The sequence below is a fragment of the Burkholderia sp. HI2761 genome, assembly GCF_002223355.1.
Lineage (GTDB): Bacteria > Pseudomonadota > Gammaproteobacteria > Burkholderiales > Burkholderiaceae > Burkholderia.
The window spans coordinates 574,024-616,951 of the sequence record NZ_NKFN01000009.1 but is presented as its reverse complement, the minus strand read 5'-3'; the positions used below and the strand labels follow the sequence as shown (position 1 = coordinate 616,951).

At 64.8% G+C, this 42,928-nt stretch carries 38 protein-coding genes and 1 pseudogene (1 of these 39 cut by a window edge); 15 read left to right on the top strand and 24 right to left on the bottom strand.

Annotation, left to right across the window (positions count from 1 at the left end; genetic code table 11):
- Positions 1 to 177 precede the first annotated feature (177 nt).
- Positions 178 to 768: pseudogene (locus CFB46_RS34665) on the top strand (helix-turn-helix domain-containing protein); the annotation flags it as partial.
- Between the two features lie 417 nt (positions 769 to 1,185).
- On the opposite strand, the gene CFB46_RS35715 reads toward CFB46_RS34665, so the two are convergent.
- A complete protein-coding gene (locus CFB46_RS35715; RefSeq protein ID WP_143751691.1) occupies positions 1,186 to 1,776 on the bottom strand; it encodes a hypothetical protein in 591 nt (196 codons plus the stop codon).
- Between the two features lie 1,052 nt (positions 1,777 to 2,828).
- On the opposite strand from CFB46_RS35715, the gene CFB46_RS34660 reads away from it, so the two are divergent.
- Positions 2,829 to 4,382, top strand: a complete 1,554-nt coding sequence (locus CFB46_RS34660) for an MFS transporter (RefSeq protein ID WP_027785875.1) — start codon at positions 2,829 to 2,831, stop codon at positions 4,380 to 4,382.
- 119 nt (positions 4,383 to 4,501) lie between these two features.
- Here the strand turns inward: CFB46_RS34660 and CFB46_RS34655 are convergent, their stop codons facing one another.
- The 5 genes from CFB46_RS34655 to CFB46_RS34635 form a co-directional block, all read right to left on the bottom strand.
- The gene (locus tag CFB46_RS34655; protein WP_080681399.1) at positions 4,502 to 5,332 is read right to left on the bottom strand and encodes an SDR family NAD(P)-dependent oxidoreductase; all 831 of its coding nucleotides are present in this window, start codon (positions 5,330 to 5,332) and stop codon (positions 4,502 to 4,504) included.
- A 33-nt stretch (positions 5,333 to 5,365) separates the two neighbouring features.
- Entirely contained in the window at positions 5,366 to 5,749 is a 384-nt protein-coding gene (locus tag CFB46_RS34650) for a VOC family protein (RefSeq protein ID WP_027785873.1), read from the bottom strand.
- 30 nt (positions 5,750 to 5,779) lie between these two features.
- Positions 5,780 to 6,526, bottom strand: coding sequence for an SDR family NAD(P)-dependent oxidoreductase (locus tag CFB46_RS34645; protein ID WP_027785872.1), 747 nt, complete (start codon positions 6,524 to 6,526; stop codon positions 5,780 to 5,782).
- 144 nt (positions 6,527 to 6,670) lie between these two features.
- The gene (locus CFB46_RS34640) at positions 6,671 to 7,423 is read right to left on the bottom strand and encodes an SDR family NAD(P)-dependent oxidoreductase (RefSeq protein WP_027785871.1); all 753 of its coding nucleotides are present in this window, start codon (positions 7,421 to 7,423) and stop codon (positions 6,671 to 6,673) included.
- Positions 7,424 to 7,607: 184 nt separating this feature from the next.
- Entirely contained in the window at positions 7,608 to 9,266 is a 1,659-nt protein-coding gene (locus CFB46_RS34635) for a flavin-containing monooxygenase (protein ID WP_034185495.1), read from the bottom strand.
- Between the two features lie 39 nt (positions 9,267 to 9,305).
- Here CFB46_RS34635 and CFB46_RS35710 point away from each other — a divergent pair, with 39 nt between their 5' ends.
- The 5 genes from CFB46_RS35710 (at position 9,306) to CFB46_RS34615 (ending at position 13,061) form a co-directional block, all read left to right on the top strand.
- A complete protein-coding gene (locus CFB46_RS35710; protein ID WP_143751690.1) occupies positions 9,306 to 9,527 on the top strand; it encodes a hypothetical protein in 222 nt (73 codons plus the stop codon).
- A gap of 28 nt (positions 9,528 to 9,555) precedes the next feature.
- On the top strand, positions 9,556 to 10,128 hold the full coding sequence (locus tag CFB46_RS34630; protein WP_027785870.1) for a nuclear transport factor 2 family protein: 573 nt from the start codon (positions 9,556 to 9,558) through the stop codon (positions 10,126 to 10,128).
- 155 nt (positions 10,129 to 10,283) lie between these two features.
- Positions 10,284 to 11,222 carry an alpha/beta hydrolase gene (locus CFB46_RS34625; RefSeq protein ID WP_027785869.1) on the top strand — a complete coding sequence of 313 codons (939 nt, stop codon included), beginning with the start codon at positions 10,284 to 10,286 and terminating at the stop codon, positions 11,220 to 11,222.
- Between the two features lie 258 nt (positions 11,223 to 11,480).
- Positions 11,481 to 12,233, top strand: coding sequence for an IclR family transcriptional regulator (locus CFB46_RS34620; RefSeq protein WP_063831218.1), 753 nt, complete (start codon positions 11,481 to 11,483; stop codon positions 12,231 to 12,233).
- A gap of 48 nt (positions 12,234 to 12,281) precedes the next feature.
- Positions 12,282 to 13,061, top strand: coding sequence for an IclR family transcriptional regulator (locus tag CFB46_RS34615; protein WP_051421424.1), 780 nt, complete (start codon positions 12,282 to 12,284; stop codon positions 13,059 to 13,061).
- A gap of 28 nt (positions 13,062 to 13,089) precedes the next feature.
- On the opposite strand, the gene CFB46_RS34610 is transcribed toward CFB46_RS34615, so the two are convergent.
- Both CFB46_RS34610 and CFB46_RS34605 read right to left on the bottom strand, forming a co-directional pair.
- On the bottom strand, positions 13,090 to 13,995 hold the full coding sequence (locus CFB46_RS34610; protein ID WP_027785866.1) for an NAD(P)-dependent oxidoreductase: 906 nt from the start codon (positions 13,993 to 13,995) through the stop codon (positions 13,090 to 13,092).
- 39 nt (positions 13,996 to 14,034) lie between these two features.
- Positions 14,035 to 14,958, bottom strand: a complete 924-nt coding sequence (locus tag CFB46_RS34605; protein WP_027785865.1) for an alpha/beta hydrolase — start codon at positions 14,956 to 14,958, stop codon at positions 14,035 to 14,037.
- Between the two features lie 604 nt (positions 14,959 to 15,562).
- Between CFB46_RS34605 and CFB46_RS34600 the strand changes: the two genes are divergently transcribed.
- The 3 genes from CFB46_RS34600 (at position 15,563) to CFB46_RS34590 (ending at position 19,815) form a co-directional block, all read left to right on the top strand.
- On the top strand, positions 15,563 to 16,303 hold the full coding sequence (locus CFB46_RS34600) for a carboxymuconolactone decarboxylase family protein (protein WP_027785864.1): 741 nt from the start codon (positions 15,563 to 15,565) through the stop codon (positions 16,301 to 16,303).
- A gap of 589 nt (positions 16,304 to 16,892) precedes the next feature.
- Positions 16,893 to 18,179, top strand: coding sequence for an MFS transporter (locus CFB46_RS34595; RefSeq protein WP_027785863.1), 1,287 nt, complete (start codon positions 16,893 to 16,895; stop codon positions 18,177 to 18,179).
- Between the two features lie 13 nt (positions 18,180 to 18,192).
- On the top strand, positions 18,193 to 19,815 hold the full coding sequence (locus tag CFB46_RS34590) for a GMC family oxidoreductase (RefSeq protein ID WP_027785862.1): 1,623 nt from the start codon (positions 18,193 to 18,195) through the stop codon (positions 19,813 to 19,815).
- Here CFB46_RS34590 and CFB46_RS34585 read toward each other — a convergent pair whose 3' ends face one another.
- The 5 genes from CFB46_RS34585 to CFB46_RS34565 all read right to left on the bottom strand — a co-directional run bounded on the left by CFB46_RS34585 (position 19,816) and on the right by CFB46_RS34565 (position 25,199).
- Positions 19,816 to 20,766, bottom strand: a complete 951-nt coding sequence (locus CFB46_RS34585) for an alpha/beta hydrolase (RefSeq protein ID WP_227789674.1) — start codon at positions 20,764 to 20,766, stop codon at positions 19,816 to 19,818.
- Between the two features lie 254 nt (positions 20,767 to 21,020).
- Complete coding sequence (locus tag CFB46_RS34580; RefSeq protein WP_027785860.1) at positions 21,021 to 21,599, bottom strand: DUF2889 domain-containing protein; 579 nt, start codon at positions 21,597 to 21,599, stop codon at positions 21,021 to 21,023.
- On the bottom strand, positions 21,596 to 23,041 hold the full coding sequence (locus CFB46_RS34575; protein ID WP_027785859.1) for an MmgE/PrpD family protein: 1,446 nt from the start codon (positions 23,039 to 23,041) through the stop codon (positions 21,596 to 21,598). Before CFB46_RS34575 ends, CFB46_RS34580 begins: the two co-directional genes overlap by 4 nt.
- Before the next feature lie 244 nt (positions 23,042 to 23,285).
- The gene (locus CFB46_RS34570; protein WP_034185494.1) at positions 23,286 to 24,152 is read right to left on the bottom strand and encodes an oxidoreductase; all 867 of its coding nucleotides are present in this window, start codon (positions 24,150 to 24,152) and stop codon (positions 23,286 to 23,288) included.
- A gap of 111 nt (positions 24,153 to 24,263) precedes the next feature.
- Positions 24,264 to 25,199, bottom strand: a complete 936-nt coding sequence (locus CFB46_RS34565) for an alpha/beta hydrolase (RefSeq protein ID WP_027785858.1) — start codon at positions 25,197 to 25,199, stop codon at positions 24,264 to 24,266.
- 111 nt (positions 25,200 to 25,310) lie between these two features.
- Here CFB46_RS34565 and CFB46_RS34560 point away from each other — a divergent pair, with 111 nt between their 5' ends.
- Entirely contained in the window at positions 25,311 to 26,207 is an 897-nt protein-coding gene (locus CFB46_RS34560; RefSeq protein WP_027785857.1) for a LysR family transcriptional regulator, read from the top strand.
- Between the two features lie 14 nt (positions 26,208 to 26,221).
- On the opposite strand, the gene CFB46_RS34555 is transcribed toward CFB46_RS34560, so the two are convergent.
- The 9 genes from CFB46_RS34555 to CFB46_RS34510 form a co-directional block, all read right to left on the bottom strand.
- The gene (locus CFB46_RS34555) at positions 26,222 to 27,154 is read right to left on the bottom strand and encodes a LysR family transcriptional regulator (protein WP_027785856.1); all 933 of its coding nucleotides are present in this window, start codon (positions 27,152 to 27,154) and stop codon (positions 26,222 to 26,224) included.
- Positions 27,155 to 27,448: 294 nt separating this feature from the next.
- Positions 27,449 to 28,597: a CaiB/BaiF CoA transferase family protein gene (locus tag CFB46_RS34545; protein ID WP_027785854.1), complete on the bottom strand. Its 1,149-nt coding sequence runs from the start codon at positions 28,595 to 28,597 to the stop codon at positions 27,449 to 27,451.
- A gap of 21 nt (positions 28,598 to 28,618) precedes the next feature.
- Positions 28,619 to 29,839: a CaiB/BaiF CoA transferase family protein gene (locus CFB46_RS34540; protein ID WP_027785853.1), complete on the bottom strand. Its 1,221-nt coding sequence runs from the start codon at positions 29,837 to 29,839 to the stop codon at positions 28,619 to 28,621.
- Between the two features lie 105 nt (positions 29,840 to 29,944).
- Positions 29,945 to 30,364: a Zn-ribbon domain-containing OB-fold protein gene (locus CFB46_RS34535; RefSeq protein ID WP_027785852.1), complete on the bottom strand. Its 420-nt coding sequence runs from the start codon at positions 30,362 to 30,364 to the stop codon at positions 29,945 to 29,947.
- 19 nt (positions 30,365 to 30,383) lie between these two features.
- Positions 30,384 to 31,595, bottom strand: coding sequence for a thiolase family protein (locus tag CFB46_RS34530; RefSeq protein WP_027785851.1), 1,212 nt, complete (start codon positions 31,593 to 31,595; stop codon positions 30,384 to 30,386).
- 11 nt (positions 31,596 to 31,606) lie between these two features.
- Entirely contained in the window at positions 31,607 to 32,104 is a 498-nt protein-coding gene (locus CFB46_RS34525) for a MaoC family dehydratase (protein WP_027785850.1), read from the bottom strand.
- Positions 32,105 to 32,183: 79 nt separating this feature from the next.
- The gene (locus tag CFB46_RS34520; protein WP_009688657.1) at positions 32,184 to 33,326 is read right to left on the bottom strand and encodes an acyl-CoA dehydrogenase family protein; all 1,143 of its coding nucleotides are present in this window, start codon (positions 33,324 to 33,326) and stop codon (positions 32,184 to 32,186) included.
- 306 nt (positions 33,327 to 33,632) lie between these two features.
- Entirely contained in the window at positions 33,633 to 34,787 is a 1,155-nt protein-coding gene (locus CFB46_RS34515) for a CaiB/BaiF CoA transferase family protein (protein ID WP_027785849.1), read from the bottom strand.
- Between the two features lie 140 nt (positions 34,788 to 34,927).
- Positions 34,928 to 36,121 carry an acetyl-CoA hydrolase/transferase family protein gene (locus CFB46_RS34510; RefSeq protein ID WP_051421444.1) on the bottom strand — a complete coding sequence of 398 codons (1,194 nt, stop codon included), beginning with the start codon at positions 36,119 to 36,121 and terminating at the stop codon, positions 34,928 to 34,930.
- 512 nt (positions 36,122 to 36,633) lie between these two features.
- Between CFB46_RS34510 and CFB46_RS34505 the strand changes: the two genes are divergently transcribed.
- Positions 36,634 to 37,002 (top strand): hypothetical protein, encoded by a 369-nt coding sequence (locus CFB46_RS34505; RefSeq protein WP_227789673.1) that lies wholly within the window; start codon positions 36,634 to 36,636, stop codon positions 37,000 to 37,002.
- 344 nt (positions 37,003 to 37,346) lie between these two features.
- A complete protein-coding gene (locus tag CFB46_RS34500) occupies positions 37,347 to 38,528 on the top strand; it encodes a porin (protein WP_027785847.1) in 1,182 nt (393 codons plus the stop codon).
- Between the two features lie 146 nt (positions 38,529 to 38,674).
- Here the strand turns inward: CFB46_RS34500 and CFB46_RS34495 are convergent, their stop codons facing one another.
- Positions 38,675 to 39,637 (bottom strand): PDR/VanB family oxidoreductase, encoded by a 963-nt coding sequence (locus CFB46_RS34495; RefSeq protein ID WP_034185537.1) that lies wholly within the window; start codon positions 39,635 to 39,637, stop codon positions 38,675 to 38,677.
- A gap of 367 nt (positions 39,638 to 40,004) precedes the next feature.
- On the opposite strand from CFB46_RS34495, the gene CFB46_RS34490 reads away from it, so the two are divergent.
- Positions 40,005 to 40,799, top strand: coding sequence for an SDR family NAD(P)-dependent oxidoreductase (locus CFB46_RS34490; RefSeq protein WP_027785845.1), 795 nt, complete (start codon positions 40,005 to 40,007; stop codon positions 40,797 to 40,799).
- Between the two features lie 119 nt (positions 40,800 to 40,918).
- Entirely contained in the window at positions 40,919 to 42,433 is a 1,515-nt protein-coding gene (locus tag CFB46_RS34485; protein WP_051421422.1) for an aldehyde dehydrogenase, read from the top strand.
- 102 nt (positions 42,434 to 42,535) lie between these two features.
- On the opposite strand, the gene CFB46_RS36200 is transcribed toward CFB46_RS34485, so the two are convergent.
- On the bottom strand, positions 42,536 to 42,928 hold the end of the coding sequence (locus CFB46_RS36200; protein ID WP_027785843.1) for an aspartate/glutamate racemase family protein. The gene runs 438 nt beyond the window's last position; the window shows 393 of its 831 coding nt (coding positions 439-831); the start codon falls outside the window, past its right edge — the gene reads right to left on this strand; its stop codon occupies positions 42,536 to 42,538.

The following is a 42,928-nucleotide window of genomic DNA, read 5'->3' as shown; positions in this document are numbered from 1 at the left end:
GAGAAAGCGGATGAAACATGCGACATCTGTATTTAGCTGGCGCTACGACATCTGAATCCGGGTATGACATTGGTTGTAGTGGCTAGATTGAAATGTCCGCTTTTGGCTACATAGAAATGTCCGCTTTTGTGCCGCGTAAGCTGTTCGGCCGCCGGGTGTCCGCCGCCGGAGGCTGCGATGGCTGCAACGGAGCGGATCACGATGACGATGCGCGAACTGGACCGGTTCAAGGTCATTCAGGACGTGGCGGATGGCAGGCTCAAGCCGTGGCGGGCGGCAGAACGGCTGGAATTGACGACGCGGCAGGTTCGTCGGCTGGTTGCCCGGCTTCGGGAGCATGGCGCGGCGGGATTGGTATCGGGACACCGATCGAAGCCCGGCAATCGTCGGCTGGATCCAGGAGCCGCCGACCGGGCGCTGACGATCATCCGCGATCGCTACGCCGATTTCGGGCCGACACTGGCCTGCGAGAAGCTTTGGGAATGCCACGGCATTCGGCTGGCCAAGGAGACGGTCAGGAAGCTGATGACGGAGGCTGGGCTGTGGATTCCGCGCCGGCAACGGCCGCCGAAGGTGTATCAGCCGCGAGCACGCCGGGCGTGTCTGGGCGAACTGATCCAGATCGACGGCAGCGACCATCGGTGGTTCGAGGAATCGACCTTCAGCTACTTCGAGGCGACGCGAATGTATATCGAGTGCCACGGCAAGCCGGGGGCGTTCTATAGCGACAAGTACAGCGTGTTCCGCAACGTAACGCCAGGCAAGACTACGTAGGAATACTTCGACTCAAATTTGACACTCAGTGTCGAATATGCTTGATCCCTGACGCCGGCGATCATTACTGGATCCCGTTGACGATATCAGGGGCTATATCGCTAACAAAGCCACTCGCAACCCGAGACAACATTTCCCAATTCCACGTTGGATTTTCCGATAATTTTTGGGTATAAACCGTTATGAGATCATCCAAAAATCCATCTGATTCGTTTGGGCTTGCGCCATAATACACGGCCGTTCCGTTGAATTTTGCCCCGACCATTGATGACAAAGTATTCCGATCATCGATGATATTTCCGGAATTATTCAAAATTCCATTGCTGTATACAATTTCATAAGGCGAGTCACACGTATCGTCCGCTTGCTGGGAAAATGCAACTGAAGAAAAGAGAGGCAGAATTACCAGAATTAATTTTTACATGGATCTCTCAATGTTTCCATGTAAATGTGCCCGGACATATTCTTCATTGCCACCGAATATGCTTGCCACCGCTCCTTTGTATTCAGCATCATCGAAAGAACGATTTGAGAATCGTCCATCCCGCTGCGCCCTATCAACTTGCTTATACAATCAAGAGATTTGAATACATTTGTCATATCCGCGACAGCTCGCTCACGGGTCCCGCCATTTATAATGAAATCTCGTTGAGACGCGGCGTAACGCATCATCGCGGCCCGTTGCGCCGGATCTTGATAATGGTTTTCGATATATTTTTCGACATCGTCACGGACGCCGGTGCCGGTCGAATCGATGCCGCCGACGGATGCCGAATGGTCAGTTGAGAGTTCAACCGGGGTAGTTCCTCTCACACTCGGATGTGGTGTGCGCGCTGCGGCTGTTTGTCCGAATGAGTGGAGGCGAGACGCCCCTTGCAAAGCAGATTCGGCGCTTGATGTCAGTAAAGCAGTCGATTGATTACTTCCACGCAAGTATGCGTAGGTGCATCCGATAACCAATCCCCCGACGGCTATCGCAATTACAAGATCCCTGGTTTTCATTTTTATCGGTCTCATGCTTATGATTGAGCTTTCAAGGCTATAGTTACTATCAATAGATTTGCAAGAGAATTGTGGGGCTATTCGAAGGTCGTCATTCTTCCCAGCGGGACGATGCAAACCGATTCGCCACGATGCAATCGACCCGTGCCCCTTCCCCGGACCATCGGTAACTGATGGCCGGGTTGTGCGGCAGTGGCCAGCCGGCACACTGTTGTTAAGATTGATCCCGACTTCGGAGGCAAATTGGGTGATGCCGCCCTGTTTACGTAACGATGCGTTATCGTCTGATGTGGTTGCAGTGGCTAGATTGACCGTCCGCTTTCGGGCCGCGTAAGCTGTCTGGCAGCTGTTGCTCCGATTGCCACAACCGTGAGCATCAATAGCGCGTACGCATGTCCGGCCTCGCGCCCCTGGCACAGTCGCGGTGTGCCGGCTGCTCCGAACGCATCGTTCGGCGACTCGTGCACAAATTTCAAAGTACGGAATACGTAAGCGTTAACCATTGATAGCGACCCGTGACGCCCGGAATAATCCGCCGTGACGGTCCCTCGGCGATGGTCTGCGACGGCTGCAATCGTTCGACATGCGCAGTTGGCGCCGCCGTCGTCTCTGGACGAAGACGCGCCGAACGATAGCCGATGACAGTTCGCGGCCGCCATTTGCGCCACGGCCACTTTCGCCGAAGCGTCAGCGTCCGCGACAGCCGGCGGCCAGCCGCCGAGCTACCGCGCCGCGCCAACTTGAACCTGTCCATGTAGCTCTGCGGCACGCCGGGTCATTACTTGCGGAAGCGACCGAGAGCACCAGGCCGCGGCTTCTCGCAGCCACACGCGCAGCCGTCATGAAAATCGCCACCTGGACCTTCAACCGGTGGCACCGTCAAAGATGGTTTCATCTGCTTTTCCAGCCCGGGTTTTTCATCCGATTCATTCCGGAGTCCAGGTGTCTCTTCACGTTCGTACCGGCGCCGCGCCCCACGCGCGCGCCCTTTCCCCCATCGTATCCGCGCGCGAGCAAATGCGCCCGACGCCGATGCCTGAGGCCGCGGCATCATGAAAATCACGCCCGCCCGCGCCCGCCTGTTCACGCTCAGGCATTTGCGCAGCGACCTACTGCCATGGGCGATCGCGCTATCGGTCGGTATCGACTACTTCGACAACACGATCTTTTCGTTCTTTACGAGCTATATCGCGGGCGGCCTCAATGCATCGCCGGACGAACTGGTGTGGTCGTCGACGGCCTATGCAACCGCTTCCGTGCTCGGCATCGTGCAACAGCAGTGGCTGATCGAGCGTCTCGGGTTCCGTCGCTACCTGAGCGGCTGTCTGCTGATGTTCGCGGCAGGATCGCTGGCCGCATCGCTTAGCGAATCGTCGCTTTCCCTCGCAATGGCGCGCGGCTTTCAGGGCTACTTCATCGGGCCGATGCTCGGCACCTGCCGCATCATGTTGCAAACCGGTTTCGCGCCACAAGATCGCGCAGGGGCCACGCGTATTTTCTTGATCATGATCCTGCTCGCGAGCGCGCTTGCGCCAATGGCGGGCGGTTATCTCGTTGCCTACTTCGACTGGCGCGCGCTATATACGTGTTCGACAGTCGGCGGCGCCGCGCTATCGGTATTTGCCTTCCTGGTGGTGCCGCACATCGGCAGGCGGCCGGTCGAGCGGCGCAGCGCCGCTCACCTATGGCCGTATCTCGTGTTCGCCATTGCACTGGGAGCGCTGCAGATTGTCGTACAGCAACTGCGTTTCGAAGTGTTCAGCACGACACCGCTGATGCCGCTGGTCACCGTTGCAGGGTTGACCGCGATCGGCTGGTTCGCCTGGCAACAGTGGCACCATCCGCGTCCGCTGGTGCGCCTGAATGCGCTGCGTGAGGGGCCTTTCCGCCAAGGGATGGTGCTCTATGCCTTCTACTACTTCATCAGCAATGCGATCAGCTTCCTGGTTTCGCGGTTGCTGCAAGGCGGCCTCGGCTATCCGGTCGAAAATGCCGGCCGTCTCGTCGGGATCACGTCGCTCGCAGCGATTCCGATGGCGATCGCGTATTTCCGGTACTCGCGTCTCATCAAGCGCAAATTGCTGATCGTCCCGGGCTTCATCATGGCGGCCGTGATCGGCATCTGGATGCTCAACCTGCCGCCTGACGTCAGCATGGGTTGGCTGCTGCCGCCGTTGGTCTTGCGCGGATTCCTGCTGATGTTCATCGCGCTGCCGACGGCGAGCGCCGCGTTTCAAATTTTCTCGAACGACGAATTCACGCACGGATACCGATTCAAGAATGTCGTCAAGCAGATGGCCTACTCGGTGTCGACCGCGACGTTCATCATCGTCGATCAGCATCGCACGGCCGTGCATCACACGCGTCTCGTCGAATTCGCAAACCCGTATAACGCGACGTTCCAGAACGCGCTTGAAACGATGACGCATGCGTTCGAGGCGCAAGGCCTCGACGAGAACGCGGCGCGAGGCCTGTCGCTCGGCCGACTGGCGATGATGGCCGCTCATCAGGCCAGTTTCCTGAGCGTGCTGGACGGCTTCGAGATGATAGTAGGCCTAGCGATCGTAGGCGGCGTAATCGCCTTGGTGCAGCGGCAAATCAGATGATCGATGCAGATCGCTTATACACATTGCCGGCGCGTTCTCAATCCCGCAGCATTTGAGCCGGCCGGAGCGTGACGGCGCAATCAACATCGAAAGCCGCCCGACATATGACGGCTTGCCGCTCAGTCCCACATCAAGCCATTGTCGACGTTGATTGACTGACCGGTAATGCTGCTCGACAAATCCGAGGCCAGAAACAGAACGGCGTCGGCTATGTCGCGCGGGCTGGCGAACCGGCCGAGCGCGGTTTCGTCCAGCATCTTGCGAAAACCGACCGGATTGGCTTTTTCCAGATCCTCCAGCAACGCGGTACGCGTGGCGCCAGGGCAAACCGCGTTCACCCGTATGCCGCTGCCGCCGAGTTCGTTCGCGGCCACACGCGACATCACGATGGCCGCGGCCTTGGAGGCAGCATAGGACGCATTCGAGGTGGCCTTCGCACCCTTGCCCGCAATCGACGCGATGTTGACGATCACGCCGCCACTCGCCTCGGCCATGTGACGCGCGAAACCCTGCATGGTGAAGAACAGTCCGCGCGTATTGACGTTCTGGATCCAGTCCCAATCCTCCGGCGTCAAGTCGAGCAGTTTGATCTTCCGCGTCACGCCTGCGTTGTTCACGAGCACATCGACCCGGCCATTTTCTGCAACGGCTCGGGCCGTCATCGCGGCGATCGATTCGAGGTTGCCGCTGTCGCAATGGAGGTAGCTCACCTTCCGGCCGCGGTCGATCAGTCGTGTTGTGAGTTCGTTGCCGCGCGCGTCGTCCACGTCGGTCAGGATCACATGCGCGCCCTCTTCCGCCAGACGTTCGGCGATGGCCGCGCCGATCCCGGACGCAGAGCCGGTCACCACTGCCGTTTTGTTCCTGATCAGCATCGTTTCTTCTCCCTTCGTTGAAACCGGGCGGTTTTTACGTGGATGGTGTTCTTGCACGAGATCGCTCGTCGTCATTCGATCGTTAGGGTGGGCGACCGTCTCGATCCGTCACACGGAATGAAATCCGCACAGTTTGTTGCCGTCCGGATCGCGCATATACGCCAGATAAAGCTGTCCTACCGGCGTGTCCCGGACTCCCGGGGGATCCTCGCAGGTCGTTCCACCGTTGGCCATGCCCGCTGCGTGCCATGCATCGACCTTCTCCCGGCTGTCGATACGAAATCCAATCGTTCCGCCATTGGCACCATGTGCCGGCTTGCCATTCAGCGGTATGGCGATGGTCAGTAACGTATCGCCGTGCGTATAGTAGATGCGAGGCGAATTGAAATTGATCGTTATCGCAGGTCCAATGCCGAGCACTCCCATCACGGCATCGTAGAATTTCCTCGAGCGCTCCAGATCGTTGCTGCCCAGGTTCACATGACTGAACATGTCACTTTCCTCAGTATCGATGGACCAGGTTCAAGAGATCATCTGATGGGCCTTCTTGATGCCAGCCCCGGCGGCAAGGAATCCACCATCGACAGCCAGGCATTGCCCAGTGATGTAAAGCGATTTTTCAGAGGCTAGATACGCGACTGCATTTGCAACTTCGTCGGGTTCGGCCATGCGATTGAATGGAATGTCCTCGAGGTACGCTTCGAAGTCTTCCATCGACAGCTGTTTGCGCACCATGTCGCTATTGACCGGACCCGGGGCGACTGCGTTGCAACGCACGCCCAACGGCGCATATTCCAACGCCGTTTGTCGCGTAAGCTGAATGAGGCCCGCCTTCGACGCGCCATAGGCAACCCGGCCGAAACCTGCCCGGAGTCCCGCGATGGATGCAATGTTGACGATGGCGCCGTGCCCGCTGCGCACCAAAAGGTCGGTTGCGAGTTGCGTCAGAACCAATGGTGCGGTCAGATTGAGTTCCAGTATCCGGTTCCAGTCCTCCAGCTGCATTTCACGCACCAAGGACAGCTTAGCCGTGCCTGCATTGTTGACCAGCACCGACAGTTCCGTCAGCCCGGCAAAATAGGCGCGACAGGCCGCGAAATCCGTCACGTCCAGCACATCGGTCCGTATCCCTTCGGGCGGGACGAAACCCTCAAGCGCCTCTTGTCGATCGAGGATGATCACGTTCCATTCGTCGTTCCTGAGACCTTTCGAAATTGCCAGACCGAGAACGCCGGCGCCTCCGGTCACGATTGCGGTTCCTTTGCTCATTGTCTGCCCTTCAGAGAATTCGTATATCGAGCCAGTCATGTCCGCCGGGTGAGTGGCATATATGCCGTTCATGGCAAGGATCGCTACCCCCTGCCGTCGCGATGCCACGTCTACGCGGGTAGTCAGGCAGGCGGGGAGCGTCGGTCAATAAATCGTGACGCCGCTATCCACGGGAATGATCTGCCCGGTCGTATGTCGTGACTCGTCGGAAGCCAGATAGACCGCCACATGGGCCATATCGATGGGCTCACACGGCCCCAGCAGGCACTGGTCCGCCAGCTTGCGCAACTCCTCCCGCTCATCCACCAGATGACGCACGCGCTCCGACAGCGTCAGTCCCGGTGCGATCGCATTCACGCGGATGCGATCGCGCGCATACTCCGGCGCCATTGAACGCGTCAGTGCATGAACGCCGCCCTTCGCCGCCGTATAGCAATCGCGATCGGTGAGCGCCATCAGTGCGACCATCGACGAGAAGTTGATGACCGAACCGCCACCCGCTCGTTGCAGATAGGGAATGCCGTATTTACAGACCAGGAACGTACCGAAGAGATCCAGTTTGATCGCCCGCCAGAACTCTTCCTCCGATGCATCGGTCACGCGCGCGTCATGCGGCGTAGATCCGCCAGCGGTATTGCACAGCACGTCGATCTTTCCGAACGCCTCTGCGGCACGCGCCAAGCCGGCGCGGACGCTCTCCTTGTCGGTGACGTCGAGCCTCAGCGGGATGGTCCGTTCCGCGCCACCGCTCGCTTCGGTGGCCGCTTGGGCAAGATCCAGATGAATATCGCCGGCCAGTACGCACGCGCCTTCGGCGATGAACTGCTTGCAGATGGCGGCGCCGATGCCACCGCCCGCACCGGTCACGAATGCAATCTTGCCGTCAAGCCTTCCCATTTCACGTCTCCTTCATGTTGTTCGGACGATTCCCGTCTGAGCGCCGATCGCGATAGCCGATCCGTTCGCGCACACGCATGTACCGTATGCAGCATCAATAGGTCGTCGAGTTCGTGATTCTCGACAGGCCGCCCTCGCGCTTGCGATACCCGGGCGGCCGTCGGACCGCTCAGCGATGATGTCGTTACGCCTGATGTTCGACCGTTGCGTTTAGCGACTCGGTATTGCGCTCTTCCGCGCCCGTCAGCACAAACCCTGTATAGCCGGACGCCGCGACTGCGTCGCATTTTTTCCGGTAGGTGCCGTGCCCGCCCAGATACGGCAGGAACACCTGCGGCTTGCCCGGCACGTTCGCGCCGACATACCAGGAGTTCGCCTTCAGATAGAGCGTCTTCGACACGACGTCCTGGACGTGCTGCATCCAGCCCTCTTCCGCCTCCGGGTCGGCGTCGATCCGCACGATGCCTGCGTCGCGCAAATCGGCCATGCAACGCGCGATCCAGTCGACGTGCTGCTCGATGCTCATCGACATGTTCGCGAGCGGCCCCGGGCTGCCGGGCCCGGTCACCGTGAACAGGTTCGGAAAGCCGCTTGTCATCAGGCCAAGATAGGTCTTCGCACCGGCCGCCCACTTGTCGTTCAGTCTGACGCCGCTCACGCCACGCACGTCGATATGCGTGAGTGCGCCCGTCAGTGCGTCGTAGCCGGTCGCGTAGATCAGCACATCGAGTTCGTGCAGGTCGTCGCTCGTCACGATGCCCTCCGGCACCACGCGCTCGATCGGCGTCGCCTTCAGGTCGACGAGCGTCACATCGTCGCGGTTGTAGACGCTGTAGTAGGTATCGCCGAGACACGGGCGTTTCGTGCCGAACGGGAACCCGCGCGGCATCAGTTTCTCGGCAGTCACCGGGTCCTTCACCGTCTCGCGGATCTTGCCGCGAATGAACTCGGCCACGGTTTCGTTGGCGGCCTCGTTCGACAGAATGTCGCCGTAGCACATACGAAAGCCGAGCAGCTGGCTGTTTTCCCACGCGTTTTCATATTTCCGCTTGCGCTCGTCGGGCGTGGCGTCGAGCGCGGACTCGACCGGGAACGGCACGGCGATGCCGAAGCGCGTGAGGCGGCTGATCTCGCGCCGTTCAGCGTAAGTCGCCCGCACGCGGGCGCGCATTTCGGGCGTCAGCGGATGATTCTTCGCCGGCACGACATAGACGGCCGTGCGCTGAAACACGGTCAGGTGTTTGCACTTGCCGGCAAGTGCCTGAATCACCTGGATACCCGACGAGCCGGTGCCGATGACGCCGACCCGCTTGTTGCTGAAATCGACTTCGTGGTGCGGCCAGCGGCCGGTGTGATGACTTTCGCCCGCGAACGTCTCGATTCCCGCAATCTCGGGCGGCTTCGGCACCGACAACACGCCGGTCGCCGGTACGAAGAAACGTGCACGCGTGACCTTTCCATCCGACGTCGTCACGTTCCAGAGATTCAGTTTTTCATCGAATACGGCGGACTCGACACGCGTATTGAAGCGTATGTGCCGACGCAGGTCGAAGCGATCGGCCACGTGATTCAGGTATCGCATGAGCTCCGCAGCGGTCGGATAGCGCTCGGGCCAGTCCCACTCGTCCTGAAGCTCCGCGGAAAACGAATAGGAGTAGTCCCAGCACTCGAGATCCACCCGCGCGCCTGGATAGCGATTCCAGTACCACGTTCCGCCGCCGCCGTCTCCCGATTCGAATGCCTGGATGCGAAAGCCGGCATCGGTGAGCCGCTTGATCGCATAGAGTCCGCCAAAGCCGGCGCCGACAATGACGGCGTCCAGCACTTCCGAGTTCTGGTTCATTGGGTTGTCTCCTGAAGATTGGTGCTTGTCAGGAACCTATTGAATGACCGCACGCCGGTCCGCATCAATTGCGGCAGCGATGCCTTCCCGTACATTGAAATCGGCGCCGACACCGCGTTCGTGCGTGCCGATGTCGGGACCGACGTGCTGTGCGTTCAGGCAGATCGGCATGTCGGGTCGCACGATCCGTGGGAGATTTCAAAGTACGGCAGACGCGCATCGCGCGAATTGACGCGAGACAGGCAGGCTCTTCATCGTTGAGGCAGGAAAACGAAAGGAGCGCAACGCCATGTCTGCCGCCATGCAACGCCTGATCGAGAAGGACCTGATCCGGGACGTGATGCTTCGTTACGCGCGCGGCGTCGACCGCCGCGACTGGGAGCTCGTCCGCTCCGCGTTCTTCGAGGATTGCCACGACGACCATGCCGACTTCAAGGGCACCCGCGACGCGTTCATCGCGTGGGTCAGGGAGCGGCACGATGCGCCGAGCCTGCTGACGTCCACGCACTTCCTCGGCAACTGTCTCGTGGAATTCGCGTCCGATAGCATCGCCGCCGTCGAAACGTATTTCGTCGCGCGGCTGGAGCTCGCGCCGCAGGCGAGCGAACATCGGTCGATGCTCGACGCGAAACACGCCGATAGCACGCACAACAGCCGGGTCCAGGTATTCGGCCGCTATGTCGACCGCTTCGAGAAGCGCAACGACGAGTGGCGCATCGCGCGTCGCCGAACGGTGTTCGATGCGATCGAGTCGCATCTCGTCGATGCCGCAGACAACAAGCTCAATCCGACATGGCTGCTCGGCAGCCGAGATCAGCGCGATCCGGTGTTCGCGCTACGAGCCGAGGTCGGGTTGAACTGACTCGTCGGGCGCACTGCCGAGCGCTTTTGCGGGCAGGCAATGCATCGGCAGACGCGCTCACTGAGACATCACATGCACTGCTCGACTGCGTCAAGGAGTCGACCGCTTACTCGTAACGGCGCCACGCCGCATCGCGCCGCTGAAAAGTCGCCATCATGAGCCTCGATACCGAAACCCGCGCCTTCATGGACAAGCTCGCCGCGACGGCGTCGAAACCCCGTCATTTGATGACACCGGAAGAGGCGCGCACCGCGTTTGCGCGAATCAGCACGATCCTGTCCGCGGGCGCCGACGTGCGTGCCACCATTCCGCTCGATGTCCCGGTCGACGGCGGCACGCTCCGCGCGCGCTTGTTTGTACCGGACGAACGGCCGCAAGCGTTGCTCGTGTATTTTCACGGCGGCGGCTGGGTCGTTGGCGGCATCGAGGAATTCACGCCGCTTTGCCGCGAAATCGCGGTCGGTGCAGATGTTGCGGTCGCGCTCGTCGAATACCGGAAAGCGCCGGAACATCCGTTTCCGCGGCCGGTGCTCGATGCATGGCAGGCCACGCAATGGCTGGTCGCCGAGCAGGCCGCCCTGCTTGGTACGACGCTGCCGGTGCTCGTTGGTGGGGATAGCGCGGGGGCGAACCTCGCGATTGCGGTGACGCTGCTCGCGCGACGCGAACGAGCTGTGTCGTTCGCCGGCCAGCTGCTCGTCTATCCGGTGACCGATTGCGTATTCGATCGGCCTTCATATGTCTCGCCCGACAATCAACTGCTGACCAACCGCGACGCGATGACGTGGTACTGGACGCACTATGCGCCGACCGATGAGGCTCGGCACTCCAGTCTCGCGTCGCCGCTCAGGGAAGCAGACCTGTCGGCCCTGCCGGAGGCGATCGTCGTCACCGCGGAGCACGACGTGTTGCGCGACGAAGGGGAAGCTTACGCGCTGCGTCTCGAGGAGGCCGGGGTGCCGGTTCATCATCTTCGCGCGCACGGGCAGATGCACGGCTTTCTTATGATGATTGGCATTCTGCCCGGAAGCCGTATCGGATTGGAATTCATCAGTGACCGGCTCCGCCGCGTCGTCGCGCACGCGTCGCGCTGATCCGCGACATTGCACCAGCCGTCTGATCTCGGGCACGTCCCGACTCCATGGTTCGCGCGATGGTAGTACGATCCGCATGGACGCGCGCACGCGCGTCGGACCAAATATGATCCGCCATCGAGAAAACAGACGGAGACACGCATGCAACCCGGTAGATCCTTGCCGACGCACGTCGACACGAGGTCCGGCAATGGCCCGCATGGCGTCGACACCGCGTGGCCGAAATTGCCTCGTGGCGAACGCGCGCCGAGCAACGCGATGGTGACCCCACTCGCGCGCGGGCTGGCGATCCTGTCGGCGTTCGCCCCGGACAAGGCCTGGCTCGGCAACCTGGAAATCGCGCAAGCAACCGGCATTCCGCCGCCGACGGTGCTGCGCCTGCTTCGCTCGCTCGTCGCACTGGGCTACCTGCACCACGACAAGAGCAGCCGGAAATATGCGCTCGCGGCCGCGTCGCTCGCGCTCGGCTACGCGGCCGTCATCGACCCGAACCTTCAGCGCCTCGCCAGCAGCGAAATGCGGAAAGTGGCCGAGGCGACCGATACCTACGTGCTGCTCGGCACGCGCGACCGTCTCGACATCCTGATCCTCGACACCCAGATCGGGAGTCGCACCGTGCTCGATCTGCGGCTGCGGCCCGGCATGCGCATGCATATCGCGTATTCGCTGATGGGATGGGCATTGCTGGCCGCCCTGCCCGAAGCGGAATGCAGCTACTTGCAGCGCGAGCTCGAGCAGCGTGCCGACGACAACTGGCCCACCATCGGACGCCGCATGGTCGAAAAAGTCGCGCAGGTGCGCGAACTGGGATTCGGCATGTTGCACGGCGACTGGGAACCGGAACTCGCGTGTGTCGCCGCGCCCGTATCGCTTCCCAATCGCCCGCCACTGGTGCTCGGCTGCGTCGGCCGCACAGCGCGCCTCGCGCAGGCGAGGCTCGAACGCGAACTCGGCCCGCGGCTCGTCGCGATCGCGCAGACGCTTCGCGAGCGCGCGCCGCTCGGTGTCTGAAAACAAGGGATCGCGATGGCGACGCAACCCGATCGTTCAGGAGCCCCAATGCCCGAAGCCACTCATGTCACGCTGACGCTCGATCGCGGCCTGCAGATATTGCGCGCGTTTCACGCGGAGCGGGCACCGCTGACCAATGGAGAACTGGCGCAGCGCGCGGGAATGTCCCGATCGGCCGTTTCGCGTTTGACCTCTACGCTGATCCATCTGGGATACATTCGTCGCGTCGCGGGCGGCGCGCGATTCGAGCTCGCGACGGGCGTGTTCGGCATCGGTTACGCCTACCTCGAAACCAATCCTGTCACGCGACTCGCGAACCCGCTGATGCAGCGGCTCGCCGATCAGTTGAACGTGTCGGTCGCACTCGCCGCACCCGATGGGCTCGACATGCTGTATATCGCCCATCGGACGAGCGCAGGCATCGCCACGCTGCGGCTCGGCGTCGGTTCGTTACTGCCGATGGGCTGCACGGCGATCGGGCGGGCGTGGCTCTGGACGCTGCCGCAACCGGAACGGCAACAGTACGTCGCGCGGCTGCTCGAAGCTGCCGGTCCGCAGCGAGAAGCGATGCGAACCGGCATCGACAACGCGTTCGATGATCTCGACACGAACGGCGTATGCATGTCATTCGGCGAGTTCCAGCGTCACGCGTATGGCATCGCGCTGCCGATCAGCATCGGCCACGCCGCCACACCGATGTCGCTGAGTTGCGGCGCGATCCGGTTCGAACCGGATATCGGCGCCGTCAGGCAGCGCATCGTGCCGGCGCTCAAACAAGCCGCACACGAACTCGAGATCGTGCTTCGCGACGTTCGCTTCGAACCGTGATGGCATGCAGGCGTCGCGCTACCGCGACTCAAGCGGTCCGCCCTCGCACGCGCGTGCCGCCCTGCTCCGCGACGAACGTCAGAATCGAAGTAAAGTCCTCCGCCTCGTGCCCCGCTTCGTATGCCGCATGCCAGACATCGCGCGCGCGGTCGATGGTCGGCGTCGCGATATTCAGCAGACGCGCTTCGTTGAATCCGAGCGACATGTCCTTTTCGATGATGGCCAGCGCTGCGCCATAGTCGAACCGACCCGACACGGCGCGGCTCAGCATCTTCGAGCCGGCAAAGCTCTGCGCCGTACCCGCATCCAGTAGTCGCATCATCATGTCCGCGTCCAGGCCGGCCTTCGCGCCCATCGCGAGCCCTTCCGAGCAGACGACGAGATTGGTCGCCATGATGATGTTGTTGACGATCTTCATGACCTGCGCCATGCCTGCGCGTTCACCCATCACGAACACGGCTTTCCCGATCAGCGACAGCAGCGGCATGACCTGCCCGACCGCGGCTGGTGCGCCGGCGGCGAGCATCGCGAGCGTGCCGGCCCGCGCAGCCGGGGCGCCTCCCGAGATCGGTGCATCGACGATGTCGATCCCTTTCTCGGCCAGCCCGGTGCCGATTCGTTCGATCATGTCTTGACCGATCGTCGACATCTCCGCGTACACGCGAATCGCTTTGCCATGCACGACGCCGTCCGCGCCGAGGCCGACCGCGAGCGACACATCGCGATTCGGCAGGCACGCAAAGACGATGCTGGCCGCATCGGCGACCTCGCGTGGCGAATTATGGATGACCGCGCCGCCTTCGATAAAGGGCTGGAGGGCCGCAGGCGACGGATCGTAGACATGCAGGCGGAACGATTGTCCGAGCAAGCGCTCGGCCATCGGGCCGCCCATCTGTCCGAGGCCCAAAAAGCCGATATGTTTCAAGGTTTCCATTCGAAATTCCGGATCGGTTCATCAAACAGGCGAGACGTGTCAACGCGCCATCGCATCGCTTATCCAGGCCGCAGCCGCCCTCAGCGCTTCCTGTGCGGCCGCGCATGCGAGGCCCATCCGAAAGAAGCCGTGGATCATGCCCTCGTAGTGCCGCAACGTGACGGGCACGCCGGCGTCGAACAGGCGATTCGCGTAGGCGTCGCCTTCGTCGCGCAGCGGATCGAAACCGGCCGTCACCACGAGGGCGCGCGGCAATCCCGCGAGCGACTTCGCGCGCAGCGGGCACGCATGCGGATGAAACGCGTCCTGCTCGTTCTCGACGTAGTGGCGCCAGAACCACACCATCGCCGCGCGCGTGAGCACATAGCCGGACTGGTTCTCGACGTAGGAACGCGTAGGCGGCGTGTGATAGTCGGTCACCGGGTAGACCAGCACCTGCGCGCATAGTGGAGGGCCGCCTTCGTCGCGGATTCGCAGCGCCGTCACGGCGGCGAGGTTGCCGCCCGCGCTGTCGCCGGCCACGACCAGGCGCGACGCGTCGAGCGACAGCAGGGGGGCGTGCTGCGCGATCCAGCACACGGCATCGAAGCAATCGTTGACCGCGGCGGGAAAGCGATGCTCGGGTGCAAGCCGGTAGTCGACCGCAATCACGGCGGCGCCGCTTCCCGCGCAGAGGTCGCGGCACACGTGATCGTGCGTATCGAGATTGCCGATCACGAAACCGCCGCCGTGAAAGAACACGGTCACGCCGTCACTTTTTCTCTCCACCGGCCGGTACAGGCGCGCCGCGAGCATTCGCCCTTCGAGCGGTATGTCGAAATCGACGGTCTCGCCCACGACCGTGCGCCGGTCGAGCGGCGGATACGCAAGCCCCTCGCGGAGCGCCTCGACGGACAGGCTCTCCATCGGCGGCGCCGATTCGAGGCTTTTCAGCATCGTCGCAATGTCGGGATCCAGCGCCATGCGCGTTACTCCGCGGCGCGCGAGGCCGTTACAGGGCCCGGCGTGACGCGATATTCGACATCGATGCCGAAATCGTCTCGACGATTCGATCGCAAGCTGTTGAAAAGGGGCATGAGTCGTCTCCATAGTGGTCTCCGTCGCGCGTCGATCGTGCGCATGGAACGATTGAGATTGCGCCAACCGCGCCGATCGGAACGACGCCGACAGGTGCGTGTAAAGCGTGCAGGCGTGTCGGGGGCCGGTCAATTTTGGCGAGCGGTCATTTCCGTACAACGGAACCCGGCTTCCGAGCGAGATCGGGCGCGCAACGGACGCAGCCGCTTCGTCCGCCCGCGCCTCGGCAATCGTCGCATCCAAATAGTCAGGCTCGCGGCTGAATCGCGGCTGGGACAGCACTTCGTCTCGAACCGACCATGCGGATACAAGGAACAAGGTCCGCGCGCACCGCCGCATCGACGATCGCCGGAAGCCAGCCGGGCAATCGATACAGGAAGATTTTCAACGTACGGAAGGCTCGAACGAAACCGATTCACGCACGGCAAGTCGGCCCTTATCCTGCTTTCGCGGCCCATCTTCGGCGCCGAATCTCAGGTAGACGACCATCATGAGCGATCCCGTCTCACTCAAGGCCCGGTTCGAACGACTTCACGGCTTCTGGAACGACGCCCTCGATATCGGTCTGAACGAGGATCCCGCGTTCTTCGACCGTTATCTGTCCATGGCGGAAGTCGCGCTGGGCTCGCCGCACCTGGAGCCGAAGATCCAGCATTTCGTCCTGATCGCCGCGAACGCAAGCGTCACGCATCTGAACGCCGAGGCCGTCGGGCAGCACATCGACGCTGCCGTCAAACATGGCGCCACCCGAGCCGAACTGCGCGAGGTGCTACAGATCGCCTCCGTGCTCGGGATCCATGCGTACATGGTCGGTGTGCCGATCCTGCTCGACGAACTCGCCGCCGCCGGTGAATCGGTCGATGCCGCGTTCCCGCTCGACAGTGCGTTCGACAAAGTACGCACCGAGTTCTGCGAGCGTCGTGGCTACTGGAGCGACGAACTGCAAGGCATGGTACGCAGCTCGCCCGCATTCTTCGACGGCTATACGGCCTTTTCGTCGGCGCCGTGGCAGACCGCATCGCTACCGCCCGTCGTCAAGGAGCTGTTGTATGTGGCAATCGACGTATCGACGACGCACCTGTTCGAACCGGGCGTCCGCATTCATATGCGCAACGCGCTTCGCTACGGCGCGACGCCGGCACAAGTGCTGCAGGTCATGCAAATCGTCAGCTGTATCGGGATGCAGAGCTTTCTGCTCGGCGCACCGCATTTGAGATCGGCGACGCCCTGACCACGCGTTCATGGCCGTATGCACGGCCGCTTCCCTGCTTCGGCGCACGCGTCGCTCCTTACTCATTCGACACATCGTGAGATTTTCGACGAAACCCTCGCTCCGGTTTTTGAATGGGCACGTGCGCAGGGCTGGAAATGCCGAGGCGCGGAGTGCGGCCTGCGTCTGCATACTCATTGTCGGTACATGGGAGTCGAATTCGATCCCGTCGAATCGCGGCTTCATGAAAACTCAATTGGTTCGCCGGCGGCATGCTCTTACGCTCCCCATCACGGATTACAGCCGTGGCAAACGCGATACGCGTGCATCGGCACGAGGCTGCGGCAGCATCGAACTGCACGGCAGACATCGCGCTCGCCGGCCGGCCATCCCGGCGACCGGGAGGCGGTGTCCGTCATCACCGGCAAGGCGTGCACGCACACGCCCATTCCAACGTTCGAGCGGGATCCGACTCGACGTATAAGAAAAATCCGGGACGTTTCCGGAATAGGTCCTTCCGGCATTCATTGCGTGAAAGGAGGATCGCCATGCTTGGGAATCCGGAAGGATTCGTCAGGCAATACATTTACAACAAAGGTATGGAGACAACATGAATCAAGCAACGCCGCCGGTCCGCAGCAGTCTATTCGTCGTGCTTCTATGCTTCCTCACGATCGTGGCGGACGGCTACGATCTCATCGTCTACGGCGCAACCGTTCCGCATCTGCTGGCCGAGCCCGGCTGGCATCTGACGCCTGCCGCCGCCGGCATGATCGGCAGCTGGACGCTGGTCGGGCTGATGGTCGGCCTCGCGGTGGCCGGTCCGCTGACCGATCGTATCGGCCGACGCCGCCTGCTCATGGTGGGCGTGCTGTGGTTCTCGGTCGGCTCGTTCGTCTGCGCGTTCGCGACCTCCCCCACGTTTCTGGGCGCGGCCCGCTTCATCACGGGAATCGGCATGGGCGGCGTGGTGCCGTCCGCCGTGGCGCTGGCGGTGGAGTACGCGCCCAAGGGCCGTCGCCAGTTCTACAACGCGCTCACGCTGACCGGCTACTCGGTAGGCGGCATCGTCAGCGCGCTGCTGGCCATCGTGCTGCTTCACGAGCACGGCTGGCGCACGTTGTACGCGCTCGGTGCACTGTATGCGCTGATCCTGCCCGTCATGTACTTCCTGCTTCCCGAGTCGGCGGATTTCCTCGTCAATCGCGGCCGTATCGACGAGGCGCGCACGCTCGCGGCCCGCTATTCACTCGATCTCGACCAGATCCTGCGCGACAAGGATGACCAACGCGTATTGCATGGCACGGCGCGGCAGGCCGGCGGTTACCGGCTGGTGCTGTCGCGCCAGTTTCGCGCCACGGCGCTGCTGCTCGCGTTCATGACGTTCTGCGTGCAGCTGATCGTGTATGGGCTCAATGCGTGGCTGCCGCAGCTGATGCGAGCGGCCGGCTATCCGCTCGGCTCATCGCTGCAGTTCCTGCTGGTGATGCAGTTCGGGGCGGTCGTGGGCATGCTCGGCGGCGCGTGGCTGGCCGATCGTGTCGGCACGCGACGCGTCATGTTTGCGTTTCTCGTGCTCGGCTGCTTGTCGCTGATCGTGCTGAGCCAGAAGCTCGATTCCACCTGGCTGATGCTCGCCGTATTCGGCGCGGGACTCAGTTCGATCGGCACCAGCAGCCTGATCTACGGGTATATCGCCGCGCACTTCCCGACTTCGTGCCGCGGGTCGGCGCTGGGCGGCGCACAGGCCGTCGGGCGTTTCGGCTCGATCCTCGGGCCGATGATCGGCGGCTGGATCGTCGGTGCCAATCTCGGCCTGCACTGGAATTTCTATGCGTTTGCGATCCCCGCGATCGTCGCGGCGACGGTCGTGCCGCTGATCCCGAGATCGGCATGAGGTGTCGCACGTGATGGAAACGTACGACTACATCGTAGTGGGGGCAGGCTCGTCGGGCTGTGTGGTCGCGAGCCGCCTGTCCGAGGATCCCGCGGTGCGCGTGCTGCTCGTCGAAGCCGGCGCGGACATGAACAACTTCTGGGTGCGCACGCCCGCCGGTGCGGGCAAGCTGTTCATGGACAAACGGTTCAACTGGGCATTCGATACCGAGCCCGTGCCGACGCTTGGCGGCCGCACCGTGTACTGGCCGCGCGGCAAAGGCCTCGGCGGCAGCAGCGCGATCAACGGCATGATCTACATGCGCGGCCAGCCGAGCGATTTCGACCATTGGGCGGCGCTCGGCAACGACGGATGGAGCTGGGCCGACGTGCTGCCCTATTTCATCCGGTCGGAAGCGAACCAGCGCGGCGCAAGCGACCATCATGGTGCACAGGGCCCGCTGCATGTCAGCGACGCGGCCATCTCGCACCCGAGCGCCGACGATTTCATCGCCGCCGCGGAGCAGGCCGGCATTCCCCGCAGCGCGGATCTGAACGGGCCGCCGTACGAAGGCGTCGCCTATCGGCAATACACGATCCGCGACGGGCGCCGCCATTCGTCCTATGACGCGTTCATCGAACCTGTGCGTCATCGCCGCAACCTGTCCGTGCGCACCGGTGTGCGCGTGATGCGCGTCGTTCTCGAAGCCGCTCATGCCACGGGCATCGAGGTGCTGGACCGCGGCGTGCGGCGGCACATCGCTGCCGCGCGCGAAGTGATCCTGTCGGGCGGCGCACTGGCTTCGCCGCAATTGCTGATGCTATCGGGAATCGGCGACGCCGCGGCCCTGCATCGCCACGGGATCGCGGCGACGGTGGAGTCGCCCGATGTGGGCCGCAACCTTCAGGATCACTGGTTCGGCTCGTTGGCATGGCATGTCACGCCGGACAGCTCCTATAACCACCGGCTGCGCGGGCTACGCAAGTATCTGGAAGGCGTGCGCTATCTGCTGACTCGCCGCGGGTATCTTGCACTAGGCGCGGCGCCCGTGACGGCTTATGCGCGCAGCGAGCCGGGGCGACCGGAAGCCGACCTGCAACTGACGGTGAGCCCGATGACGTTCAAATTTTCGGCGTCCGGCGAGCCGGTCGTCGACGATTTCCCGGCCATCGGTGCGGCGGTCGTTCTGTTGACGCCCGACTCGCGCGGCCATATGGAGCTGAAGTCGCCGGACCCTTTGGATGCGCCCGCGTTTCATCCGAATTACCTGAGCGATCCCGGCGACATCCGGCGTTCGATCGCGGGTTTGCGGCTGATGCGGCGCATCGCGAACACTGCCCCGCTCGCGTCGCGGATCGTCGAGGAACGCGTGCCGGGCGCGGCCGTCACGACGGACGAACAGTGGCTCGCCCATCTCAAGACCTACGGCAACAGCGGCTGGCACCAGGTCGGCACCTGCCGGATGGGTGTCGATGCGCAGGCTGTCGTCGATCCGCGGCTGCGCGTGCGCGGCGTCGCGCGGTTGCGCGTCGCCGACGCGTCGATCATGCCGAAGATTGTCGCGGGCAATACCAACGCGGCCTGCATCATGATCGGCGAAAAGGCCGCGGACCTGATCCGCGCGGACGCGACACCCGCCCGTGCGGTACCCGCGTGATTACAGGTGCTTGCCGAAGAACGGCGCCAGCGTCGACACCGCTTCGCGCATCTGCTCCGGCGTGTCGTAAAGCGACATGTGCGTGCCGCCCCGGATCACGTGAAGGTGCTTGTCGGTGCTGGCCGCTTTTTCAAGGAGGTCCTGGCTGTGCCAGAGCGAGCCGGCTTCGCTGCCGGCGACCAACTGGAGCGGTTGCGTCAGCAGCACGTCGGCCAACGCGAAGGCGTCGTAGGTCACGAGTTGCGGCAGGCTGCTCGTCGTGAACTGGCTCGGCGTGTTGGGGTGCTGCGCACGCGGCGTACGGTAGTAGTCGTACGCTTCGCGCATGTCGCGATCCTCGACGCCATCGAGGCTCGTCGGCGAGAACGGGATATAGGCGACCGGCTCGCCGGCGGCCTCGCGCGTGCGCGCTGCGGCGCCGAGCTCGAGCAATGCGATCGATTTGGCCGGCGCCTCGTTGCCATGCCAGCCGACGCGGAACATGCTGCCGATATTGACCGCGCTGACGGCGCCCACTGCCTTGATGCGCCGGTCGGTCATCGTCGCGTGGATCGCATAGCCGCCGCCTGCGCATACGCCCAGCGCGCCGATCCTGTCGCGATCGACGAAGTCTTGCGTCGCCAGAAAATCGACCGCGCTGCGCACGTCGTTGACGCGCGCATAGGGATCCTCGAGGAACCGCGGCGTCCCGCCGCTTTCCCCCTGGAACGACGCGTCGAACGCGAGTGTGACGTACCCCTCACGCGCGAGTTGTTCCGCATAGCGGCCGGCCGTTTGCTCCTTGACGCCGCCGCCCGGGTGAACGCAGACGATGGCCGCGTACTGGCGCGACGCATCGAAGCCTTCGGGGAAATAGAGGTTGCCCGCCATTTCGAGCGAGCCGTTGCTGAATTTGACTGACTTCATGGATTCTCCGCTAGATGTCTTGCCGGGGCGATTCGACGTTTGCATCCCGGACTGGTTCGAATATAGCGGTCGATATCGTCAGCAACTAGACTGCTTAAAGCACTTACGCCAATAAGCGGGGCTTATCAATCGCGGTCGAACTTTCGCGATCGGAAATGTGCGTCGGGACGCTGGCCGACGGCCGATCCGGGCAGGTCGACGCGCAGGGAAAGGCATGGAAAGGACGAACGTCACCGGGCGTGCCAAGCGGCCGGTGACGTGATGAAGGCTTGCAGCGAGCGCTTTGCCGCGCCCGCCGGCTAGCTTCGATTCGGGCGGTGAAACGCCGGCCAGCGCTGCAGGACGAGCTCGCGCGACGCGCCGTATGCGAAGCAACTGTCGATCTTGAGCGGTTTTCCGCTGGCGTCGGTCGCCTCGAGCAAGGTTTGCGAACGCAGCGGATTGACGGTCTGAATGGCCGCGGTGGCGAGCGGAATCAGGATTTCCCGCAAATGCGTACACGTGTCGCCGGGCGGCAGGCGCTTGCGTACCTCGCCGCTCCAGCCCGCACCGATGCGCAGCCCCACCAGCGCTTGCAGCGTCGCGCCGCCGCCCGGGCATTCGCGGTACGGATACGCGCGGATGAAGGTGTCGACCTGGTGGACGACCATGTCGAGATCGAACACCACCCGCAAGCCGAGATCGTGGATCGGCTCGTTCGCCGGTACCACGCGCGGGCTGCTCGGCGGCGCGAAATCGTGTGGTTTTCGATCGGTCAGATAGCCTTCGATCTCAAAGAGACCGTCGCTTCGTCTGAACCCATCGAACGTGATCTGCCTGGTGTGCAGCGGCTCGCGCGTGACGCGTTCCGTTGTCGCGGCATTGTCATGGACAGTCATTCCTCGCTCCCGTTTGCATGGATCTCGCACGACACGGCTGCCAGCGCCTGCGCGAGCATTCGGCCATCGCTGCGATCGTCGTGAACGAGCGCGGCGAACTGCTTGCCGGCCGACGCGCACACGCCATGCGACGTCAGACTCTCGCCTTTCGCGATGATCTGATCGAGCGTCAGCGGCCTGGCAGGCGTACCGACGCTGTCGATCACGACGCTCGACTGTGCGCTGCCGTCGTCGCGCACGATCCGTACGCCTGTCGCGAAGCGGGTCGGGTAATACTGCGTCAGCGCGTCGCTCGCCTCGAAACGCACACGCTCGGCAATGCGCCGGATCTGCGGATCGCCGAGGAACGCGTCGTCATAGGCGTCATAGCGGGTCGGCCCGTAGCTCAGCGTCGCGCCGACGATATAAGGGCAACTGTATTGGGCCGCCATCGTCGATTCGGGCTGCGCGAGCATGTGCTGATCCGCGATGAGCTGCGGGCCGCTGATCACGATCTCGCGAATGTCGTCGGTCCGCATCGTAAAGTTGGTGGTCAGTTCGGCCAGCGCGTCGATCGTCGAATGGAACAGGCGGCAGCATGCGTACGGTTTGAGGCTGATCGAATGGATCTGCAGCGGGCCGCCCAATTCGACCGCACGCAGCGGACCGCCGAACAGCGCGGCGAGCCCGTAGGTGCCTTCGACGACGCGCCGCGGCGCCGTTACGGCGTCCATTCGCGCGAATTCCGCAGCGAGCACGCCGTTGCGTGCCGCGATACCCGCATGAACGCGCTTGACCTCCCCGCCCGACGCTTCCGCCGAGAACTGCATCGCGCCGCTTGCCTGCGACAACGCATGTCCCCACGCACGGATCAGCGATTCCGGCGTGACGGGCGTGTCGTCGCGGTAGGCATGTAGCGCCACGCAGGCGGTGGCCGCACCGAACGTGCCGAAAATCGCCGTGGGATGAAAGCCGCGATGCACGGTTTCCATTCCGCCCGCTGCGGCGCCGACCAGCGCCATCGCTTCGTATCCGGCCGCCACGGCCCGGAACAGCATGGCTTGCGACGCGCCCGTGCTCGCCGCGACGGCCAACGCGGCGGGAATGACGACCGCGCCGGGATGGCTCAGCGTCTCGTTATGTGTGTCGTCGAGCTCGTAGCTGTGCGAGGCCGTGCCGTGTACCAATGCGGCAACGGATGCGTCGGCCGTCCAGTCGGCGCCGAGCACCGGGCTCGCGCCCGTGCCGGCAAAACGACGCGACCAGCGCGCGATCTGGCCGGTCCACGGCCGCGTCGCGCCCCACAGCGACACGATGAAGTTGTCGAGGAAAAGCCGGCGCAGTGCTGCCGTATCGGCATCGGTCGCGCACCGGTTCGCGACGGACGCGACATGCGCGGCGATGGCCGCGGTGACATCCGTCGGTGCAGGCGCCGATTCGCCGGTGCCGTTGGGGGATTGCATGCTGTCTCCTGTCGTGACGCGGCCAGGGCGGCGCGCGCTGCGGCATCGCGCGTGCGGCCGCGATACGCAGGCACGCGGTGCACATACCGTCACGATGCGCGGGCAACGGTGCACCGGTCAATTCGCGCCGAGCGTCCCTTCCGTACTTCGAAATGCCGCTGGCGACACCGAGCACGCCCGATCGTCGATCAGATGGATCGGGCGCGGCACGAACGGTCGCAGCGAACGCCCGGTATCTGCCGACCTACGCGGAAAGGGACTCGATCGACGTCACTTCGACGCCATCGTAGGCCGTGGCTTCGCCACGATCGCGCCATGCGGCCAGATCGGCCTGACGCGCGGCGACGGCGGCGTCCCATGCGCGATACGCGTCCTTGCCCAGCATCAGCCGCAACGGCGGCACGTCGCTGTTGACGGCATCGGCCATCACGCGCGCGGCCTTCGCGGGATCGCCCGCCTGCTTGCCGGCCTCCCGTTCGAAATAGTCGAGCATCGGCGCGACGACCGGGCGATAGGCATCGAGCGACTGCTCCGGCCGCATGTTCGCGTCCCCTGCGAATTCGGTTCGGAATGCGCCGGGCTCCACGAGCGTGACGCGGATCCCGAGCGGTGCGACTTCGTGGTGTAACGCCTCGCTCCACGCTTCGAGCGCGAACTTCGCCGCGCAATACGGACCGCATGCCGGGAACGTCACGAGCCCGGCGACGCTGGTCAGGTTCAGCACGTGGCCGCTGCCACGCGCGCGCATGTGGGGCAACACCTCGCGCGTCAGCTCGGCGGCAGCGAAGAAGTTGAGCTCCATCTGCTCGCGCAGTTGGGCCGGCGAAAACTCCTCCACCGCGCCGCACGAACCGCGGCCGGCGATGTTCGCCAGCACGTCGATACGGCCGAACGCCTGCAACGCGGCCTGCAGTGCGGTTGCCCGAGCAGCTGCGTCGGTCACGTCCATCGACAGCGCCAGCGCGCGGTCGCCGTAGCGGCCGGCGATGGCTTCGAGCGGCGCCAGTCGCCGCGCGGTCAGGACTGCACAATCGCCACTGGCCAGCACGTGTTCGGCCAATGCCTTGCCGAAGCCCGACGAGGCGCCGGTGATAAACCAGATCTTTGCCATGAAAACTTTCTCTTGATGGATCGACGTCGTCACGCCGCGCCGCAGCGCGCGGCACAGGCGTGACCGCCGGATGATGAAAAACGGAGACGCGCGCGGGAATGCCCGCCGGCGTCAACGCGCGGACGCGAGATTCTCTTGAAAGAACGGCCCGAGCTTCGACATGGCCTGCTCGACGTACTCGGGTTTGTCGTACAGGTCGTAGTGGCTCGCGCCGTCGACGACGAACAGGTTCTTGCGGCTCGAACGCGCGCGCTCGAACAGTTCGTAGCCGTCGCGGTACGATCCGAACGCGCCGGGTTTGCTGCCGATGACGATCTGCAGCGGCTGGGTCAGCAACTGCTCCGCGAGGTGAAACGCGTCGAAGCCCACCGCCGCCTGCAGGCCAGAGAAGCGCAGCTTGTTCGGCGAGCCCGGCTGCTGTCCGCGCGGCGTCGTGTAGTAGTCGACGGCTTCGACGATGTCGATGTCCTTGATGCCGGCCTGTTGGCGCTCGGCCTCCGACGCGGGAATGTAGGTGACGATCAGCGGGTCGGCGCCGCGCGCCTCGGCGGTACGCTGCTTGCCGATCGCGTCGAGCGTGGCGAGCGCCGCGTCGGCCGACAGGTTGCCTTCGCGCATGATGCGGCCGTAGTTGGCCGCGACGACGGTGCCCACCGCCTTGATCCGGCGCTCCGTCATCGCCGCGTTGACCGCATAGCCGCCGCCGCCGCAGATGCCCAGCACGCCGATACGCGCGTCGTCGACGTAATCGAGCGTCACCAGATAGTCGACCGCGCAGCGGAAGTCCTCGACGCGCGACGCCGGATCCTCGAGGTAGCGCGGCTCGCCGCCGCTCGCGCCCTGATGGGAGGCGTCGAACGCGAGCGTCACGAAGCCGAGCGCGGCCAGCTTCTGCGCGTAGATCGACGCGGTCTGCTCCTTGCAGCTGCTGATCGGGTGGCCGCAGATGATGCCCGGATACTTCGTGCCGGCGTCGAAGTTCGGCGGGACGTACAGATCGGCAGCAATGTTTGCCGAGCGGTTGGGGAACGTGACGGATTGCGGCATGGCGTTGTCCTCCATTGCGATCAGAAAGTCGAAACAGCAACCATGTTAGAGGCTGGTCCGTCGAGTGATAATCCTGCAAAATCTGCTTAAAGTCATAAGCAGGAGTTCTCAATGGCCGGCAATAACCTCAAGGATCTGTCCGCGTTCGTGATGGTGGCGGAAGAGCGCAGCTTCACGCGTGCGGCCGCGCGGCTCGGCGTATCGCAATCGGCGCTGAGTCAGACGATCCGCGGGCTGGAAGCGCGGCTCGACCTGCGGCTGTTTGCGCGCACGACGCGCAGCGTGTCGCTGACCGAGGCCGGCGAACGGCTGCTGAACCGCGTCGGCCCCGCGATGAGCGAAATCGATGCCGGGCTGGAGGAGATTGGCGAACTGATCGGCAAGCCGACCGGCGTGATCCGGCTGACGGCCGACGAATTCGCGGTGCAAAGCGTGCTGCAGCCGGCCATCGCGCGCTTCCTGCCCGATCATCCGGGCATCCGGATCGAGATCACGACCGACTACGGTCTGGCCGATATCGTCGACGGCCGCTTCGACGCCGGCGTGCGGCGCGGGCGCCTCGTCGCGAAGGACATGATCGCGGTGCGGATCGGCCCCGATATTCCGATGGCCGTCTTCTGCGCGCCCGCGTATCTCGACCGCCATCCGGCGCCCAAGCGCCCGGCCGATCTCGTGTCGCATGCATGCATCAACCTGCGCCTGCCGACGCATGGCGAATTTCTCCCGTGGATTTTCACGAGGGCCGGCAACGAGCAACGCATCAAGGTGGACGGCCCGCTCGTGTACACGAGCATCGCACCCGTGCGGGACGCGGCGCTCGCCGGCCTCGGGCTTGCCTATCTGCCCGTCGAATACGTGCGCACGGCGCTGGCGTCCGGGCAACTGGTCGAGGTGCTGGGCGCATGGCGCAAGACCTTCGAGGGCTATCACCTCTATTACGCGAACCGGCGGCACGCGACCTCCGCGTTCTCGCTGCTGGTCGACGCGCTGAAATACCGCAAGCCCTGACGGCCCGCGTTGCGTCACGCCGCCGGCGCGTCGCCGGCCGGCCGGTCCAGCAGTTGCCGGATCAGCGCGCGCGCGATCGGGCCCTGCTCGCGGCCGCGCGCGGTCGCGATATGGATGCGGCGCACGGCCCACGGTTCCGCCAGCTCCATTACGGCGACGCGGCTGAACAGTTCATGACTGACGAGGCACTCCGGCTGCACCGTCACGCCGAGCCCCGCCTGCACGAGGCTGACGGCGACGCCCGCGCTTCTGACGCCGTACCGCGGCTCGAAATCGATGCCGACGCGGCGCGCCGCCGCACGGATCGCACCGAGCATCGCGCCGACGACGATCAGGTTTTCCGACAGCAGATCCTGTGTCGTCAGGCTGGCGCGTGCCGTGAGCGGGTGGCCCAGCGGGACGACCGCGATGAGGCGATCCTCGCGGTAAGGCGTCACGTCGACGCCGCCGAGATCGAGTTCGTGCGCGGCCGCGAACACGCCGATGTCCGCGTCGCCGCGCGCGACGGCCTGCACGATCTCGGCGTTCTCGAGTTCGTTCACCACCAGATCGACGAGCGGATACTCGCGCTTGAACTCGCCGATCTCGCGCGCGAGAAACGGCACGATGATCGAGCGCGCCGACGCGACGGAGAGTTCTCCCCGCATGCCGTCGGTAAACGACGAAATCTCGGAACGCATGTCGTCGAGGTCGTCGAAGATGCGGCGAATATAGCGGACCAGCACCTCGCCGGCCGGGCTCGGCGCCACGCCTTTCGGGCGGCGTTCCAGCAACTTGATGCCGGCGATGTCCTCGAGGTCCTGGATGCGCTTGGTCGCGGTCGATGCGGCGACGTTCTCGCGGATGGCCGCAAGCCCGATCTGCTGCTCCTCGACCGCCGACAGGAACAGCTTCAGCGTAAACAGATCGACCTGCCGGATCAGATGCAGGCGATTGAATGTACTCATGTCTCCCCTCATGCACGTCTCGATGACGTTGTCGCACGTCGCGGCCGGTCGCGCGCGGTCTCGTGCCGGGCGCGTCGTACAGGAAACGAGGCGTGGCGGCGAGCGCGCGGCGCGTGAAGGATCGCGGCGTTCGACGCCGATCGTACACCCGATCGATGCGAACGGCGCGACAGGACGCGGCCGCGCGATCACGCACGGCCGCGCGCGTGCGGCGGTTTTCGTGAACGCGGCGGCACAGCCGCGACGGTTGCCGCGTCGCGTCGCGCCGCCAATCGTCAGACGGTTGCCGCGCGCCTAGCGGCCGGTGCGCAGCAGCGCGTCGAGCGACGCGTTGTCGGCGCCGATGTCGTGCGCCGCGTGCAGCGGCGGCGGGCGCTTGCCGTCGAACGACAGCGGCAGTCCGACCAGGCCGATCTCGTCGTCGGACGGTTTCTCGATGATGCCGAGCGCGTGCGTCTGCGCATGCGCGACCACCTCCGCGGTGGTCTGGATCGGCGCGACCGGAATACCTGCCGCCTGCAAACGCGCCTGCCACGTCGCGCGGTCGTCCGTCGCGAGCCGCTCGCCGATCAGGCGGTCGATCTCCGCGCGATTGCGCAGGCGCGCCGCATTGGTCGCAAAGCGCTCGTCGCGCGCCCATTCGGGGCGCTGGAGCGCCGCACACAGCTTGGCGAACAACGCGTCGTTCGCGGCGCTGACGATCAGATAGCCGTCGGCCGTCGCATACGCGCGATGCGGGACGATGAACGCGACGCCCGATCCGTGCCGGCCGCCGGTATCGCCGTCCGCGCTGTAGTTCGCGATCGCCACGGTCATCCAGCCGATCGCCGTTTCCAGCAGCGAGCCGTTGACGGTCGCGCCGCAATGCTTGATCTGGCGGCGATACAGGGCCGACAGAATGCCGATCACGGCCCACAGCCCCGAGCCGAAATCGACGATCGACACGCCGGCACGAACCGGCGCCTGCCCTTCCTCGCCGGTGATACTCATGATCCCCGAGAACGCCTGCATCAGCGGATCGTAGCCTGGCAGCGTGTTCAGCGGCCCGAGATGGCCGAACGCGCCGATCTCGCAATAGATCAGTTCCGGCTTGGTCACGCGCAGGCTGTCGGCATCGAGGCCGTATTGCGCGCTGGAGCCCGGCCGCAGGTTATGGATGAACACGTCCGCATGCTCGGCGATCAACCGGTGCAGCGTCGCCAGTTGCTCGCGGTCCTTGATGTCGATGCAGACGGAACGCTTGCCGCGGTTCAGCGCGTGATACGCCGCACCGCTGCCCTTCCATTCGCTCGGCCCCCAGCCGCGCGCCGAGTCCCCGGTCGGGCGTTCGATCTTCCAGACTTCGGCGCCGAGCGACGCCAGGATTTTTCCGGCGAACGGCGCCGATGCGCTATCGCTCAGTTCGACCACCACAACGCCCGACAGCGGCAGGTCACGCAACATGTCGCTTCTCCTGATTTCGTTTTACTGCGATTGCGGCGAGCCGCTCGCGTCCGGCGCATACGCGCCGCCGGAGCGCAGCATCCGGTCGATTTCCTCGGCACCGAAGCCATACTCGGCCAGCAGCGCCGCGGAATGCTCGCCGAGGCGCGGCGCCGGATAGCGCAACTCGGGCGTGCTTTCGCTCCACTGCTGAGGGATGCCCAGCGTCCGGATCCGGCCTTCGGACGGATGATCCTGCTCGGCGAAGAAGCCGACCGCCTTCATGTGCGGATCGTCGATCAGCGTTTCGGGCGTATTCATCTCGATCACCGGAATGTCGGCTTCGGTCAGCGCGTTCACCCATTCGGCCGTGGTCCGCGTCTCGAACACGCTCGCGAGGAACGCGTACAGCTGCGCGATATGCTCGGTGCGCCCGCCGATGTTGTTGAAGCGCGGATCGTCGGCCATCTCCGGATGCCCGGACAGCACGAAGAAACGCTGCCAGTGATGGTCCGCATAGACGTTCACGCCGATATAGCCGTCGCGCGTGCGATACGGACGGCGGTCGGGATTCATCATCCGCGCATAGCCCCAGTCGCCGAGCGGCGGCACGAACGTGTGCCCGTACAGATGGTCGCCGAGCACGAAATGCACGAAGGTCTCGAGCATCGGCACGAACACCTGCTGTCCGACGCCCGTCTTCTCGCGCCGGTACAGCGCCATCGCGACCGCGTTGCTGGTCGCCATACCGACCACGCGATCGGCGACCGCCGTCGCGACATAGGTCGGCGGCCCCGCCTTACGGCTTTGCAGCACCGGCATCCCGACCGCGGCCTGGATCAGGTCGTCGTATGCGGGGCGCGATGCATACGGGCCGTTCTGCCCGAAGCCGAACGCGCCGCAGTAGATGATGCGCGGATTGAGCTTGCGCACGTCCTCGTATGCGATCCCGAGCTTCGCCATCGTGTGCGGCCGCATGCTGTACAGCAGCACGTCGGCCGATTCCGCCATGCGCTTCAGTGCGGCGATCCCGTCCGGATGCTTGAGGTCGAGCACGAGGCTGCGCTTGTTGCGATTCAGGTGCAGGAAGATCGGGCCCATGCCTGGATGGCGGCTCGGGCCGATGTGGCGCGTCGTGTCGCCGTCGCGCGATTCGATCTTGCAGACGCCGGCGCCCATGTCGGCGAGCAGCAGCGACGCGTACGGGCCCATGAAATTCGACGTCAGGTCGAGGATGCGTACTCCGTCGAGCGGTCCGGCCATGTCAGCCTCCGTCGACGGGATGAAAATCAATGCGCTTCACGATGTCTCCTCCGTGAGCGGGCACGCCGCGCGGGCGCCGGTGGGCCGGCGCGCCGCGTGCGGCCCTCAGGTTGTCGACGGCACGAATACCGGCAACTTTTGTTCGCCGCGCTGCACGAAGCGGACCTCGACGCGCTGGCCGATCGCGATCGTCTCGGCCGGCGCATCGATCTGCGCGAACAGGTAATAGCCTTCGTCCATGCGGATGAAGCCGACCGTGTACGGCACGATGCCGGCCCACACCGGCGTCGGCCCGCGCATGATCGTGCTGTGCGAATAGATTTCGCCGCGGCCCGACGATTCGGTCCAGTCGAGCGATTTCGCGCCGCAATGCGTGCAGAACGAGTGAGCCGGCCACACGGCTTCGTGGCAGGACGTGCAGCGCTGGTACGTCAGCTTGTCTTCGGCCAGCGCGTCCCAGTACGGTTGCGCATCGAGCAGCCGGTAGGGTTGCGGCCAGGCATTCGGGGAATGCGTTTCGGTCATGGAATGCTCCGGTCGGATATCACGTTGCGGACGACAGCAGCAGCACGGCGCCGGCGGCCAGCATCCCGCCCGCGCCCTGCACCAGCACGGTTTGCGGCCGGCGGGCCGGCGCGAGCCCGAGCGCCTGCCCGCGCAGCTGCCGGACGGCCTCGATCATGCTGTCCATGTTGCACGAGATGCCGGGCTGCCCGAACGACAGCCACCCGCCGTTGGTGTCGGTCGGCAGGTCGCCGTCGACGCCGGTGCGGCCTTCGCGATAAAGATCGATGCCGCGCCCCTTCTTCGCGAAGCCGAGATCCTCCATCACGATCGGCCCCATATGCGCGAAGTTCACCGAGATCTGCGCCATGTCGATGTCGGCGGGCGTCAGCCCCGACATCGCATAGGCCTGGCGCGCCGCCTCGGCGGTCGCGGTGGTCGTCAGGTTCGGCAACGCGCCGAGACTGTCGAACCGGCAGCGACGCAGGTTCATGCGATCGGTCAGGTACTCGTGCGTGGTCGCCGATCCGTAGCCGAGCAGGTAGACCGGATCGCGCGCGTGACGCGCGTTCTCCGGCGACGTGACGATCAGCGCCCCGCCCGTGCCGCCCCCCCAGGTGGAGCACATCCAGCGGCGCAGCGGTGTGGCGACGTACGGCGACGACAGCACCGCCGCGCGATCGATCTCGCCGAACTTCGCCTTCGCCGCATGCGGATGATGACGTCCCCAGCGCTGGTTCGCGATCGCGACATCGGCGAGATCGTCCTCGGTGATGCCGAACTCGTGAAAGTAGCGCTGCGCGGCCTGCGCGTAGAGCGCCGGAATCGTCGGACCGTACGGAATCTCGAACTGCGGATCCGCGTCGGCTTCCGCGCCCATCGCGACCGCGTCGACGAACAGCTCGGTCGCGTCGCTCTGCAGGCACAGCACGTACTCGGCGCGGCCGGCCGCGATCATCTGCGACGCGATCGCGAGCGTCGACGTCAGGCCCGCGCCGTGCATCGTCAGCTCGCTCGTGATCGTCACCGGCATCTGCATGTGCGAGATGAAGATGTTGCTCCACTGCGAACGCTTGTCGGCCCACGGCGAACGTCCCGTGAATACCGCGTCGACCTGGTCCTTGCCGATGCCCGCGTCGGCGAGCGCGTTGAGCGTCGCCTCGGCGGCCAACTGCAGCGGGTCCTTGCGATTCGCGCGCGACGCGTAGGCATCGCCCATGCCGACGATCGCCGCAACCGGACGAGGAGTCATGGCTGCGCTCCTCAGACCTTGAAATCGGGCTGCGCTTCGGCGATCAGCGCGTCGAGGTCCGCGCGCTTGCGCAGCATCAGCAGGCTCCATTCGCTACGCTGCACGACTTCGCCGCGCTGGTTGTACGCCTGGATCAGCATCGTGCCGACGCCGAACTTGTCGTCCTTGTCCTTCTTCGCGATGACTTCGGCGGTCGCATAGACCGTGTCGCCGATCTTCACCGGATTCAGGAAGCGCATCTTGTCGACGCCGTAGTTCGCCTGGATCGCCGGACCGAACTGCAGCAGGCCGGAAATCAGCGAGAACGTCAGCATGCCCTGCACGATGCGCTCGCCCCAGCGCGTCTTCTCCGCATATTCCTTGTTCGAGTGGATCTCGATCCAGTTGCCGGTGAACATGCAGAACATCACGACGTCGCTCTCGGTCACGGTGCGGCCGGGCGAACGGAATTTCTGGCCGACTTCGAGCTCGTCGAGCGGAATGTTGATGCTGTTGTTGATGCCGCTCATGGCGGTGTCTCCTGATGATGGAATGGCGGGGTGCGGCGCGGCCGCATGCGCGCCGCACCGATGAAAACCGGGGGGGCCGTTACTGGCGCATCGACTTCGCGATGATCGTGCGCTGGATCTGCGACGTGCCGCCGCCGATCGTCGACTGGATACTCTCGCGCAGGTAGCGCTCCATGTCGGCTTCCGGCAGGTTCGCGTAGCCCCCGAGGATCTGCATGCCGGCCAGCGCGCATTCCTTCAGCGTCTCCGAGCCGTACAGCTTCGCCATCGACACCTCGCGGCTGCACGGCACGTGATCGGCTGCCATCCGCGCAGCGCGGTAGCACAGCAGGCGCGCGGCGTCGACCTTGGTCTGGCAGTCGGCGAGCATGTGGCGAATCACCTGGAAGTCGTACAGCTGGTGGTCGAACTGGATGCGGTCGTGCGCATAGCGCGTCGCCGTATTCACGGCTTGCTGCGCATTGCCCGTATAGGCGGCTGCGACCGCGCAGCGTTCGAGCTCGAGGTGCTCGGTGATGATGCGCCAGCCCTGACCCTCTTCGCCGAGCAGCGCGTCGGCCGGCACGCGCACCTCGTCGAGGAAGATCTCGGTCGTGCCCGTCGCGTGGCGCGACAGCGTCGGCAGCTTGTTGATCACCATGCCCGGCGTGTCGTTCGGGATCAGCAGCACCGACAGGCCCTTGTGCTTGTCGTCCGTGCTGGTGCGCACGAGCATCGCGATCACGGTGTCCTTCGCCGCCGCGCCGCTGCACCAGAGTTTCTGGCCGCTGACGATCCAGTCGCCGTTGGTGTCGCGGCGCGCACGCGTCTTCGTGTTCGCGGCGTCGGAGCCCGCGTCGGGTTCGGAGATCGACACCGAGAAGCGGATCTTGCCGTCGATGAACGGCTGCACGTATTTTTTCTTCTGCTCGGGCGTGCCGAACTTGATGATGTTCATCGCGGTAAACGTCGGCACCAGCACCGAGCACGCGAAGTCGAAGCCGAACTTGCCGAGGCCTTCGGCCATCAGCGAATAGTCGAAGATGTCGCCGCCCGAGCCGCCCTCTTCCTCGGGAATCAGGATCCCGAGCCAGCCTTGCTTCGCAATCTTTTCGTAGGCCTCGTACGGGTAATCGCGATTCATGTCGCACTTGCGCACGTATTCGACCGTGATCTCGTTGTCCATGAACTTGTTCACGGTGTCGAGCCACATGCTTTGCGATTCGTCGAGAAAGTTAGCCATTTGTCTTCGCTCCAGTTATCGGCGTCTGCTCGGGCAGCCGCGCTGTTCATCCTGGAATCGAGCTTAGGGCTTGCGGCGTCGCGAACCAACTGGCCATTTTTGAAGCGGCGATTCGAAAATATCGAAGCGTGGTTGGGTGCGGTGCACAAGCGATGTCGGGGGCATTGCGAAGACAGGGATGCGACAGGCGTGTCGCCGCACCGCGCGACGTTCACGTGATGCGCGGGAAGGATGAAGGTCTCGCCTGAAGAACGGCAGCAACGCGCCCGCGTGCGGTGCGGGCGCGTCATGCACGCATCGTTCGGATCACGCGATCGCGCCGGCGTCGCGCAGTGTCGCGAGTTCCGCGGCGGTGAATCCCCAGTCGCCGAGCACCGCGTCGGTATGCTCGCCGGGCCGCGCGGGCGAAGACTGGATGGCGCCGGGCGTCCGGCTGAAGCGCGGCGCGGGTGCGGGCTGCACGACCCCGTCGCGTTCGACGAAGGTCTGTCGAGCGCGCAGGTGCGGATGAGTGGGCGCTTCGGTCAGCGACATCACCGGTGCGATGCAGACCTCGCGGCCTTCGGCGAGCGCGCACCATTCGTCGCGCGTGCGGGTGCGGAATATCTCGGCGAATTTCGCATGCACTTCCGGCCATCGCGATCGGTCGTGCTGATCCGGCATGTCCTCTTCGTGCAGCCCGAGCAGCGCCAGCGTATTGCGCCAGAAGCGTGTTTCGTTCGATCCGACGCTGACCCAGCGGCCGTCCTTCGTCTCGTAGACGTTGTACCAGGGCGCGCCGGAGTCGAGACGATTGCTGCCGCGCTCGTCCTTCCAGTAGCCGCTCGCGAACATGCCGTAGAACAGTGTCATCAGCGACGCCGAGCCGTCGACCATCGCGGCATCGACGAACTGCCCGTGCCCCGAGCGCCGGCTTTCGAGCAGTGCCGACACCACGCCGAGCGCGAGATAGAGCGAGCCGCCGCCGAAATCGCCGACCAGGTTCAGCGGAATCACGGGTGGCCCGCTGGCCGCGCCGACCGCGTGCAGCACGCCGGTCAGCGAGATGTAGTTGACGTCATGGCCCGGCGCCTGCGCGAGCGGGCCGTCCTGCCCCCAGCCGGTCATGCGGCCATAGACGAGCGCGGGATTGACCGCGAGGCACGCGTCGGGCCCGAGGCCGAGCTTTTCGGCGACGCCGGGACGGAACCCTTCGACGAGCGCATCGGCCCGCGCGACGAGCTTGAGCACCGCGTCGGCCGCTTCGGGCTTCTTCAGGTCGAACGCGGCGCTGCGCCGGCCACGGTTCAGCAGATTGAAGCGCGGATCGCCCGGCTGGCCGCCGTCGTAGCCCGGCGGGCGATCGATGCGGATGATGTCCGCGCCCAGATCCGACAACAGCATGCAGCAGAACGGCACCGGCCCGACGCCGCCCAGCTCCACGATCCTGATGCCGGCCAGCGGCCCCTTTGCATTGCCCATTCCGATTGTCTCCATGTGATGACTGTCTTCGATCCAGCTTACGCGGGTCGCGCCGACAGTCCAATTCCGATTAATCGAAGCGTCGATTCGGCCGGATCGAACCGGTCCGGCGCCGGCGAAGTCCGTTTCGCACCGCTGCGTCAGCCGGACAGGCCGGCCTCGCGCGCGAGCCGTTCGCGATGATCGGGATGCGCGATCGCAATCATCTTCGGCACGCGCTGCGCGAGCGACAGGCAGCGCAGATCGGCGATCCCATATTCGGTGACGATCACGCACGCGTCGCTGCGCGGCACCGTTACCGGGCCTGACAGTTTCGTCACGATGCGACTGTGCGGGCCCGCGGTGGACGGTAGCGCCACGATCGGCACGCCGCCGCGGCTGGCCTGCGCGGCCCGCAGAAAATCGCCGACGCCGCCGACCGCGCCGACATACGTGCCGCCGACGACTTCCGCGTTGACCTGCCCCGTCAGGTCCACCTCCACCGCGGAATTGATCGCGGTGAAGCGATCGATCCGGCGCAGCACGTGCGGATTGTGCGTGTATTCGGTGGCGCGCAGTTCGAGCGCGGGATTGCGGTGAGCAAAGCGGCGCACACGCGCGGAGCCGATGATGACGCCGCCGACGGTGATGCCCGCGTCGATCGTCTTGCGCGCATTCGTCACGACACCGGCTTCGCACAGCGCCGCGATGCCGTCGCCGATGCTGCCGGTGTGCACGCCGAGGTCGCGCTTGTCGTGTAGCGCGGCCATCACCGCGTCAGGAATCGCGCCGATGCCCGTCTGCAGCGTCGCGCCGTCTTCGACGATCGACGCGACGTGCTGCCCGATCGCCTGCTCCACCGGCCCGGGCGTCGTCGCGGCGGCATCCGGGAACGGCATGTCCGACGCCACCAGCAAATCGATGTCGGCGGCGCGCAAGTAAGGACCGCCGTAGGTCCACGGCACGTCGGGATGCACTTCCGCGGCGATCGCCCGCGCATGTTTCAGCGCTTCCACCAGATACTCGCGCGCGAGCCCGAGGCTGTAACGACCGTGCTCGTCCGGCGGCGACACCTGCAGCATCACGACGTCGATCCGCAACGCGCCGCTGCGGATCAGGTCCGGCAGCTGCGAATAGTGCGCGGGCAGAATGTCGAGCACGTTCGCGCGCGCCAGCCTGCGGTTCGCGCCGCTGCCGCAGTACGCGAGGAAATCGATGGCGTCGGCATGCTCGGGTGCCAGGACGTCGGTGAGGCCGATGCCGAGAAAGACGCGAATGCGCTTGAAGCTGTGGCGCTGGGCGACCAGCGCGCGCATCAGCGTTACGGGCTCGGCGTGCGACTGGCCCCACATCATGGTGTCGCCGGGGCGAATCAGCGAGGAAAGCGCATCGCAGTCGCCGGCCTGACGGGCATCGGGCGATGCGTGCGCGGTCGCGCATGCTGGATGGTTCATGGATGGGCGAGATCGAGGGTCACGTCGGGCGCTCCGGCGTCGCATGCGCCATCCGGAATCATCGTCATGACGGGTTGAAGTTCGCGCGCGTCGCGATAGCGTCCCGGACGGGCGCCTGTCCGAAGCGACGAAGATCGACGGACGATGCGACAGGCATCGCTGCTCATCGTGATTCGCTCACCGGGGAGCGTCAATGCGCACCCGCAGCCTGTTCCGTACGTCGGAACGCCTGCATCGCGGGTTTTGGTTCGGTATGCGATGCGCGTCATGCGGCGTGCGCTCGGCGTGGCGCGACCGGCTTCCGAAGTACGGAATCGTCGCCCGCGCACTATTGACGCTGCGGCGGTCGAGCCGACACTGTTGACGCTGCGGCATGGTGCGTCCCGGTCGAATGCGCTCCCCTTGAGACTGACATGACGCGGTGCCGGAACCGACGGGCCAACGTGGCTCATTGCAGGGCTCAGACAATGCAGAAGCAACGAATCGAGGATCACGGATCGAGCATGACGGTCGCGCGTGCCCGCGCGCGGGAAAACGCCAACGCGGAAGATGCCGCGCTATGGCGATGGTTCGCCGCCTTGCTCGATGAGCGGCGGATCCGCTGGTGTCACAGCGGGCGCGGATGGCTGGTGAGCGTCGACCATCGTCACGTCGCCACCGGCACGCAGTTCGATCAGGCGATGCGGATCGCCAAGGAAAACGTCGAGAGCAGCGGCTCGCGCCGCATCGATGCGGCGTCGAAGTCCGACGGATCGGGAAGAAAGATTCATCTCGTGAAGTAACTGAGTCTCGGGCCTGCCGACGCATCATCGCGCCATGAGTCGGCACTCCCACCCACACGTGTATGTGATCGATCGCGACTGACATCGCGATCGAACCATCGCCCTGCGGCTTTACCCTTAAGGGTCTCCACGCTGTCCACGACGCATCGCGCGGCACCTCTTTCACTGCACGGAATCGGATTGCCCGACCGATTGACGGTGATATCGGCCACGCATCTAATCGACCGAACGTTGCGGCAATCGGGCGTTTCTTGTCGTATCAATTAGTTTTCCATATTAATTGACGCCGATACCGATCGCGACGTCACGATACGTACATTCAGAAGAAACTTTGGAGACAGTCAATGAAAAGGACGATTGCGCTTTGCGCAGCGGTGGGTTGCGTCGGCGGTACGGCACATGCGCAGAGCAGCGTGCAGTTGTACGGGATTATCGACGAAGGGGTCAACTACGTGAGCAACGCGTCCGGCCACCATTTGTATAGTCTCGCGAGCGGCGTGCTCAACGGCAGCCGCTGGGGGCTGCGCGTGAAGGAGGACCTCGGCGGCGGCTACGGCGCGATCGCGGTGCTGGAGAACGGCTTCGACCTCAATACCGGCAAGCTCGGCCAAGGCGGCCTCGAATTTGGCCGACAAGCGTATGTCGGCCTGTCCGGCCCGTACGGAACCGTCACGCTCGGGCGTCAGTACGATTCGGTCGTCGATTCGGTCGGCCTGCTCGAAGCGGGCGATCAGTGGGGCGGCTATCTCGCCGCCCACCCGTCCGACAACGACAACTTCAACAACACCAATCGCGTCAACAACGCGATCAAATACACGAGCCCTGTCTTTCACGGCTTGACGGCGACCGCGCTGTACTCGCTGGGCGGCGTGTCGGGGCACACGGGCCGCAACCAGATCTGGTCGGCCGGCGCCAGCTACACGAACGGCCCGCTTTCGATGGGCGCGGGCTACCTCAACGTGCGGAACCCGAACACATCGTTCTATGGCGCGGGCGGCACCGTCGCCGCGACCGTCAACGGTGTGCCCGGCTCGAACTTCGGCGCGTCGCCGGTGATTTCGGGTTACGCGTCGGCGCATACGTTGCAGGTGATCGGCACGGGCGCGGCCTACACGATCGGCTCGCTGACGCTCGGCGCGACCTATTCGAACACGCAGTTCCGCCATCTCGGCGATACCACGTCGGGTCCCGTGCCCGCCGGCGGCATCAGCGGCACCGCGAAGTTGAACAACGCCGAACTGAACGTGAAATACCAGATCACGCCGGCTTTCGTCGTCGGCGCGAACTACGTGTACACGAAGAACAGCGGCGCCGATGCGACGGGCAGCGGGCACTACAACCAGGCATCATTCGGCGCCGACTACTTCCTGTCGAAACGCACCGACGTCTACTTCGTCGGCACCTATCAGCGCGCGAGCGGAACCGATTCGACCGGACGCCGTGCCGTCGCGTCGATCAACCAACTCACGCCGTCGACGTCCAATCATCAGATCGCGCTGCGCGTCGCGATGCGGCACAAATTCTGATGCGCCGCGACGACTTCGGTCGTCGTATCGAAGCGCCGCGCCGCACGTATCCGTCGGAAATCTGTCGGCGGATGCGTGCGGCGCGTCTGTTTTTTGCGTCTGCTGCGACGATGGTTCGGAACCAGCCGTCGACGCCGGCCTGCCCGCTACAGATCCAGAACCAGCCGCGCCGATTTCGAGCGGGAGCAGCACGGCATGAACTGGTCGTTCGCCGCGCGTTGCTCGGCGGTCAGGCAATGATCGAAATGCTCGGGCTCGCCCGCGAGCACGCGCGTCGCGCAGGTTCCGCACAGGCCCTGCTCGCACGAGGTCTCGATCTCGATACCGGCCCTCGCGAGTGCCCGCACGACCGATTCGTGCTTTTCGATGACGATCACGCGGCCCGAACTCGCGATCTGCACTTCGAACCGGCCGTCCCGTTCCGTCTGTCGCGCCTCGGCCGCAAAAAACTCGTAATGCAGTTGCGCTTCCGGCCATCCGTTCGCACGCGCGGTCGTCAGCATTGCATCCATGAAGCCCTTCGGTCCGCAGACGTACAGATGCGTGCCTGCTTCGGGAACGGCGAGTCGCGCCGCGATATCGAAGCGCTGCTCGGCGGCTTCATCGTCGAAATGAAGCTGCACACGGCCCGCATAGGGTGCACGTGCGATGTGGTAGAGAAACGCCGTGCGCGTGCGCGACCGCGTGCAGTAGTGCATGTCGAACGACGCGCCGATGCGCGCCAGCCGTTCCGCCATGCACAGGATCGGCGTCACGCCGATGCCGCCTGCGAGCAACAGGCTGTGCTCCGCGTCATGCGCGAGCGGGAAATGATTCTTCGGCGCGCTGATCGTCAGCGTGTCGCCGATCTTCACGCGATCGTGCATGCCGGCCGACCCGCCGCGCGAGTTCGGATCGCGCAGAACGGCAATCCGGTATCGGTGGCTTTCGTCGGGTGCATTGCACAGCGAGTACTGGCGCGTCGGGCCGCCGGGCACGGCCACGTCGATATGCGCGCCGGCCGAGAACGGCGGCAGCGGCCGGCCATCCGCCCGAACCAGTTCGAAACTGCAGATGCCGGCGGCTTCGTCGTGCCTCGCCGCGACGCGGACCGTCAGTCCGTCGATCATGTTCGTCACCTCCTCCCCTCGATGGGGGCGATTACAGAGGCGAGGCTGACTCGTGTCAATCAGGCGTCTTTCGGCGTTCCGTACTTCGGGGACCTGCGTTGCTGGCGACAATCGACGCCTCCGGGCGCATACGCATTCACGCGTGTGCCGGTTCGAACGCCTGCGGCTACGTCACTCGCAGACAACGCGATTCCGTACGATCGCGCAAGAAATGCGAACGCTGCAGCATGGCCCGTTCGGCGTCCGCTACTTAAGATCGGCACGCGACGCCTTCCGCCGGCACACCGCTTGCCGCTTGCAGCTCGCTGCACGGAACGAACGACCGCGACGCGCCGACAGAATCGACCATATTAGGCAAGGAGACATCATGCAGATCACGCTGGACGGCAAGCTTGCCGTCGTAACGGGCGCCGCGCAGGGCATCGGCCATGCGATCGCGAAGCGGCTCGCGCAGTGCGGTGCCGAGGTCGTCGTCAACGATCTCGACGAACGGCGGATCGCAACCGCCGTCGACGCGATCCGCGCCGCGATCCCCGGCGCAACGGTGCGCGGCGCGGCGGCCGACCTGTCGTCGGCCGCCGGCTGTAACCGCCTCGTCGAACAGGTGCCCGATTGCGACATCCTCGTGAACAACGCGGCCATCTACGAGACCGCCGATTTCTTCGAGATCCCGGATGCGACCTGGCAGAAATATTTCGAGCTCAACATCCTGTCCGGGGTCCGGCTGGCGCGGGCCTACCTGCCGAACATGGGCGCGCGCGACTGGGGGCGCGTCGTCTTCATCAGCTCCGAGTGCGGAATCAGCACGCCGCCCGACATGCTGCATTACGCGGTGACCAAGACGGCGCTGCTCGGCCTGTCGCGCGGCCTCGCGAAACGCATGTCGGGCACCGGCGTCACGGTGAACGCAGTCCTGCCGGGCCCGACGCTCAGCGAAGGGGTGGTGGATTTCCTCGAAGCGGAAATCCGCCGTACCGGCAAGACGATCGAGGAACAAGGCGCCGAACTCGTCAAGGCGCTGCGTCCGTCGTCGATCACGCGGCGCTTCGCGTCGGTCGACGAAGTGGCGAACCTCGTGCTCTACACGTGCTCGCCGCTCGCGTCGGCGACGACGGGCGCCGCGCTGCGGGCGGACGGCGGCGTCGCCGACACACCGATCTGAGCGGCGGCAGCCGTTGCGGCTACTCACCAACCGGCGCGACGCACGCGCGACCTCGACGCCATCGCGCCGCATGCGCTGCGCGCTTACATGAACCACGCCTGACCTGACCGGAGTACCGAATGTCGAACGCCTCACCACACGCGACGACGGATGACACATCATTGCGCCGCTACGAGCACCTCTATATCGACGGCGCATGGGTGAAGCCGATCGACGGCGAGCTGGTCGAAAGCATCGATCCGGCGACCGGCCGGCCCTGGGCGATCGCGCCGATGGGCGGCCCGCAGGACATCGATCGTGCAGTCGTCGCGGCGCGGGCCGCATTCAACGGCCCGTGGCGCCGCACGCCGGGACATGAGCGCGCGGCGCTGCTGCGCCGCCTCGCGGAGCGCTTCAGCGCGGCGGTTCCCGAGCTGGCGATCATCGAATCGCGCGACAACGGCAATCTCGTGCGCGAGCATCGCGCGAGTCTGACTGCGCAGGTGCAGTGGTATCAGTGGTTCGCATCGCTGGCGGACAAGGCACAAGGCACGACCATCCCGATCGACGATAGCGTCCACGCATTCACGACGCGCGTGCCGATCGGCGTGGTGGGCGCGATCATCCCGTGGAATGCGCCGCTGCTCGCTACCTGCCTGAAGATCGGCGCCGCGCTCGCGGCCGGCTGCACGGTCGTCGTCAAGCCGGCCGAGCAAACGCCCGTGTCGGCGCTCGAGCTTGCGCGCCTGGTCCACGAAGCGGGCTTTCCGCCGGGCGTGTTCAACGTGGTGCCCGGTTACGGGCGCACGGCCGGCGCGCATCTGGTCAAGCATCCGGACGTTGACAAGATCTCGTTCACGGGCGCGAGCCAGACTGCCAAACAGATGGTTCGCGACGGCGCTGATAACTTGAAGCGCTTCACGTTCGAACTCGGCGGCAAGGCCCCGCATATCCTGTTCGCGGACGCCGACCTCGACAACGCGATCAACGCGGCCACCGCATCCGCGTGGCGGCTGACCGGGCAGAGCTGCGCGCTCGGCTCGCGCGTGCTCGTCGAGCGGTCGATCTACGGTCGCGTCGTCGACGCGTTCTGCGCGCGCGCGAAGTCGGTGCGCGTCGGCATGCCGTCGGTCGACACGAATCACATGGGCCCGCAGTCGCATCAGGCGCAGTTGGACAAGACGCTGTCGTACATCGAGATCGGCAAGCAGGACGGCGCGGAACTCGTCGCCGGCGGCCATCGTATCGCGACGCCCGAACTCGCGGCCGGCTACTTCGTCGAGCCGACCGTGTTCGCCGGCGTCACGAACCGGATGCGCGTCGCGCGCGACGAGATCTTCGGCCCGGTGGCCTCGCTGATTCCGTTCGATGGCGAAGACGAGGCCGTCGCGATCGCGAACGACACACCCTACGGGTTGACGGCAGGCCTGTGGACGCGCGACGTCGGCCGCGCGCATCGCGTGTCCAGCCGTATCGACGCGGGCATGGTGTGGGTCAATACCTACTCGTTCCTGCGCTGGTCGACGCCGTATGGCGGTTTCAAGGCCAGCGGCTGGGGACGCGAAAACGGGATCGATGCGCTTGCCCCGTATCTGGAAACCCGCACGACGGTGATCAGCACGACCGGGCAGTTTCCGAACCTGTATGCGGACTGAACGGGTGGCGCGCCGGCGATGCGCGGACTCACCGCCTGCGCATCGCTTTGGCGCAACCCGCGCGTATCGGCGAAGCATCGGCGGCGAATCGCCGCCGATGCGTCAAGCGACGAGCTTCTTCCCCATCGCCTGAAGTTCTTCGAGGATGTGAGCCGGCGTCGTTCGATACGCGCCGGTCACGGCCTCCGACTTGGTCAGGCCGACGCTTCTGCGCAGGTCGACCATCGCTTCGGCCAGTTTCACCATCGCCGCCGGCCCCATGATGACCGGCACGCCCGTGTCGCGCACCTCGCGATAGCCGGCCAGCCCCAGCAACGCGCCGCCGGGGTTGCAGCCGCACAGCACGGTATCGGCGCCGTCGCGCACGCAGGCCTGGGCTGCCTCGTCGAACATCTCGATCCAGCGCTCGGGCCGCCCTCTCGCCGCGTCGACGATCGCCAGCCAGCACGACGGATCGAGCGCGCGCACCGGCCGGTCGCGAATCGCGCGATCCGC

Coding starts and splice junctions, on each gene's coding strand:
- CFB46_RS34595 (WP_027785863.1), top strand. CDS start 16,893: ATGAATCAAGCAACGCCGCCGGTCCGCAGCAGTCTATTCGTCGTGCTT.
- CFB46_RS35715 (WP_143751691.1), bottom strand. CDS start 1,776: ATGAAAACCAGGGATCTTGTAATTGCGATAGCCGTCGGGGGATTGGTT.
- CFB46_RS34500 (WP_027785847.1), top strand. CDS start 37,347: ATGAAAAGGACGATTGCGCTTTGCGCAGCGGTGGGTTGCGTCGGCGGT.
- CFB46_RS34510 (WP_051421444.1), bottom strand. CDS start 36,121: ATGATGTGGGGCCAGTCGCACGCCGAGCCCGTAACGCTGATGCGCGCG.
- CFB46_RS34495 (WP_034185537.1), bottom strand. CDS start 39,637: ATGATCGACGGACTGACGGTCCGCGTCGCGGCGAGGCACGACGAAGCC.
- CFB46_RS34615 (WP_051421424.1), top strand. CDS start 12,282: ATGCCCGAAGCCACTCATGTCACGCTGACGCTCGATCGCGGCCTGCAG.
- CFB46_RS34655 (WP_080681399.1), bottom strand. CDS start 5,332: ATGACGACGAGCGATCTCGTGCAAGAACACCATCCACGTAAAAACCGC.
- CFB46_RS34640 (WP_027785871.1), bottom strand. CDS start 7,423: ATGGGAAGGCTTGACGGCAAGATTGCATTCGTGACCGGTGCGGGCGGT.
- CFB46_RS34600 (WP_027785864.1), top strand. CDS start 15,563: ATGAGCGATCCCGTCTCACTCAAGGCCCGGTTCGAACGACTTCACGGC.
- CFB46_RS34620 (WP_063831218.1), top strand. CDS start 11,481: ATGGTGACCCCACTCGCGCGCGGGCTGGCGATCCTGTCGGCGTTCGCC.
- CFB46_RS34555 (WP_027785856.1), bottom strand. CDS start 27,154: ATGAGTACATTCAATCGCCTGCATCTGATCCGGCAGGTCGATCTGTTT.
- CFB46_RS34570 (WP_034185494.1), bottom strand. CDS start 24,152: ATGGCAAAGATCTGGTTTATCACCGGCGCCTCGTCGGGCTTCGGCAAG.
- CFB46_RS34635 (WP_034185495.1), bottom strand. CDS start 9,266: ATGAACCAGAACTCGGAAGTGCTGGACGCCGTCATTGTCGGCGCCGGC.
- CFB46_RS34540 (WP_027785853.1), bottom strand. CDS start 29,839: ATGGCCGGACCGCTCGACGGAGTACGCATCCTCGACCTGACGTCGAAT.
- CFB46_RS34515 (WP_027785849.1), bottom strand. CDS start 34,787: ATGGGCAATGCAAAGGGGCCGCTGGCCGGCATCAGGATCGTGGAGCTG.
- CFB46_RS34565 (WP_027785858.1), bottom strand. CDS start 25,199: ATGCCGCAATCCGTCACGTTCCCCAACCGCTCGGCAAACATTGCTGCC.
- CFB46_RS34560 (WP_027785857.1), top strand. CDS start 25,311: ATGGCCGGCAATAACCTCAAGGATCTGTCCGCGTTCGTGATGGTGGCG.
- CFB46_RS34575 (WP_027785859.1), bottom strand. CDS start 23,041: ATGCAATCCCCCAACGGCACCGGCGAATCGGCGCCTGCACCGACGGAT.
- CFB46_RS34520 (WP_009688657.1), bottom strand. CDS start 33,326: ATGGCTAACTTTCTCGACGAATCGCAAAGCATGTGGCTCGACACCGTG.
- CFB46_RS34530 (WP_027785851.1), bottom strand. CDS start 31,595: ATGACTCCTCGTCCGGTTGCGGCGATCGTCGGCATGGGCGATGCCTAC.
- CFB46_RS34585 (WP_227789674.1), bottom strand. CDS start 20,766: ATGCAAACGTCGAATCGCCCCGGCAAGACATCTAGCGGAGAATCCATG.
- CFB46_RS34660 (WP_027785875.1), top strand. CDS start 2,829: ATGAAAATCACGCCCGCCCGCGCCCGCCTGTTCACGCTCAGGCATTTG.
- CFB46_RS34610 (WP_027785866.1), bottom strand. CDS start 13,995: ATGGAAACCTTGAAACATATCGGCTTTTTGGGCCTCGGACAGATGGGC.
- CFB46_RS34535 (WP_027785852.1), bottom strand. CDS start 30,364: ATGACCGAAACGCATTCCCCGAATGCCTGGCCGCAACCCTACCGGCTG.
- CFB46_RS34525 (WP_027785850.1), bottom strand. CDS start 32,104: ATGAGCGGCATCAACAACAGCATCAACATTCCGCTCGACGAGCTCGAA.
- CFB46_RS34590 (WP_027785862.1), top strand. CDS start 18,193: ATGGAAACGTACGACTACATCGTAGTGGGGGCAGGCTCGTCGGGCTGT.
- CFB46_RS34490 (WP_027785845.1), top strand. CDS start 40,005: ATGCAGATCACGCTGGACGGCAAGCTTGCCGTCGTAACGGGCGCCGCG.
- CFB46_RS34505 (WP_227789673.1), top strand. CDS start 36,634: ATGACGCGGTGCCGGAACCGACGGGCCAACGTGGCTCATTGCAGGGCT.
- CFB46_RS34605 (WP_027785865.1), bottom strand. CDS start 14,958: ATGGCGCTGGATCCCGACATTGCGACGATGCTGAAAAGCCTCGAATCG.
- CFB46_RS34650 (WP_027785873.1), bottom strand. CDS start 5,749: ATGTTCAGTCATGTGAACCTGGGCAGCAACGATCTGGAGCGCTCGAGG.
- CFB46_RS34630 (WP_027785870.1), top strand. CDS start 9,556: ATGTCTGCCGCCATGCAACGCCTGATCGAGAAGGACCTGATCCGGGAC.
- CFB46_RS34625 (WP_027785869.1), top strand. CDS start 10,284: ATGAGCCTCGATACCGAAACCCGCGCCTTCATGGACAAGCTCGCCGCG.
- CFB46_RS34580 (WP_027785860.1), bottom strand. CDS start 21,599: ATGACTGTCCATGACAATGCCGCGACAACGGAACGCGTCACGCGCGAG.
- CFB46_RS34485 (WP_051421422.1), top strand. CDS start 40,919: ATGTCGAACGCCTCACCACACGCGACGACGGATGACACATCATTGCGC.
- CFB46_RS34645 (WP_027785872.1), bottom strand. CDS start 6,526: ATGAGCAAAGGAACCGCAATCGTGACCGGAGGCGCCGGCGTTCTCGGT.
- CFB46_RS34545 (WP_027785854.1), bottom strand. CDS start 28,597: ATGTTGCGTGACCTGCCGCTGTCGGGCGTTGTGGTGGTCGAACTGAGC.